Origin of the sequence: Intrasporangium sp., assembly GCF_040414665.1 — a bacterium.
Lineage (GTDB): Bacteria > Actinomycetota > Actinomycetes > Actinomycetales > Dermatophilaceae > Intrasporangium.
Genome location: NZ_JBEDUL010000064.1, coordinates 113,369 through 170,569 on the forward strand (window position 1 = coordinate 113,369; position 57,201 = coordinate 170,569).

Sequence of the window (57,201 nt, forward strand, 5' to 3'; positions counted from 1 at the left end):
CCCGTCGACGCGCGCACGTGGGCGAACAGCAGTGGCGTCTGCACCTGCGAGGTCAGTTCACGGAGGTTCGCATCGCTCCAGGCCGGATCCACGCTCTTGAAGACCGCGGGCTGCTGGCGATCGCCGTACCAACCGATCCCGAACCCGTCGCCGTTCGTCGTGGTCGCCCCCATGCGTGAGTGCAGGCTCTGCTCGATCAGCGAGTACTTGGGCTTGAAGAGGAGGTCCTCGACGAGAATCGGTCCACCTGAGTACACCATCCAACGACACATGTGCTCAGGCAAGCACCGCAACCGGTCGCCGTCATCACGTCCCGGGGGTGATCTTCTGCCGGCCCGACCGCCAGTGAGGCGAACGTCAGCACACGAGCGAGGTGATGCCCTGTGCGCTCTCGGAGCCGCTGCGGAGCAGCTTGCCCCAGCCCTGGGTGCAGAAGCTGACGGTCCGCGCGGGCACGGAGTACGTCAGGCGCTGCCGGTTGTCGCCGACGGCATAGCCTCGCGTGTCACCCCCGCCGCCGACGACGATTCCCGTCTGGGCGCGGTAGCCGAAGCCGAGCGCGTGGTACTGCTCCCACACGTAGACGGACGAGAAGTTCATCCAGGCCGACCCGGCGGAGTCCCAGCACCAGCCGATGTACTGCCGCACGGTGAAGGCGTTCATGCCCTTGTCCCGTACGACCTTGCTCGAACCGAGCTCTCGAATGTTGGAGCAGTTGACCTTGGTCAGGTTCGTGGTCATGTCTGACGTGGGGGCAGCACTCGAGCCGGCGGGCGCTGCCTCGGGTGCGGCTGTGGCTGCGGCCGGGGACGCCGACGCAGCCGTGCCGGAGGCGAAGGCAGTCATCAGGGCGGTCAGGGCGACAGCCAGGACGGACACGGTGAAGCGATGGAGGGACGACATTGTGGCTCCTGCTCGGTGGTCAGTCCGACGACAGTACGACGGGTCGCGGAGTTCGGCAGCCCGAAACCGTCCTGACCCGCGGTAGCGTCCACGGACCGGAATAGGGTGGGACCCATGGCCGCCGCGTCCAGCAAGACCCCAGCCATGGTGCTCGACGTGGACGGCTTTGATGTCCGCCTGACGAACCCGGACCGGGTCTACTTCTCCGAGCGCGGCGAGACCAAGCTCGAGCTGGCCAACTACTACCTGTCGGTGGGTCCCGGGATCGTCAACGCGCTCCGCGACCGGCCGTGCATGCTCCACCGGTTCCCCAAGGGCGTCGAGGGGGACAAGGTCCACCAGAAACGGCTCCCGGCCGGGGCGCCTCCGTGGGTCGAGACCGTGCGCCTCCATTTCCCGCGCTACGGCCTGCACGCCGACGAGCTCTGTGTCCAGCGGCTGGCCGACGTCATCTGGGCGGTGCAGATGTCGACGGTGGAGTTCCACCCGTGGAACTCCCGACGGGCCGACACGGAGAAGCCCGACGAGTGGCGGATCGACCTCGACCCGATGCCGAGGTGCGGCTATGACAGGGTGCGTCGGGCGGCTCACGTCGCCCACGAGATCCTCGAGGAGCTCGGCGCTGTCGGCTGGCCCAAGACGTCTGGGGGACGGGGCATGCACGTCTACGTGCGGATCAAGCCGGAGCACGGCTTCCAGCAGGTCCGCCGCGCCGCCCTCGCCTTCGCGCGTGAGGTCGAGCGGCGGCTGCCCGACGACGTCACGACCGCCTGGTGGCGCAAGGACCGCTCGCCCGAGGACCTCTTCGTCGACTACAACCAGAACGCCCGGGACCACACGATTGCGGCCGCCTACAGCGTCCGGGGGAACCGGCGGGGGACGGTCTCGGCGCCCATCGCCTGGGGCGAGGTCGACGACTCGGTGCCCGACGACTTCACGATCGAGACCATGCCCGAGCGGTTCGCGCGTCTCGGGGACCTCCATGCGGGCATCGACGACGCCGTCTTCGACATCGCCGCGCTCCTCGACTGGGCCGAGCGTGACGAGCGCGAAGGAAAGGACTCGCCTCCCGAGGAGGAATAAGTCGTATGCCGCTGGGCTTGCTCCTCACGGAGGGTGGCCCACGTGCCACCGCCGTCCACGACAGACGCCAGGACAACCCACCTTCACCACCAGGAGGACTCGTGACAGCTCTCGGCGACTTCACCGCCACGACGATCGACGGCACGGAGCAGTCACTCTCCGACTACTCCGGGGACGTGGTGCTCGTCGTCAACACGGCGAGCGAGTGCGGGTTCACCCCACAGTTCGCCGGGCTCGAGCAGCTCTGGGAGACCTACCGAGACCAGGGATTCACCATCATCGGCTTCCCGTGCAACCAGTTCGGCGGTCAGGACCCGGGGACCAACGAGGAGATCGGCGCCTTCTGCCAGAAGAACTACGGCGTGACCTTCCCGATGATGTCCAAGGTCGACGTCAACGGCGACGACACCCACCCGGTGTGGAAGTGGTTGAAGTCGGAGAAGGGCGGCCTCGTCGGCGACCGGATCAAGTGGAACTTCACGAAGTTCCTCGTCGGCCGGGACGGGCACGTCATCGGTCGCTACGCGCCCCAGGCCGAGCCGCGCAGCCTCACGGAGGACATCGAGAAGGCGCTCGCGACCGAGCGCCGCTGAACGCCACCGAACGCCACTGAGCGGCCGCGACCCTACGATCTGCGGGTGGACCACGCCCGATTCGGCGACCGCTGCGCGCGGGTGGTCATTGACGTCCGGCGGGGAGACGATGCCCTGGACGCCATCTCCCGCGACGGGTTCTGGGCTGTCGTGGCCACCTTCGAGGGAGAGGTCACGGCCATCCGCTTCGCGGAGGTGGACGCGGGTGAACCAGCCCCGCGGGTGGTGGACTGGTCGCCGCTCGATCGGCACTGGGCGAGCTCACTGAGCTCAGCGGCATACGTCAAGGCGGTGGAGGAGGTCCGGCGGCGGATCGCCGACGGTACGGTCTACCAGGTCAACGTCTGCCGCGTCCTCAGCCACCCCCTCGACGACGACGCCGATCTCGACGGGCTCGACGTCCTGCTGCGTCGGGGCAACCCCGCCCCCCACGGCTCGCGGATCAGGTGCGCGGCGGCGGGGGTGGACGTCGTCAGCGCGTCGCCCGAGCTCTTCCTCGCGCGTCGGGACGGACGGCTCGTCACCAGGCCGATCAAGGGCACGGCGGCGACGAGGGACCAGATGCTGCCCAAGGACCACGCCGAGAACGTCATGATCGTCGACCTCATGCGCAACGACCTCTCGGGCGTCTGCGACGCGGGCACCGTGCGGGTGGACGCGCTCTGTGCGTTCGAGGACCACCCGGGCCTCGTCCATCTCGTCTCGACCGTGAGCGGCCGGGTTCGGGACGGCGTGACCTGGCGCGACGTGTTCGCGGCCACCTTCCCGCCAGGTTCGGTCTCGGGGGCGCCGAAGTCGAGCGCCCTGACGGCGATCACGGACCTCGAGGCCTCGCCGCGTGGGCCGTACTGCGGCGCCATCGGGTGGGTGGACGCCGACACCGACTCGGCCGAGCTCGCCGTGGGCATCCGGACGTTCTGGGCGGAGCGCGACGTGGCGGGTCGGCGCTGGCTCCGGTTCGGGACGGGCGCCGGCATCACGTGGCACTCCGATCCCGCCGCCGAGTGGACCGAGACCGAGCTCAAGGCGGCCCGGCTGATCGGGCTCGCCGCCGGCACTGTGACACCATGACGGCATGAGCGGCAGCCTTCCTCGCGTCTGGGTCAACGGCGACCTCGTCGACCCGACCGAACCCTCCATCGCGGCGCTCGACCACGCCGTCACGGTCGGCGACGGGGTCTTCGAGACAGCCAAGATCGACCGCGGACTACCCTTCGCGCTCGCCCGGCACCACGCCCGGCTCGAGCGGTCCGCAGCGGGCCTCGGGTTGCCGGCCATCGACCTGGCCAGCGTCGGAAAGGGCATCGACGCCGTGCTCGACTGCGACCCGATCGACTTCGGTCGCCTCCGCTACAGCGTGACCGGCGGCATCGGCCCACTCGGCTCGGACCGCGCCGTGGGCGAGCTGACCTACATCGTCGTCGCCGCTCCCCAGGCCAGGCCACCCGCCTCTGGCAAGGTGACCGTCGTCCCGTGGACACGCAACGAGCGCTCGGCGGTCGCCGGACTCAAGACCACGTCGTACGCCGAGAATGTCGTCGCCCTCGCCCGGGCCAAGGAGGTCGGCGCCCTGGAGGCGGTCTTCGGCAACACGCGCGGCGAGCTCTGCGAGTGCACCGGCAGCAATGTCTTCGTCGTCGTCGGCGGCGAGGTGCTGACGCCCCCGGAGGACTCCGGCCTCCTCGCGGGCATCACCAGGGAGCTCGTGCTCGAGTGGGCAGCGGAGGCGGGCGTCCCGATCCGGGAGAAGGCCCTGCCGCTCGAGGTGCTGGACACCGCGGACGAGGTCTTCATCACGAGCTCGACCAAGGACGTGCTTCCCGTCCACGCGGTCGACGACCGGAAACTGCCCATCGGGCCCGTGACAGCCCGGCTGCGCAACCTGTTCCGCTCACGGGCAGCACAGGACCTCGACCCGTGACCAGCGGTAGCGAAGCGGAGGCCACGGAGGGGGAGACGGGCGTGTCGGTCATCGACTACTCCGACCGGAACGTCACCCTCGACGCGCACGAGGACCGGTGGGCCTGGCGCGCCCGGCTGCGACGCAACCCGGCCACGCATCTGGCCTGGCGCACCGCCGTGGGGGTCGTCGGGTCCGTCGTCACCGTCGGTGGGCTCATCATGGTGCCGGCGCCGGGGCCGGGCTGGGCTGTCGTCATCCTCGGTCTCGTCATCCTCGCCAGCGAGTTCGAGTTCGCCCAACGGTGGCTCGACTTCGTCAAGCACCGCGTGCAGCTGTGGAACCGGTGGATCATGTCGCAGCCGATGTGGATCCGGTTCCTCGTCGGGTTGGCCACCCTGCTGCTCGTCTGGGCGGTCCTCTGGCTGACGTTCGTCGTCATGGGCGTGCCTGCGTGGACGCCGGACTGGGCCGAGCAGCAGCTCGCCCGGCTTCCCGGAGTCGACTAGCGTCGATTAGGGCGCCCGGCTGCCGAGCCGCTATTGTTTCCGAGCACCAACCCGGACGTGTAGCTCAGTTGGTTAGAGCGTTCGCTTCACACGCGAGAGGTCAGGGGTTCGAGTCCCTTCACGTCCACCTCACCCAAACAACCTCTGAACTGCGACAACGCAGGATCAGGGGTTGTTTCGCATGTGGCGCCGGTCCTCCGCGTCATCACTGACGCGCATGCGACCCGGGCAGAAGCGCAATACGACCGTGCGCCCTCGCCTTACGACAGCACCAACTGCACCCCCGGACCAGACGGTTCGGGGGTGCTGTTATGGTCTCGAGCGATCGGCACGGACGGCCGCCCCGCGCTCGACAGTGGGCTGCGGTGAACGAGGGGTGGACCGCATGAGAACCAAGGCCTTCACCGCGTTGCTCGTCGCGCTGCTCGCCGGCGCTGTCGTGGGCGTCGTCCTGGTCGACGAGCTAGTGGTCGGGATCTGACAACTCCTCGCGGGCTTGAGCGCCGATGAGACGGCGGCCACTCCTGGGGTCCCGAACCCGCTCACGAACTCGCTGCAGGGCACGGCTGACTGCGGTCAGGGGTTGGCGGTGGCTCCCGCGATGCCTGCCCGCCCGGTCGCGGCGCACGACCTCGTAGAGCCTCATGTCCCCGGCTTGGGTGCCCCTCCTGGCACAGCGCAGGGTTCGCCTCCGGCGCCGACCGGTGGGCTGGTTGGGTCATAGACTGCCCGCCAGGAGGCGATTCCGATGCAGGAGACCCTGACGGCGGCGCTCGAGCGCGAGCACCAGGAGATCGACGCCGGTCTGGAGGCCTTCGTCGCCGGGCTGGACAGCGGTGAGCTGCGCGGTGGCGAGCTGGACCGGGCGGCGGAAGCGCTGCGCCGGCACATCTACCTCGAGGAGGAGTTCCTCTTCCCGCCCTTGCGCGCAGGCGGGATGGTGCCGCCCGTCCTCGTCATGCTGAGGGAGCACGGCCAGATCTGGCGCACGCTCCAGGCTCTCGAGCTCGAGGTGGGCCCGGGTCCGGCGGCGGGCACCGCGCGGGACCGGTGCAGGAGCCTGCTGGCGCAGCTCGCGAGCCACAACGCCAAGGAAGAGCCGATCATCTACCCGCAGGGTGATGCGGTCCTCAGCGATCGGGCCAAGGCTGAGCTCCGCGAATTCATCGACAATGGCCGTATGCCGTCGGACTGGGTCTGCGAGCAGGCGCGCTCCCGCGGCTGATGACGAAAGGCAGGTGGTGGGCATGGAGGCGACGGTGAGCAGCCTTTTCATCTATCCCGACTCGGAGTCGCCCGCCCAGGAGCTCGACGCGGTCGAGATCACGCCGACGGGTCCACAGGGCAACCGGGCGAAGAAGCATGCCGTCCACATCGTCTCGGCGGAGGAGTACGTCGAGACCCATCCCAAGGCCAACATCGTCCTCGACGTCGCCCCGGACGTGCTCGTCTCGCTCGTGGGCTCCGTCGTGCGCCTCGGCGAGTGCACCCTGGCGGTCACCAAGAAGCCCGAGCAGTGCGCCGGCGTGTACGCCGACGTGGTCGAGCCCGGTGCGGTGTCAGTCGACGACCGTCTGCTCGTCGCGGCGGACGAGTGACGATCCACTCGAGCCATCCCTTCGAGCCGGACGCGACGGACCGGGAACCGATCCGCCGTTTCCGCGGCCGGGTCGGCGGGGCCGTGTCGCTCTGGACCGCCGGCCAGGGCAGAGACCGGGCAGGCCTCACCGTGACGTCCATGCTCGTCGCGGCCGGGGACCCGGCTCGGGTGATCGTGCTGCTCCACCCCGACGCCGATTTGTTGGAGCGTCTCGAGGAGACCTCGGCTGCAGTCGTCTCGCTGCTGACGTGGCGACACCGGGAGCTCGCGGACGTGTTTGCCGGTCGGTTCCCCGCACCCGGTGGCCCGTTCAGGTTGGGGGAGTGGCAGCAGACGGAGTGGGGCCCCCGCCTGACGTCCGCTCCCTCCTGGCTCGGCGTGCGGGCCGATTCGCGGTCGCGTCGTGGTGTCGGATGGTCGGTCCTGCTCGAGTCGGTCGTCGAGCACGTAGAGGTCGGCGAAGACACCGAGGGCACCGAGGGCACGGAGGGGACCGAGAGCTCAGCGCCGCTCTTCCACCGCCGTGGTCGCTACGTCAGGCTGTGACAACAGGACGGGCGCCAGCCCGTGCCACGCGAGCTCGGTCAGGGACTCGACGAGCTCGTCCCGGGGCGCCCTCACGGGGGAGGCGAGCCACTCGTCGGCGACGGCCTGGACCGCCCCGACCAGGGCCACCGCCCGGACTCGCCACGTCGCCGGGCCGATGTCGCCCTCGGGGGAGGACGCCTCGAGGAGCCGGGCCAGCTGCTCGGTCACGTGGCCGACCGTGGCGCCGACCGGGTCGTCCGCCAGCGGGCGGTCGACCATGGGCCGGTTGACCACGAACCGGTAGAGGTCCGTGTCCGACTCGACGAGGGCGAGGTAGGCGTCAACGGTCGACGAGATCAACTCGCGCGGGTTCGTGCCCGTGGTGCTCGACCTCTGGAGGGCTGCCACGACGTCGCCGACGACGCGCTGGTCGACCCGCTCGACGACGGCCCGGTAGAGCCCCGCCCGGTCCTCGAAGTGCCGGTAGATGACGGTCTTGCTGGTGGCCGCCTCGGCCGCGATGTCGTCCATGCCCACTCCGGCGCCGTGCCGGCGGATGGCCCGGATGGTCGAGTCGACGAGGCTGGCGCGGCGCTCCTCACGATGCCGAACCCAGCGCACCGACCGGCCGTCGGCGACCGTCGGTGGGCCTCCCGGGGGCGAGGCATCAGTCATGAAGGGAAACTAACAGGTACTCGCTGTATCGACTACTGCGGGTTTCGGTTATCTTGATCTGCAGGCGGGCCCCGACGGCCCCGTGTCCGGACGACCCAGGAGAGTTCCATGGCACCCAAGACGAGAAAACCCCCGGCCCGGCAGACGCGCCGCGTCGCCGTACTCGGCGGCAACCGGATCCCGTTCGCCCGCGCCCACGGCGCGTACGCGCGCGCCTCGAACCAGGACATGCTCACCGTCGCCCTGGACGGTCTCATCGCTCGCTACGGCCTCGCCGGCGAGCGGCTCGGTGAGGTCGTCGCCGGGGCGGTGCTCAAGCACTCCCGCGACTTCAACCTCACCCGCGAGTCCGTCCTCGGCACGCGCCTCGAGGCGACGACTCCCGCCTACGACATCCAGCAGGCCTGCGGCACAGGTCTCGAGGCGGCAATCCTCGTGGCGAACAAGATCGCGCTCGGCCAGATCGACTCCGGCATCGCCGGCGGCGCGGACACGACGAGCGACGCGCCCATTGCGGTGAGCGAGGACCTGCGCAAGGTGCTCCTGGCGGTCAACCGCGCCAAGGCTCCGATGGACAAGCTCAAGGCCCTGTCCGCCTTCCGTCCGACCCAGCTCGCACCGTCGATCCCGGAGAACGGCGAGCCGCGGACGGGGATGTCGATGGGGGACCACATGGCGGTGACCGCCGCTGAGTGGGGCATCTCCCGGGAGGCCCAGGACGAGCTCGCCGCCGCCAGCCACCAGAAGCTCGCCGCCGCCTATGACCGCGGCTTCTTCGACGACCTGATGACGCCGTACCTCGGGCTGACGAAGGACAACAACCTGCGGCCCGACTCGACCGTGGACACGCTGGCCAGGCTCAAGCCGGTCTTCGGCAGGGGCGAGAACGCGACGATGACGGCAGGCAACTCGACGCCGTTGACCGATGGCGCCTCAGCGGTGCTCCTGGCCAGCGAGGACTGGGCGGAGGCGCACCACCTGACCCCGCTTGCCTGGTTCGTCGACGCGGAGACGGCCGCCGTCGACTACGTCCACGGCGACGAGGGCCTGCTCATGGCGCCGGCCTATGCCGTCCCACGGATCCTGGCCCGGAACGGGCTGACGCTCCAGGACTTCGACTTCTACGAGATCCACGAGGCCTTCGCGTCGACGGTGCTCACCCACCTCAAGGCCTGGGAGGACGAGGAGTTCGCCATCAAGCGCCTCGGGCTCGACGCGCCGCTCGGGTCGATCGACCGCAGCCGGCTCAACGTCAACGGCTCGTCCCTGGCCGCTGGTCACCCGTTCGCCGCGACCGGTGGGCGCATCGTCGCCACGCTGGCCAAACAGCTCAGGGAGAAGCGCGAGGCGACCAGGAAGCCCGTCCGGGGTCTGGTGTCCATCTGCGCTGCCGGTGGGCAGGGCGTCGTCGCGATCCTGGAGGCCTGAAGCCATGGCTGATCTCTTCACGACGGTCATCACGTCACCCCTGGCGAGAAGGGCCGGCGTGCCGCAGCCGACCCAGCTGCGCCGCTACACGCCGGGGGATCCCCTCGTCCACGGCCCGGTGCTCCTCGCCGGCGGAGGCCGCTTCGAGAAGTCCCTGCGGACCCGCCTCGAGCAGGCCGGCGCCACAGTCCTGAGCGCCGTCGAGGACACGGAGGACCGGCTCGGCGCCCTCATCCTTGACCTGTCCGCGGCGCTGGACCCGACCGAGCTGGCCCAGCTACGCATCATCGGCGCCCCAGCCGTCAAGCGGCTCGCCAAGAACGCTCGCGTCGTCGTCATCGGCACGGACCCGGCGACGTTGACTGACGTCACCGAGGTGGTCACGCAGCGTGCCCTGGAGGGCTTCGGGCGCTCTCTCGCCAAGGAGCTGCGGCTCGGTGCGACAGGCAATCTCGTGCTCGCCCAGGGCGAGGCGCACGATGGGGTGTGGTCTGCGGTGGAGTTCCTCCTCTCCGGAAGATCCGCCTACGTCAACGGCCAGGTGCTGCGGGTTGCCGACTCTCCCGGGACGAACTCAAACCCCGGGCAGCCGCTCGCCGGCAAGGTCGCGGTCGTCACCGGGGCAGCGAGAGGCATTGGCGCCGAGATCTCCAAGGTCCTCGCCCGCGACGGCGCCACCGTCGTGGCCGTCGACATCCCCGCGGCCGGTGAGGCGCTGGCCCGGGTGGCCAACGAGGTGAAGGGCACGGCCCTCCAGGTCGACGTCACGGCTGCCGATGCCGGAAGGCGCATCGTGGAGCATGCGACGCAACGTCACGGCGGCATCGACATCGTCATCCACAACGCCGGGATCACGCGGGACAAGCTCTTCGTCAACCTCGACGAGGACCGGTGGGACAGCGTCATCGACGTCAACCTGCGCTCCATCCTGCGGATGAACGAGGCCATGCTCGGCGAGGGCGGCCTCACGGAGGGTGGCCGCATCGTCTGCCTGTCCTCCATCGCCGGCATCGCGGGCAACCGCGGCCAGACCAACTACGGCGCGAGCAAGGCAGGTGTCATCGGCCTCGTGACCGCCCTGGCGGCCCAGGTCAGACACCGTGGTATCACCGTCAACGCGGTCGCTCCGGGCTTCATCGAGACCGAGATGACGGCTCGAATTCCCTTCGCCACCCGCGAGATGGGGCGCCGGATCAACTCGCTCCAGCAGGGTGGTCTGCCCAGGGACGTGGCGGAGACGATCGCCTGGCTCAGCCAGCCCGGCGCGGCCGCCGTGACGGGCCAGGTGGTGCGGGTGTGCGGGCAGAGCTGGCTCGGCGCATGAGCGGGTCGGCCATGGCACGCGAGCTCACCTTCGGGGCAGCCCCCGACCTCAGGCGGATCTACGCATCCGCACTGGTCACCGGACGTGCCACGTCCGGGCCGCTGCCCGACGTCCGAGCCGTCCGGAGCGGCATCGGGGTCGATGTGGGCAACCTCGTCGACTACGCGCGGCTGTGCGGGTTCACGGTGGGCGCCGCCCTGCCGCTGACCTACCCGCACCTGCTGGCCTTCCCCCTGCAGATGGCCCTGATGAGCGAGCGTGACTTTCCGCTGGGCCTGACCGGCGCCGTGCATCTCGAGAACGCCATCACCGCAACGCGTCCCATCGCGGTGGGGGAGAGCCTCGACCTCGCCGTGTGGGCGGAGAACCTGCGACCGCACCGCCGCGGCCAGCAGGCCGACCTCGTCTCCGAGGCCAGCGTCGATGGGGAGGTCGTCTGGCGCGGCGTCAGCACCTACCTGTCAAAGGGGACCGAGCACCCCGATGCGGCACCGTCCGAGCCGCCGATTCTCGAGCCGCTGCAGGACGCGGCGGCCGGCCCGAGGTGGCGGATCGGGGAGGACGCCGGACGCAGGTATGCGAGGGTCTCAGGTGACTGGAACCCGATTCACCTGCACGCGCTCACCGCGCGGCCGCTCGGCTTCCCGACCGCCATCGCGCACGGCATGTACACCTACGCCCGAGTCGTGGCCGCCCTCGCTCCGGTGCTGCCCGCCTCGGGTCTCACGAGCCGAGTCTGGTTCCGCAAGCCGGTCCGGCTGCCCTCGACGGTCCATCTGAGGAGTGCGATCGCGTCGGACCACACCCTCTCCCGGCTTGCCAGCGCAAAAGGCGACATCGAGCACGCCGTCGTCGAGCACTCTTGGTAGACGAACCATTCCGTACGAGTGACGCTGTTGTCATGACCGACCTCTCGAGCCTCCCCGAGACGTTGAGTGCCTGGGAGACGATCGGGTCCGACGGCCCCGGCCGCATCCGTCAGGTCGAGCGCGCCCTGCCACGACTGGGCCGTGGGGAAGTGCTCGTGCAGGTCGAGACCTGCGGTGTCTGCCGGACCGACCTGCACGTCACCGAGGGTGACCTGCCCGAGCATCGACCTCACGTCGTCCCAGGCCATGAGGTCGTCGGCCGGGTCGTCGCACTCGGAGAGGTGGCGTCCCGCTTCGAGATCGGCGACCGCATCGGCATCGCGTGGCTACGCAGCACGTGCGGGACATGTCGTTGGTGCCGGTCGGGTCGTGAGAACCTCTGTCGCTCAGCACGGTTCACCGGCTGGGACGACGATGGGGGCTACGCCACGTTCACGACGGCGCCCGAGGCGTACGCGTACGGCATCCCACCGGAGATCGAGGCCGAGCAAGCCGCGCCGCTCCTCTGTGCCGGCATCATCGGCTACCGCGCGCTCCGGAGGGCAGCGCTGCCTCCGGGCGGGCGTCTCGGCATCTATGGCTTCGGAGCCAGCGCCCACCTGACCGCTCAGTTGGCTCTGGCCCTCGGCGCCGAGGTCCACGTCCTCACGCGCGGGGAGGAAGCACGGCAGCTTGCACTGGACCTCGGGGCGAGCTCGGCCGGACCGGCGGACGGACTGCCTCCGGTACCCCTCGACGCGTCCATCCTCTTCGCGCCCGCCGGTGAGCTGGTGCCGGTGGCCCTGGCCGGACTGGAGCAGGGTGGCACCCTCGCGCTGGCCGGCATCCACGTCAGCGACATCCCGACGCTGGACTACCAGCACCATCTCTTCCGCGAGAAGACGCTCACCTCCGTCACCGCGAACACCCGACAGGACGGCGAGGAGCTGCTCGCCCTGGCCGCACGGCTGGGCGTGCGCTCGACAGTGACGACCTATCCCTTCGACACCGCTGACCAAGCGCTCGACGACCTCAAGGAGGGCCGCTTCGCCGGGGTCGCCGTGCTCCGCCTCCCGACGGGGCACGATCCGCTTTAGGAACGCACACCGCGCTGTCGATACGCTTGAGCGCGGCCGCGCCCAGCGGCATACGACCCTTGAAGGAGTGCCCTCGTGTCTGCACCGATCACCGTCACCATCGCCGGAAGCGAGCGATCGGTTGCGGAGCAGACGACGGCCGGCGAGCTCTTCGACGGCGACCGGTCGATCGTCGTGGCCCGCGTCAACGGGGAGCTGCGCGACCTCTTCCACGTCATCGAGGACGGCGATGTCGTCGAGCCGGTGAGCATCGACAGCGAGGACGGCTTGGCTGTCCTCCGGCACTCAACCGCGCACGTCCTCGCGCAGGCGGTCCAGTCCCTCCACGCCGACGCAAAGCTCGGGATCGGGCCACCGATCCGCGACGGCTTCTACTACGACTTCGACGTCGAGAAGCCCTTCCACCCGGATGACCTCAAGGCCCTCGAGAAGGTCATGCAGAAGATCATCAACGAGGGCCAGACGTTCGCCCGCCGGGTCGTCACCGACGAGGCGGCCCTCGCCGAGCTCGCTCATGAGCCGTACAAGTGCGAGCTCGTCGGGCTCAAGAGTGGTGCCGGAGAGGCGGCCGAAGGGGCCAGTGTCGAGGTCGGCGGCGGCGAGCTGACGATCTACGACAACCTCCGCCGGGACGGGAGCCGGGCGTGGGGCGACCTCTGCCGAGGCCCGCACATCCCCAACACCAAGCTCATCGGCAACGCCTTCAAGCTGATGCGGGTCGCTGCCGCGTACTGGCGCGGATCGGAGAAGAACCCGCAGCTGCAACGGATCTACGGAACCGCGTGGCCGAGCAAAGAAGAGCTGCGAGCTCACCTGGACAGGCTCGCGGAGGCGGAGCGACGCGACCACCGCAAGCTCGGCGCCGAGCTCGACCTGTTCAGCTTCCCCGACGAGCTGGGGTCGGGTCTGCCCGTCTTCCACCCCAAAGGTGGCGTCATCAAGCGCGAGATGGAGGACTACGTCCGCCGGCGGCACATCGAGGAAGGCTTCGACTACGTCGGCACGCCGCACATCACCAAGGACGGTCTCTTCCACACGTCCGGGCACTTGCCGTACTACGCCGACACCATGTTCCCCCCGATGGAGCTGGAGGGCGCCAAGTACCAGCTCAAGGCGATGAACTGCCCGATGCACAACCTCATCTACCAGTCCCGAGGGCGGTCGTACCGCGAGCTGCCGCTTCGGTTCTTCGAGTTCGGGTCGGTCTACCGCTACGAGAAGTCGGGGGTCGTGCACGGCCTCACTCGGGTGCGCGGGATGACGCAGGACGACTCGCACTCCTACGTCACGCCCGAGCAGGCGCCCGCAGAGATCAAGCACCTGCTCGACTTCGTCCTGTCGCTGCTGCGTGACTTCGGCCTCGAGGACTTCTACCTCGAGCTGTCGACCCGCGACACGGAGGGGGAGAAGTCCTCGAAGTTCATCGGCTCCGACGAGCAGTGGGAGGTCGCGACCGCGGTGCTCGAGGACGTCGCGACGGCTTCCGGTCTCGAGCTCGTCGCCGACCCCGGCGGGGCCGCCTTCTACGGCCCGAAGATCTCCGTCCAGGCCCGGGACGCGATCGGCCGCACCTGGCAGATGTCGACGATCCAGTACGACTTCAACCAGCCCGAGCGGTTCGGCCTCGAGTACCAGGCAGCGGACGGGTCGCGCCAGCAGCCGGTGATGATCCACTCGGCCAAGTTCGGCTCGATCGAGCGGTTCCTCGGGGTGCTCGTCGAGCACTACGCCGGCGCGTTCCCGGTGTGGCTCTCGCCGGTCCAGGTGCTCGGTGTACCGGTGGCGGACGAGTTCGCCGACTACCTCGGCGAGGTGCTGGACCGGCTGCGCCGCAAGGGAGTTCGCGTCGAGTTGGATGCGAGCGATGATCGCTTCCCGAAGAAGATCCGCAACGCATCGAAGTCGAAGGTGCCGTACGTGCTCATCGCAGGGGAGGACGACCGCGCTGCCGGTGCGGTGTCATTCCGCTATCGGGACGGTTCGCAGAAGAACGGCGTGCCGATCGACGACGCAGTCGCGGAGATCCTGACGGCGATCGAGTCGCGCGCTCAGGTCTAGCGCGTCCGCCCGGGCGGCGCTTGTCGGCGTGTCTCGGCGACACGCCGTGAGTCGGGAGCTCTGCCGACAAACTTTCGGCGAACCCCTTGCAAACACCACGCCGCGGGGCTACAACAGAACTACCGAACCGCTTCGGCGGATCGGCCTCTTCCTCACCTCGGTGAGTGAGAGAGAAGGCCCGGGAACTCATACTTCCCGGGCCTTCACCTTCCCATCTGGGGAAGGCCACCGATGCCCGGCCCCGTGGCTCTCACACCCACGGGGCCGCGTCGCGTCCGGGCGAGCGGAAGCCGGCCCAGCGGCATACGCAAGACAGGTTGGCCCCGCCGTCTCACACACGGCAGGGCCACCGCTATTGAACCCGCTCGTCCCCTCAGGCCTCAAATCGACACGCCCGCCAGGGCGGAACCGGCTCGACATAGGATGCGGGCCATGACGGATCAGGGGAGCGACAGTGGAGCCTCGGAGACCGGCCCAGCGGTCAGCCCTGCCGTCGATGCCCAGCATGCCCGGCTCGAGGACCACGCCGACTTCGCGCACGTCGACGACGGATTCCAGCGACTGTGGACGCCCCACCGGATGGCCTACATCGTCGGTGACAGGCCGACCGACGAGCCGGGCTCCGGCTGCCCCTTCTGCACCGCTCCGGACAAGAGCGACGACGAGGGGCTCATCGTCCACCGGGGGACCCACTGCTACGTCGTGATGAACCTGTTCCCGTACAACCCGGGCCATCTGCTCGTCTGCCCGTACCGCCACGTCTCTCTCTACGTCGACCTCACCGACGAGGAGACGGAGGAGTTCACCGCACTGACCAAGGACGCGATCCGGGCTCTCGAAGCAGCCTCGGGGCCACACGGCTTCAACCTGGGCATGAACCAGGGTGCCGTCGCCGGGGCCGGCGTCGCCGCCCACCTGCACCAGCACATCGTGCCGCGGTGGGGAGGCGACTCGAACTTCCTGCCGATCGTCGGCCAGACGAAGGCGCTCCCTGTGCTCCTCGAGGACACTCGCCAGCGGGTCGTCGCTGCGTGGCCACCCACCTGACGCTGCAGCAGGCTGACCTGTCAGGTCAGTAGGCTGGCCCCACTATGCTCGACAGATTCCTCCGTGCGACCGTCACGAAGATCCTCGGTCCGATCGCCCGCCTCCTGCTCAAGATCGGCGTCAGCGCGGACATCGTGACCGTTGTGGGCACGGTCGGAGTCAGCGCGGGCGCCCTCTACTTCTTCCCGCGCGGCGAGCTGTGGGTCGGCGTGCTCGTCATCACCGCCTTCGTCTTCTCGGACACGGTCGACGGCATCATGGCCCGCCAGTCAGGGGGCTCGACGAAATGGGGCGCGTACCTCGACTCGACCCTCGACCGCATCGGTGACGCGGCGATCTTCGGCGGCCTGGTGCTCTACTACGCCGGGATGGGGGACAACAGCGTCATGGCCGGGCTCTCGCTCGCATGCCTCATCCTCGGCAGCGTCGTCTCCTACGCGCGGGCACGGGCCGAGGGCCTTGGGTTCACCGCCTCGGTCGGCATCGCCGAGCGCGCCGATCGGCTGGTGGCCGTGCTCGTCGCAACGTTCTTCGCGGACCTGTTCGACTCGACGCTCCTGCTCGGTGTGGTCCTCGCCCTGCTCGCAGTGGCCAGCTTCGTCACGGTCGTGCAACGCATCATGACGGTGCGCTCGCAGGCCCTCGCAGCCGGCGAGGTCAACCATTGACCCAGGTGCGAGGCACTTCTGACGCTGCCATCGCGACCCGCGACCTCAGGGACCAGCTCACCGTCGCCGGCTTCAAGCTCGGCTGGCGGGCGCTGCGCGGGCTCCCGGAGCCGGTCGCCTACGGGCTGTTCAACCGGATTGCCGACGTCGCCGTGCGCCGTGGCGGCAGACGGGTCGAGCGGCTCCGCGCGAACTACCAGAAGGCACGTCCGGAGCTCGACGAGGCATCGCTCGACTCCCTCGTGCGAGCCGGGATGCGCTCCTACATGCGCTACTACTGCGAGGCGTTCCGACTGCCTTCCCTCAGCAGGGAGCAGATCGACCGTGCCGTCGTCAGTCGTGGCGCGGACGGGCCGCGCCTGTTCACCGAGAAGGGAGAGACGGCCGTCGTCTTCGTCGGCCACCTCGGCAACTTCGACCTCGCGGCGGCGTGGGCCGCGGGCACCCTGGCGCCGGTGACGACGGTGGCTGAGCGGCTCAAGCCCGAGGAGGTCTTCCAGGAGTTCGTCGCCTTCCGCAACGCCATCGACATGGACATCATCCCGCTGACTGGCGGCGACGACCCCTTCGCCGCGCTCGTACAGGCCGCGCGCGCCGGTGGCCGGCTCATCGCCCTGGCGAGCGACCGCGACCTGACCAGCAACGGCGTCGAGGTGGACCTCGTCGGCCACCCGGCGAGGATGGCCAAGGGGCCTGCGGTCCTCTCCCTGCTCACCGGGGCGCCGCTGTACTGCGCGGCGATCCACTACGAGCCCGCGCCCAAGGGCCACGGTCTCGGCGGCTACCGGACGGTCATCGAGTTCAGCGAACGGCTCCATCCTCGAGTGGACGGCCCCACGGCCGCCAAGGCCCAGGACCTGATTCAGCAGTGCGCCGACCACCTGTCCGTGACGATTCGCCAGCACACGTCGAGCTGGCACATGCTCCAGCGGGTCTTCGTCGAGGACCTCTCATGACCCGGGTCCGGTGCGCTCGCCCATGAGGATCGGCATCGTCTGTCCGTACTCGTTCGACGTTCCCGGCGGGGTGCAGTTCCACGTCCGTGACCTGGCCGAGCACTTCATCGGCGAGGGCGACGAAGTGTCGGTGCTGGCGCCGGCCGACAGCGAGACTGCGCTGCCCGACTACGTCGTGTCGGCCGGTCGCGCCACCGCCGTCCGGTTCAACGGCTCCGTGGCACGACTGGCCTTCGGTCCGGTCACGGCGGCCAAGGTGGGCCGGTGGCTCGACCACGGCAGGTTCGACGTCCTCCACATCCACGAGCCGATGTCCCCGAGTGTCAGCGTCCTCGCCCTCATGGCGGCCGACGGGCCGATCGTCGGGACGTTTCACACCTCGATGCTCCGGTCTCGCACGATGCAGACGGCCTATCCGATCGTCCGCCCCTACCTGGAGAAGATCTCGGCCCGGATCGCCGTGAGCGAGGACGCCCGCCGAACCGTGACGACGCACGTCGGTGGAGACGCGGTCGTCATCCCCAACGGGGTCTACGTGGACCGCTTCGCCGGCGCGCTGCATCGACCGGCGTGGACGGGCACCGCGGATCGGCCGACGATCGCCTTCCTCGGACGGATGGCCGAGCCACGAAAGGGACTACCTGTCCTGGCGGCCGCCCTGCCGACCGTGCTCGAGCAGGTGCCGGGGCTGCGGCTGCTCGTCGCCGGCCCCGGGAACCCGGGGGAGATCACGGGAGCATGGCCGCCTGACGTGCGTGAGGCTGCGGAGTTCCTCGGGGCGGTCTCCGACGAGGAGAAGGCGTCGCTGCTCTCCTCGGTCGACCTCTATGTCGCGCCGAACACCGGCGGCGAGAGCTTCGGGATCATCCTCATCGAGGCGATGGCGTCCGGCGCCTGCGTCCTGGCCAGTGACCTCTCGGCGTTCTCCCGGGTCCTCGACGGGGGCGCCGTCGGTGCGATGTTCCGCAACGAGGACCCGGCCGACCTCGCCCGCCAGCTCATCGGTCTGCTCGAGGAGCCCGAGCGTCGTCGGGACCTCGCCGCCCGGGGCCAGCAGCGGGCGCATCGCTTCGACTGGTCGGTCGTGGCCGACCAGATCCGCGCGGTCTACGAGACGGTGATCGAGGGCCGGCTCGCGGCGCAAACGGAGCCGCCATCGCGGTGGAACCGCTTCCTGCGCGGGGGTGCCCGATGAGCGAGCTCCTCTCGTGGGTCTTCGCGGTTCTGTTCGTCCTCGTTATCATCGCCTGGTACCTCACCTACACGGCGGCCCGGCTCGACCGGCTCCACGTCAGGCTCACGGGCACCTTGGCGGCTCTTGACGCCCAGCTCGTCAGGCGAGCCGAGGCGTCGCTCGAGCTCGCCAACAGCGGTTTGCTCGACGGCGCGACGTCGCTCATCCTGGCCACCGCATCGGCCGAGTCGTTGGAGAACCCGGGCGAGCACGGCGAGATCCGCGAGGTCGTCGAGAACGACCTGACCGAGGCCTTGCACCACTCGATCACCGAGCCCACGTGCGCGAAGATCCGCGAGGCCGGTCCGCTCGGGGTCGACCACTTGGACCGGCTCCGCTCGACCTGCACCAGGGTCTCGCTCGCGAGGCGGTTCCACAACGACGCGGTCACCGACGTCCGACGAGTGCGGCGCAAATGGGCCGTGCGGCTGTTCCGCCTGGCCGGCCACACGCCCATGCCGCTGACCGTGGAGTTTGACGACGAGCTGCCGCCCGGCCTGGCCGCCTGATCTCCGTTCCCTGGTCCGCGGCGAACCGGCGAGGTCGAGGGACCCCTCGGATGGGCCTACGATTCTTAGCATCAACCGAGCACGGAAAGCAGGACCAGCGTGACCACTCCTGAGACCCAGTCTCACCCCCAGCCCGAGACCGGCACCGGCACCACCCCCGTCAAGCGGGGCATGGCCGAGATGCTCAAGGGCGGCGTCATCATGGACGTCGTGACGCCCGAGCAGGCCAAGATCGCCCAGGACGCCGGGGCCGTCGCGGTCATGGCGCTCGAGCGCGTTCCCGCGGACATCCGCGCCCAGGGCGGGGTTTCCCGGATGAGCGACCCCGACATGATCGACGGCATCATCTCCACCGTGTCGATCCCCGTCATGGCGAAGGCCCGGATCGGACACTTCGTCGAGGCGCAGGTCCTCCAGAGCCTCGGCGTCGACTACATCGACGAGTCCGAGGTCCTCACCCCGGCCGACTACGCCAACCACATCGACAAGTGGAAGTTCACCGTCCCCTTCGTCTGCGGGGCGACCAACCTGGGCGAGGCGCTTCGCCGGATCACCGAGGGCGCGGCCATGATCCGCTCCAAGGGCGAGGCCGGCACCGGAGACGTGTCCAACGCGACGACTCACATGCGCCAGATCCGCGCCGAGATCCGCCGCCTCCAGAACCTCCCCGAGGACGAGCTCTACGTCGCCGCCAAGGAGCTCCAGGCTCCCTACGAGCTCGTCGCTGAGGTCGCCCGCAACGGCAAGCTGCCCGTGGTGCTCTTCACCGCCGGTGGCATCGCCACCCCGGCCGACGCGGCGATGATGATGCAGCTCGGCGCCGAGGGTGTCTTCGTCGGGTCCGGGATCTTCAAGTCCGGCAACCCGGCACAGCGTGCGGAGGCGATCGTCAAGGCCACGACGTTCTACGACGACCCCGACGTCATCGCCAAGGTCTCGCGCGGCCTCGGCGAGGCCATGGTCGGCATCAACGTGGACGAGATCCCGCAGCCGCACCGGCTCGCCGAGCGAGGCTGGTGAACAGCCACCACAACCACGCCGTATGCCGCTGGGCTCGCTGAGCCCGGCGGCACACCTCTGCGGGTGGCTGGGTCACTCCATCAGAAGGGCGGCGGCTCGTCCCCCGGCGGGGATGGTGAGGGCGGGGCTGGCGGGTCCGGGTCTCGCAGTGCCTCGGTCCACGACTTCGGGTAGGTGACGTAGTCCCGCCCCGTCAATGTCCGCCAGCGCAGACCGCGCTGGGCCGGGTCGCCGACCGGCTGGCACGAGGTCAGTCCGGCGGTCTTGGGCTGGTGGTGCCGGCGCCGGTCGAGTGGACCCAGATTGCCCACGACCGTTGAACCTTCCGGCCAGGCGGTGTGATGGTCGATGTCGCACCGCCGTGCGTCGACCGTGCAGCCGGGCCCGCGACAGTGCCCGTCCAGGGCCCGGACCTGCTCGATCATCGCCGGGGTCGGCCGGTACCTGTCCGTGCCCAGCTCGAGCGCCCGCCCGGTCAGGTGGTCCACGGCCAGCCACCGCCACACCGACCCCGGCGCGGCGATGATCTGGCGGGCATGCTCGGCGCTGACCCAGCCATGCCCGGGCAGTTCGCACGGCGCGTCCGAGAGCCCGGCGGCGACCTCGAAGGGGACCACGACCCACACCGACGCCGCCGGGGCCACCGGAGCGCAGCCACACACGCCGTGCTCAGCCGGCCGCTCAGCCGTCTGCCCAGGGGGCACCGCCTCCACCGTCGTCTCGTGGATGGGGCAGGGGCCGTACCGGTGCCGAAGCAGCGCCTCCGCGGCCAGGTCCGCGCGCAGCTGATCGAGGTTCCGGTCGTCTCCAGCCTGACGCATCGACCGCGCCAGCTGCTCGATCCGGTCTGCGACCGCGACGACCTGCTCGGCTGGCAGGTGCAGGGCCAGAACCCCCATCCCGTCCTCGGTCAGCTCGGCCGTGAGCCGGCGCCGCGTCGCCGCCCTTTCCCGGCGCGCCTTCGCCGCGGCAGGGTCGTGCAACGCCTTCAGTGCCCGGGTCAGCCGCTGCCGGATCTGCGGATGGGTGGGCCGGTGCCCGTCGGGCATTGGCGCGAGCACCCGCTCCACCACCACCGTGAGGAGCTCGTCGTGGTCGGCCTCGTCCCAGCCCTCGGCGTGCGCCAGGGCGGACACCTCGTCCGCGATCAACGCAGCGTGCTGCAGCGACACGGACCCGGCGGCCAGCCGGTCTCGCAGCGGGGCGTACCGGATCGCGTCCACGGCCAGCCGCATCCGGCGGCCGGCCTCCCCAGCGGGCACCGCGGTCATGGTGGTGATCTCGTCTACCGCGGCCACATCGACGTTCACGGCCCGCTCCGTCGCGGTCTCGCGCCGCCGCCTGCTGACCAGCCCCGGGCTGAACTCCCCCTCGAGGTGCGCGACCTGCTCGGCGACGACCGCGCGGAAGTCCCCATAGGCGTCGACGATCCGTCCGTCCAATCTGGCCCGCTCCGCCTCCAGGTCCTCGATCCGGGCCAGGAGCCCGTCGGCCTGCTCCTGCAGCCGCTCGCTCACGTGGTCGATTTCGCTGGTGTCGCTGGTGTCGCCGCTGACGCTCGTGGTAGCGGCTCCGGCCGGAGTGCAGGTCATGGGAGCGCCTCGACTGGTGCGAAGCCAGTCGAGCACGTCGAGCGCCTCGAACGGGTCGGGCAGGGCGGCGGCCTCGGCGAGCTGCCTGGCCAGGACCCGCTCGTGCCAGACCTCTGACGGGTCCTCGCAGAGACTCCCGGGCAGGCCCTCGATCAGGTCGGCGAACCGTTGGACGAGGGCGGCCTCAGCGTCCATGTACGGCACGAGCGCCCTCCTTCCGCTGGAGTTCCCTGTGAGCGCGTCGCTACGCCAATTCGAACAAATATTCGAGTCAGTGTCAAGGGGATTTCGGGCCTGTGGACGACGAACCTGATTGCCGGGCAATGGAGCCCATGAGCGAGACGAGCCCGGCGGGCTGCGCCGGGCTCATTCGGGCGATGCCTACTCGCTCGGCGTCCCGGCCGCCTCGGTGCCGGCGAAGAGGGCCGTGAGGTCGAGCGAGGGGACGTGCTTCTGGGAGGCGAGCGACACGTACTTTCGGGCCACGGTGTCCTTGCCGAAGCCGAGGACCGTGCTGAGCAACCCGATGGCCTCAGCGAGCTCGCTCGGCGGCTCGGCGGCCACCACGCGTCGCCACATCGCCTCCTCGAGCGAGTTGAAGGCCATCTGCACCTCGGAGATGTCGAAGCCGGCGTCGAACCGCTCGGCCGCGATGCGATCCGCATAGGCGCTGAGCGAGGTCAGACTGCGGGACTCGATCGCGGTGACGACGAGGTCGAACAGGTTGGCCAGACGCTCGCGGGTGAACGTCTCACCAGCCTTCTCGTAGTGGTGCACGTGTGAGCGCTGCAGGTCCGAGAACGCCTCGTCCAGAATGCTCTCCTCGGACTCCCTCAGCAGGGTCTGAAGCTTCATGGTTCTCCCTCTCCCTCAATGGGTCCCATCGTGTCAAGGGCCCCGTGTGCCGTGGCAGGAACGTGAGCAATCGAACGAAACGGGCGACGGGGTCGGGCGGATCACGTGACGGCGTGCCGGGTGGCGAACTCGGGCCGCTCGTGCTCGCGGCTGTCGAGGACCTCATTGAGCTGCTGCGCGGCAGTGACCGCGTCGACGTGCGTCACGTAGAGCGGTGCGAAACCGAGCCGGACGATGTCGGGCTCCCGGTAGTCGCCGATGACGCCCCGAGCGATCAGCGCCTGGACCACGGCGAAGGCCTCGGGATGGCGGAGCGACACCTGTGACCCTCGCTGCCGATCCGCGGCCGGGGTCGCCAGCGCCAGGCCGACGCCCAGCGTGGCAACGGCCTCGCGGAAGATCGAGGTCAGCGAGAGGGACTGCGCCCGCACGTCGGCCATGGACAGGCCGTCGAACGCCTCGAGCGCCGCCTCCAGGGCCAGCACGGACAGCATCGGCGGGGTCCCCACGCGAAGTCGGTCGATGCCGGATGCGGGGACGTACTCGCGGGCCATCTCGAATGGGTTCGCGTGCCCGAACCAGCCGGTGAGCGGCTGGTCGAAGGCGTCCTGATGACGCGCGGCCACGTAGATGAACGAGGGGGCACCGGGACCGCCGTTGAGGTACTTGTAGCCGCAGCCGACGGCCACGTCGGCGCCGCCGGCGTCGAGCCGCACGTCGACGGCGCCGGCGGAGTGGCAGAGGTCCCAGCAGGCCAGGGCCCCGACGTCGTGGGCAGCCGAGGTGATCCGCTCGAGGTCCCACAGCTCGCCGGTGGCATAGTCCACGCTCGAGTAGGCGGCGACCGCCAGGTCCGGGCCGAGCGCGGCGATGGCCTGCGGAGCGTCGGCGGGGGAGACACGGCGGACCTCCAGACCCTCGACCCGGGCAGCCGCCTCCGCGAGATAGAGATCGGTGGGAAACGACGCCGGATCCGTGAGCACGACCCGGCGCCCCGGCCGCAGCCGCGCTGCCCCGACGATCGCCTTGTAGAGGTTGACCGACGTCGAGTCGGTGACCACGATCTGGCCCGCGGCGGCCCCGACGAGCCGGCCGATACGGTCGCCGACCCTGGTCTGCGCGCCCCACCAGTCCGCCTCGTTCCATGACCGGATCAGGCGGTCGCCCCACTCGTGCTCGACCACGCGGGCCAGCACCGGACCCACCGTCCGCGGCAGGGCGCCGAGCGAGTTGCCGTCGAGGTAGATGACCCCGTCGGGCAGCACGAACCGCTCACGTGTACCGCTCAGCGGCGAACGCGCGTCGAGGTCGCTGGCCCGGGCGAGGAGGTCGTCGATGACGTCGTCGGACATGGTGGCAACGTACCGCGAGCGGCAGGAGCCGGTTCACGCGCGGCGAGCCCAGCGGCATACGATCTGGGGTTTGTGAAGATCACCATCGGCGTCCTCGCCGTCCAGGGCGACGTGCGCGAGCACGCCGCCGCCCTCACCGCGCTCGGCGCCGAGGTCGTCACCGTCCGCCGTCCCGGGGAGGTCGAACAGATCGACGCCCTCGTGATCCCCGGCGGGGAGTCGACGGTCATGGACAAGCTCGTCCGGGCCTTCGAGCTGCAGGAGCCGCTGCGCAAGCGGATCGCCGACGGCCTGCCCGTCCTCGGGTCCTGCGCAGGGATGATCATGCTCGCCGACCGCATCGCCGACGCACGGGCCGATCAGCAGACGCTCGGCGGCATCGACATGACGGTGCGACGCAACGCCTTCGGCCGCCAGGTCGACTCGTTCGAGACCGACCTCCGCTATGCGGGGCTCGACGAACCGGTTCACGCGGTCTTCATCCGCGCACCATGGGTCGATGAGGCAGGCGAGGGAGTCGAGGTCCTCGCCCGGGTGGGGGAGGGGCCGGCCGCGGGTAGGATCGTCGCGGTTCGGCAGGGCAATCTCGTGGCGACGTCGTTCCATCCCGAGGTGGGTGGGGACCGCCGCATCCACGCCGAATTCGTCCGGATCGTCGAGAACGCGAGGGAGTCTGCATGAGCGGCCACTCCAAATGGGCCACCACGAAGCACAAGAAGGCTGCGATCGACGCCAAGCGCGGCAAGCTCTTCGCGAAGCTCATCAAGAACATCGAGGTCGCGGCCCGCCAGGGCGGCGGCGACCCGGCCGGCAACCCGACGCTCTACGACGCCATCCAGAAGGCCAAGAAGACCTCCGTCCCCAACGACAACATCGACCGTGCGGTCAAGCGGGGCTCCGGCGCCGAGGCCGGCGCCGCAGACTGGCAGCCGATCACCTACGAGGGCTATGCGCCCGGCGGGGTCGCCCTGCTCATCGAGTGCCTCACGGACAACCGCAACCGGGCGGCAGCCGAGGTCCGCACCGCGCTGACGCGCAATGGCGGCCAGCTCGCCGACCCCGGCTCGGTCGCGTACGTCTTCCACCGCAAGGGCGTCGTCATCGTCCCGAAGGACGGGTCATCCGGCGACGTCTCGGAGGACTCTGTCCTCGAGGTCGTCCTCGACGCGGGTGCCGAGGAGGTCAACGACAACGGCGACACCTGGGAGATCGTCTCCGAGGCGAGCGACTTCGTCGCGGTGCGTCAGGCCCTCCAGGAGGCCGGGATCGACTACGACTCCGCCGAGGCGTCGTGGGTGCCCAACCTCCAGGTCCCACTCGACCTCGACGGCGCCAAGAAGATGATCCGCGTCATCGACGCCCTCGAGGACAGCGACGACGTGCAGAACGTCTACGCCAACGGCGACATCCCCGACGACGTGCTGGCGGCGCTCGACGACGAGGAGTAGGCCGTATGCCGCTGGGCTCGGTCTCGCGGTGACGCGCGCTCGGCAGCACGACCCTTCGGCGCGCCTTCCACGTCTCCGGTCGCCGGGACCGTTACGGTTGAGCCGAACACGTGTTCGGTCAGGTTCTCAGATCGAGTCAGGAGGTGGGTCGTGCGCGTCCTCGCAGTGGACCCGGGCCTGACTCGGTGCGGTGTCGGGGTCGTCGAGGGGCAGCCCGGAAGGCGGCTCTCGCTCGTCGACGTCGGCGTGATCCGCACTCCGCCCCGTGACCCGACCCCGAGGCGGCTCGTCGCGCTGGAGGACGAGCTGCGCCGCTGGTTCGACCGGCACCGGCCCGAGGCCGTGGCCATCGAGCGGGTGTTCGCGGACACCAACGTCTCCACCGTGATGGGCACCGCGCAGTGCACGGGGATCGTCATGATGCTCGCCGAGCGGCGCGGGCTCCCGATCGCCCTGCACACTCCGACCGAGGTCAAGGCCGCCGTGAGCGGCAGCGGCCGCGCCGACAAGCGCCAGGTCACGGCCATGGTGACCCACCTGCTCGGCCTCGACCGGGCCCCGAAGCCCGCAGATGCGGCCGACGCGCTCGCCCTCGCGATCTGCCACGTCTGGCGCGGCGGCACGCAGAGCCGCCTGGCCCAGGCCGCCGAGGCGCACGCCCGGACGGCTCCCACTCGCTACCGCCGACCAACGACCGCTGGAGCATCCCGACGATGATCGCCTCACTGTCCGGAACCGTCCTCAAGGCCGGCCTCGACTCTGTCGTCCTCGGCGTCGGAGGCGTCGGCATGCTCGTCCACACGACGCCGGCGACCGCCGCTTCCGTGCGGGTGGGCCAGGCCGCCGAGCTCGAGACCAGCCTCGTCGTCCGCGAGGACTCGCTCACTCTCTACGGGTTCGCGACCGAGGACGAGAAGCACGTCTTCGAGACGGTCCAGACAGTGTCCGGCGTGGGGCCCCGCCTGGCGTTGGCCCTGCTCGCCGTGCACGACCCGGTGTCCGTGCGCCGGGCGCTCGGCGCCGGCGACCTTGCGGCGCTGACGAAGGTCCCGGGAATCGGCAAGAAGGGCGCCGAGCGGCTGGTGCTCGAGCTGCGCGACAAGCTGGGTGCGCTGGGGGGCTCGGCTGACGAGCCCGGACTCGTGGTCCAGCGGACCACCGGCGATCAATGGCGTGAGCAGGTGCGGGAGGCGCTGGTCGGTCTCGGCTGGACCGCCCGGCAGGCGGACGAGGCGCTCGACCGCGTTGCGCCGCAGGCCGCCGACGGTGCGAGCGTCTCGGCCATGCTGCGCGCGGCCCTGCAGGAGCTCGGTCGATGAGCGTCGACGAGCAGGCCTGGGACCAGTCGTACGACGCGACCGCGCGCATCGTCGATGCCGGCAGTGACTCCGACGAACGACAGGTCGAGGCGGCGCTCCGTCCGAGGCGGCTCGATGACTTTCCCGGCCAGACCCGCGTGCGCGAGCAGCTCGGCCTCGTCCTCAAGGCTGCCAAGCGGCGCGGCACGGCGCCCGACCACGTGCTTCTCTCCGGTCCTCCGGGGCTGGGCAAGACGACCCTCGCGATGATCGTCGCCAGCGAGCTCGAGCAGCCGATCCGGATCACGTCGGGACCGGCGATCCAGCACGCCGGGGACCTGGCCTCCGTGCTCTCGTCCCTGGCGGAGGGGGAGGTGCTCTTCCTGGACGAGATCCACCGGATGTCCCGGGCGGCGGAGGAGATGCTGTACCTGGCGATGGAGGACTTCCGCGTCGACGTCATCATCGGCAAGGGCCCCGGAGCCACGGCGATCCCGCTCGAGCTGCCTCCGTTCACCGTCGTCGGGGCAACGACCCGGGCGGGCCTGCTGCCGGCCCCGCTGCGCGACCGCTTCGGCTTCACCGGCCACCTCGACTTCTACGAGCCGAGCGACCTCGTCACGATCCTGCACCGCTCCGCGCGCCTGCTCGCCCTCGGCGCCGACGAGGACGGCATCGTCGAGATCGCCATGCGCTCGAGGGGAACACCACGGATCGCCAACCGGCTGCTTCGCCGGGTGCGCGACTGGGCCCAGATCCACGGGGAGGACCGGGTGACGCAAGCCGCGGCTCGTCAGGCGCTGGAGCTGTTCGACGTGGACGAGCGTGGTCTCGACCGGCTCGACCGGGCGGTCCTCGACGCACTCTGCCGCCGGTTCGCCGGTGGGCCGGTGGGCTTGTCGACCCTGGCGGTGGCAGTGGGGGAGGAGCCCGACACGGTCGAGACCGTCGCCGAGCCGTTCCTCGTCCGGGAGGGTTTCATGCTGCGGACGCCACGAGGGCGGGCCGCCTCGCCGCTCGCCTGGGCCCATCTCGGCCTCACGCCCCCGCTCGACACCCAAGGGCTGTGGGCGGCCACGCTGCCGCTCGATGACCTGGCCGGAGGACGCTTCGAGACCTGACCACGGCGAAACCGCAGCCAAAACGTGACCCGGCCCAGCGGCATACGACCACCTCTCGGTCTGACAAAGCCGCACGTCGGACGTAGACTCCTGCGGGCACCTCCGCCGCTCCCGCGGCACCATCCGGTGTCCCCGGACGTTGACGTGTCGCCCGCACCACCACCGGTTCGCGTGCTGCCCGGATCGAGAAGTCGAAGGATTGAGCCTGATATGAACAACGGCAACGGGGGATCCTCGTTGGTCATCCTCGCCCTGCCGCTCCTGCTGCTGGCCTGGATGTTCTGGAGTGCCAACCGGCGGACGAAGCGGATGCGCGAGTTCAACACCTCGCTCAATGTCGGCGACGAGGTCGTGACCTCGTCGGGCATCTACGGCACGATCCGTCATCTCGACGACGCCAGCGCCCACATCGAGGTGGCCGAGGGCATGATCCTGCGCTTCGACCGGCGCGCCGTGGCCATGAAGCAGGCCGATGTGACGCCACCGATCAACCGGACGCAGACGGACGACTCGTCCGCCCCCGGTCAGTGAGGCGCTCAAGTGGCTCGTAGCTCCGCCAAGAAGTCGGCTCTGCGGAGCCTGTCCGCCCTGCTCGCCCTGGCCATCGGGCTCATCCTGCTCGTCGCGGGGCTGCACCAGTGGGGCGGCGGGCAGCTGACCCCGCGCCTCGGCCTCGACCTCGAGGGCGGGACCGAGATGGTCCTCGCCCCGGTCACCGAGGGCGGCGCCGCGGTCAACCCCGGCCAGCTCGACCGGGCTGTCGAGATCATCCGCCAGCGCATCGACGCCAACGGCGTCGCCGAGAGCGAGATCTCGACGCAGGGCGGGCGCAACATCGTCGTCGCCATCCCGGGCACTCCGAGCCAGGACCAGCTCGAGGCGATCCGCAAGCCCTCGCAGCTGCGGTTCCGGTCCGTGTTCGTCCAGGACGTCGAGACCGGCACGCCGCCCTCCGGCACCGCCACGACGCCTGCTCCCGGTGGCACGACCGGCACGCCCGCTCCTACGGGGACCACCGGCACCACCGGAAAGACAGCGGCGACCGCGCCCCCGACGACGGCGGCCAACGGCGTCGTTCCGGACGCCCTGCGCGCCGCGACGACGGCACCGACAACTCCGCCTGCGACGACGCCGGCCACACCCACGGGCACGGCCACGGCCACAGAGGCACCCACCCCGCCGACCAACGCCCAGCTCGAGGCATCCATCGCCTCCCAGGCATCCAAGGGCCTGCTCACGCTCGGGTGGGACCAGAAGAAGGCCGACGCGGCGGCCGCCAAGGTGGCCAAGGAGTACGTCGCGCTCAACTGTCACCAGCCCGGTGCCATCGACGAGGTGCCCGACCTCAAGGACGCGCCGATGGCCACGTGTGGCGAGGACGGCGCCACCAAGTACGTCCTCGGCCCGGTCGAGATCGACGGCAGCGAGATCCAGGACGCGACCAGCGGCTACCAGCCTGGCCCGAACGGGCAGCCGACCTCGATCGTCGAGGTGGCGCTGTCCTTCAAGGACACGGGCCGGGCAAAGTTCGCCGAGGTGACCAGGCGACTCGTCGGCCAGCAGTCCCAGCCGCCCCTCGACCAGTTCGCCGTCGTCCTCGACAAGCGGGTCATCACCGCGCCGCAGGCTCGAGCAGTCATCACCGATGGACGCGCGTCGATCACCGGGTCCTTCACGCTCGACTCCGCCAAGCGGCTCGCCCAGCAGCTCAAGTTCGGTGCGCTGCCCATGTCGTTCGCCCTCCAGACCAACGACACCATCACGCCCCAGCTCGGCGAGGAACAGCTCCGCCTGGGACTCCTGGCCGGCGTCATCGGCCTGCTCCTCGTCGTCGTGTACTCGCTCTTCCAGTACCGCGCCCTGGGCATGGTCACCGTCCTGTCGCTCGTCGTGGCAACGGGGTTGACGTACCTGACGCTCGTCGTCCTGGGCACCACCCACGGCTTCCGACTGACGATGGCCGGAGTGACCGGCACGATCGTCGCGATCGGCGTGACCGCGGACAGCTTCATCGTCTACTTCGAACGCATCCGTGACGAAGTGCGTGAGGGACGGCCGCTCGTCGCTGCCGTGGAGACCGGGTGGAAGCGGGCCCGGCGGACCATCATCATCGCCGACGCGGTGAACATGCTGGCCGCCATCGTGCTGTACGTGCTCGCGTCCTCGAACGTTCGCGGCTTCGCCTTCACGCTCGGCCTGACGACGCTGATCGACCTCGCCGTGGTCGTCCTGTTCACCCATCCGATGGTCCAGCTGCTCGCCCGGACCGAGTTCTTCGGCCACGGCCACAAGTGGTCCGGCCTCGACCCGGAGCGGCTCGGCGCCAAGGAGGCTCCGCGCTATCGGGGCCGCGGTCAGTTCGGACCAGCCCCAACGACGACTGTCACCCGCACCTCGCGGCTCGCCGAGGGGAAGGCCCAGGCATGATCAACTTCGCCCAGTTCGGCAACGATCTCTACACCGGACGCCGATCGATCGCCTTCGTTCAGCGCCGCAAGCTGTGGTACTCCCTGTCGGCCGTGATGATCGGCCTGGCCCTGGCCGGCGTGCTCCTGAACGGGCTCAACTTCGGCATCGAGTTCCGCGGTGGCTCGGAGTTCCGGGTGCTCGGGGTGACGAACACCCAGGACTACGAGGCGAAGGCGCAGGACGCCGTGGGGCAGGCCGGGATTCCGGGCTCGGTGACCACGACGATCGTCGGCGGCAATACCGTCCGGGTCCAGACCGAGGCCGCCCAGGCCCAGACGGACGCCGCGCGCACCGCACTCGCGGACACCTTCGACGTCGACCGGGCGAGCGTGAGCTCCACGCTCATCGGTCCCAGCTGGGGAGCCTCGGTCAGTCAGCAGGCGATCCAGGGACTGGTCGTCTTCCTGATCCTGGTCACCATCGTCCTGGCCCTGTACTTCCGCACCTGGAAGATGGCCGTGGCAGGCCTGACCGCGCTCCTGCACGACCTCGTCATCACCGTCGGCATCTACTCGCTGTTCGGCTTCGAGATCACGCCGTCGTCGATGATCGGGTTCCTCACCATCCTCGGCTACTCGCTCTACGACACGGTCGTCGTCTTCGACAAGGTGCGCGAGAACACGGCGGAGGCCTTCCGGACGAAGCGCATGACCTATGCCGACGCAGCCAACCTGGCCGTCAACCAGACCCTCGTGCGGTCGATCAACACCACCGTGGTCGCGCTGCTGCCGATCGCCGCGATCCTCTTCGTCGGCTTCACCATGCTCGGGCCGGGCACCCTGCTCGACCTGTCACTCGCCCTCTTCATCGGCATCGGTGTCGGCGCGTACTCGTCGATCTTCATCGCCACGCCGATGCTCGTGCAGCTGCGCTCCAAGGAACCGGCGATCGTCGACCTCGACCGATACGTCGCCCGTCATGGCGCCAAGCAGGCCGCCCGCGACGCGGCACGTGACGTCGGCGTGGGCGAGGCCCCGGCCGACGTGCCCGTGACCGTCGGAGCCGACTGGGCTGGGGCGGACGGAGTGGGCGAGGACTCGACCGTGGGCCGGCGCCCGACGGGCCTCGACACGACCGGGGCCGCCGGCGCGGCCGCGCGTCCCGTCCACAAGTACGCCCAGGCCGGCCCGCGCAACCAGCCCAAGCGGGCCCCGAAGTCCAAGAGGTGACGGTGGGGAACCCCGCGCCGGACGGCTCGCCGAGCGAGATCGCGGAGCTGGTGCGCACCCACCTGCGCGACATCCCCGACTTCCCGAAACCGGGAGTCCTCTTCAAGGACTTCACGCCGCTCATCGCCGACGGGCCCGCTCTGAAGGCGCTGGTGCAGGACATCGCCGAGCGCTACGTCGGGCGGGTCGACGTGGTCGTCGGCATCGAGGCGCGCGGGTTCATCCTTGGCGCTGCCGTCGCGTACGAGCTCGGCCTCGGCATGGTGCCGATCCGCAAGGCCGGCAAACTGCCTGGTGAGACGATTCGCGAGTCGTACGCGCTCGAGTACGGCCACGCCGAGATCGAGGTGCACACCGATGCCTTCCAGCCCGGCCAGCGCGTCCTCATCATCGACGACGTGCTCGCGACCGGAGGCACGGCAGAGGCGACCGCGGTTCTCGTCGAGCGAGCCGGAGCCGTCGTGACCGCCATCGAGGTCGTCCTCGAGCTCGCGTTCCTCGAGGGCCGAAAGCGTCTCGGCGACCGGAACGTGAACGCCATCCTGACGCTCTGATTTGCACCGGCACCCTAGACTCAGTTCATGAGCGAGGAGGTCCGCAGCGAGCTGAGCGCCCCGTCACGGGTGCGTGCTCGGTTCGCTCGTTTCGGCGCGAGCCGAACCTCCGGCAACCCCGTCCTCGAGCCGCTGCTCACCGCGGTCCGGCAGAACCATCCGAAGGCGGACCTGTCCATCATCGAGCGCGCCTACGGCGCCGCGGAGCGCGCTCATGAGGGCCAGATGCGCAAGAGTGGCGACGCGTACATCACGCATCCGCTCGCGGTGACCCAGATCCTCGCCGAGCTCGGTATGACCCCACCGACCTTGGCCGCGGCACTGCTCCACGACACGGTCGAGGACACCTCCTACGGCCTGGACGAGCTGCGGCGCGACTTCGGCGACGAGATCGCGATGCTCGTCGACGGCGTCACCAAGCTCGACAAGGTCACCTACGGCGAGGCGGCCCAGGCGGAGACGGTCCGCAAGATGGTCATCGCCATGGCGCGGGACATCCGGGTCCTCGTCATCAAGCTCGCCGATCGACTCCACAACGCCCGGACCTGGCGGTACGTCAGTCCGGAGTCGGCCAAGCGCAAGGCCAACGAGACGCTGGAGATCTACGCCCCCCTCGCACACCGGCTCGGGATGAACACGATCAAGTGGGAGCTCGAGGACCTCTCCTTCGCGACGCTCTACCCGAAGGTCTACGACGAGATCGTCCGCCTCGTCGCCGAGCGGGCGCCGGCCCGGGAGGAGTACCTCGCCGGAGTCCGCGCGCAGGTGTCCGAGGACCTCACCGGGGCGAAGATCAAGGCCGTGGTCACCGGCCGACCCAAGCACTACTACTCGGTGTACCAGAAGATGATCGTTCGAGGCCGCGACTTCGAGGACATCTACGACCTCGTCGCGGTCCGGGTCCTGGTCGACACGGTGCGTGACTGCTACGCGGCGCTCGGCGCACTGCACGCGAGGTGGAATCCCGTCCCTGGACGGTTCAAGGACTACATCGCAATGCCGAAGTTCAACATGTACCAGTCCTTGCACACGACCGTGATCGGCCCGCAGGGCAAGCCGGTCGAGATCCAGATCCGCACCCACACGATGCACCGGCGGGCAGAGTACGGCGTCGCCGCGCACTGGAAGTACAAGGACCAGTCGGCCGGCGGCGGAGCCAGGCCGGGTGAGGGCGCGCCGCAGAACGACATGGCGTGGCTGCGCCAGCTGCTCGACTGGCAGCGGGAGACGGAGGACCCCGGCGAGTTCCTCGACGCACTCCGTTTCGAGATGGGCTCGAGCGAGGTCTACGTCTTCACGCCGAAGGGCTCGGTCGTCGCCCTGCCGGTCGGCGGCACGCCGGTCGACTTCGCCTACGCCGTGCACACGGAGGTGGGGCACCACTGCATCGGGGCGCGCGTCAACGGGCGCCTCGTCCCGCTCGAGTCGACGCTCGAGAACGGCGACGTCGTCGAGGTGCTGACCTCGAAGGCCGACGGCGCCGGTCCCAGCCGTGACTGGCTCGGTTTCGTCAAGAGTGCCCGAGCCCGCAACAAGATCAAGGCCTGGTTCTCAAAGGAGCGCCGCGAGGAGGCGATCGACGCCGGCAAGGAGAGCATCGCCAAGGCGATGCGCAAGCAGAACCTGCCACTTCAGCGCCTCATGAGCCACGAGTCCATGACGGCAGTTGCGACCGACCTGCGCTACCAGGACATCGAGGCGCTCTATGCAGCGGTCGGTGAGGGGCACGTGTCGGCTCAGCACGTCGTCGGCAAGGTCGTGGCCTCGATGGGCGGCGTCGAGGGTGCCACCGAGGACCTGGCCGAGGCCACTGTGCCAACCCATGCCGCGGCGCGCCGACGCCGTGACGGCGATCCGGGAGTCGTCGTCGTCGGGACGGCGGACGTCTGGGTCAAGCTGGCGAAGTGCTGTACCCCGGTGCCGGGCGACCCGATCATCGGGTTCGTCACCCGGGGGAGCGGCGTGTCGGTGCACCGCGTCGACTGCACGAATGCCGCCCAGCTCACCGCCAACCCCGAGCGTCTCATCGACGTCGAGTGGGCGCCGAGCTCGGCGAGCGTGTTCCTCGTCCAGCTCCAGGTGGAGGCGCTCGACCGCAACCGGCTGCTCAGCGACGTGACGCGGGTCCTGTCGGACCAGCACGTCAACATCCTGTCGGCGTCGGTCCAGACCTCACGCGACCGGGTGGCGATCTCCCGCTTCACTTTCGAGATGGCCGATCCCGCCCACCTCGACCACGTCATCAAGGCGGTGCGCCGCATCGACGGCGTCTTCGACGTCTACCGGGTCAACGGCGGCCGGGCAAAGGTCTGAGTCAGCCGCCGAACTCCCGCACCCCTGCGCGAGCCTGGTCGAGCCAGGACTGACGGGCGTCGAGAGCGTCCTGGGCCTTCTTGATCTTTGCCGCATTGCCGGACGCCTGCGCCCTGGCCAGGTCGTCCTGCAGCTCCGCAACCGCCCTCTCGAGCTGCTCGACCATGCCCTGGGCCCGTGCCGCGGCCTCCGGGTTGGTCGATCGCCACTTCCGGTCCTCGGCGTCCCGGACGGCCTGCTCGACCCGGCGGATGGCCTTCTCGATCCGGTCCATGTCGGCGCGAGGCACCTTGCCCGCCGCGTCCCACTTGTCCTGGATGACTCGTAGCTGCCCCTTGGCACGGTCGAGATCCGTGACCGGCAGGATCGCCTCTGCCTCGGCGAGCAGGCCCTCCTTCACGGCGAGGTTGCCGCGGTACTGCTGCTCCTCGGCCGCGACGACGGCGTCCTTGGCCGCGAAGAACGCGTCCTGTGCGGCCTTGAAGCGCTCCCACAGACGGTCGTCGTCGGCCCGGCTCGCGCGGCCCGCCCGCCGCCAGTCATCCATGAGGCGCTTGAAGGCGCCGGCCGTCGCCGCCCAGTCGGTGCTCGTGGACAGCTTCTCCGCCTCGGCGACCAGGCGTTCCTTGGCTCCCTTGGCTTCGGCATGGGTTGCGTCGAGCGTGGCGAAGTGCGTCCTGCGCGCCTTGTCGAACCGGTTGCGAGCGGCACTGAAGCGCTGCCACAGCGCCGTCTCGGTCTCACGATCGAGGCGGGTCGCGGCGCGCTGATGGGACTTCCATTCATCGAGCAGCTCGCGCATCCGGGCGCCGCTCTGCTTCCACTGGATCCGGTTCTCGGGCTGGGCCGCGATGCCCTCGGCCTCGGCGACGATGCGTTCACGCTCTGCGGCAGCGGCGGCGCGGGCCTCGGCCCGGTGCTGCTGCTCGACGGTGCGCTTGGCCGCGATGCCCGACTGGATCGTGTCGAGCTGTGTGGCGAGGGCCTCGAGGTCGCCGACGACACTCGCCTCGTTGACCTGGGTAGTCAGGGCCTTGAGCGCATCCGCCACGTCCTTGGACGGGACCTCGGGCTGCGCCAAGCGCTGCTCGAGGAGCACGGCCGAGGCATACAGCTCGTCGTACTTGCGCGCGAAGTAGGCCAGCGCCTCGTCCGCAGTCGCCCCTGGATACGACCCGACCTCCTTCTCGCCCTCCTTCGTCCGGACGAACACGGTGCCGTTGTCGTCGACTCGGCCGAAGGCGGCAGAGGCGGAGTGGTCGGTCGCGATCGGCGCAGGCGCAGCCGGCGCAGTCGGACGGGGTGCAGACTTCGCCAGCGCGGCTGGCGTGGGGACGGCACTCGGCTTGGGTATCGAGGCAGGGGTCGGGGCCGGCGCAGCCACTGAGGGTTCCGCGGCGGCCTCGGAGGCGGTTTCGGGGGTGGCCTCCGAGGCAGTTTCGGGGGTGGCCTCCGAGGCAGTCGGCGCGGTTTCCTCGGTGGGCTGGGTGGAGATCGGCTCGGCCTGCTCGGCGGCCTCCGACGCTGCAACAGGGTCGGGCTGGGTCGGTTGCGGCTCGTTCGTTTCGCTCATGCCTTCTTCTCCGTGACGCTCACGCTGAGGATGCTGATCGGCGAGACCGGCGTTCCGTCTGCGGGATTCGGGTCAAGCGCCTTGTTCGCTGCGATCTTCTCAACGATGTCGAGTCCCTTGGTGACCTTCCCGAAGATCGTGTAGCCGCCCCCCTCGGTCGGCAACTGGGTTTTCTGGTAGGTGATGAAGAACTGGCCGCCGTTGCTGTTCGGATCCTGGGTCCGAGCCATCGCCAGCGAGCCCTGCGGGTAGATCCCGTCGGCGGGAGCGTTCTCGATGCCGAAGGTGTACCCGGGGCCGCCCGAACCGGTGCCCGTCGGGTCACCGCACTGGAGGACGAAGATGCCCTGGCTCGTCACGCGGTGGCAGGGGCTGGGGGCCCAGTAGCCCTCCTTGGCGAGGTGCAGGAAGGAGGCAACGGTCTGGGGAGCCTTCGTTCCGTCCAGCTCGAAGGTGAGATCGCCGCAGGTGGTCTTCACCGTCGCGACCCACGTCTTGCCGGCAGCGGTGGCCTTGTTCGGGACGTCCGTGAAGGTCTTGGGCTTCGTCTGGGGGGCCGGGGGCTCGGTGCAGCCGGCGGCGAGCTTCTGCCCGGCCGCGAGGCCGCCGGTCTTGCCGCTGGAAGGAGTGGTGGCCGCGTTCGTCGGCTGCGCAGCAGGCTCGGTCCCATCGCCGTTCCCGAGGAGCAGGGGAAGGGCGATCACGGCGGCGAGGATGACGATGACCGCGAGGATGACGCCGAAGACCTGCTTGTCCCGTGTCGAGGCTCCGACGGGGGTCTTCTGGTTCTTCGCCTGCTTCTCGTAGCGGCGGCGCGCGCGGGCGCGTTCCTGCTCTTTGGTCACAAACCTCTCCTCGAACGAACGTACGGGGATCACCCCGGGCGTTCGGTCATTTTAGGGACCGTGGTCCGGCTCGTCGTGATCATGGGGTCACGAGTGCGTGACGACTCCCACCTTTTCACAGCAGACCACGATTGCCGTATGCCGCTGGGCCGGCTTGCACGCCGCGGTTAGGCTCCCAGCGTGCTGACCGTCGCCTTCCCCGCCCTCGCGTTCGACACGAACTGTTACGTGCTCGCACCGTCCGCCGGAGAGGAGTGCGTCATCGTCGACCCCGGGATCGGGGTCGAGGAGACGCTGCGGGAGGTGCTGACGACCCACCGCCTCCGGCCGGCGGCAGTGCTGCTGACGCATGGGCACGTTGACCATGTCTGGTCCGTGACCGCGGTCTGCGGCGCCGACACCGCTGCCTACATCCACACCGATGACCGGTACCGGCTCGTCGACCCCCTGGGCAACAGCAACCCTGGTCTCGTGGCCATGCTGGAGCAGCAGTTCGGCTCCAAGGCCAGGTGGGCGGAACCGACCAACGTCGTCGAGATCAAGGACCGTGCCAGGCTGCGACTTGGCGGCATGGAGTTCGAGGTGCTCCACGCCCCGGGCCATACCGAGGGGTCGGTCATGTTCGGCACCGCGGCTGTGCCTGATGGAATCCGCGACCAGGTCGAGGTGGACCGGACGATGCTCAGCGGGGACGTGCTGTTCGCGGGGTCCATCGGCCGCACGGACCTGCCCGGTGGAGACCACGGCGCCATGATGCGCAGCCTGCGCGACGTCGTCCTGCCGCTTCCGGACACGACCCTTGTGCTGCCGGGTCACTATCACGCGACGACGATGGCCCACGAACGCGCCACCAATCCGTACCTGACAGACTTGCCGGCGTGAGCAACCCGCAGCCCGCCACGACGACCACCGCCAAGGTCACCCCGATCAGTGGGTTCCCCGAGTACCTGCCGTCGGAGCGCATTGTCGAGCAGCGCTTCCTCGACGTCATCCGGGAGACGTTCGAGCTGCATGGCTTCTCCTCGATCGAGACGCGCGCCATCGAGCCAGTGGACCGGCTCCTCGGCAAAGGCGGCGACACCGACAAGGAGATCTACGGTGTCTCCCGGCTGGCCGGCGATGATGCGGATGCGGCCAAATGGGGTCTGCACTTCGACCTGACCGTGCCGTTTGCCCGCTACGTGCTGGAGAACGCAGGCAAGCTCACCTTCCCCTTCCGTCGCTACCAGATCCAGAAGGCGTGGCGTGGCGAGCGGCCGCAGGAGGGCCGTTACCGCGAGTTCACCCAGGCCGACATCGACGTCGTCGACGTGGGTGAGCTGTCGCCGCACTTCGAGGCCGAGATGCCCCTCGTCATCGCGGACGTCTTCAGCCGGTTCCCGGTCGGCGACTTCGTCATCCAGGTGAACAACCGCAAGATCCCGAACGGCTTCTACCAGGGCATCGGCCTGTCCGACGTGACGACGACCCTGCGCATCGTCGACAAGCTCGACCGGCTGGGCTCCGAGACGGTGGCCGACCTCCTTGTCGAGTCCGGCGCGACCCGTGACCAGGCCGATCAGTGCCTCGCGCTTGCCGCGATTCGCGCCGAGGACCTCGGCTTCGTGGACCGAGTGCGCGAGCTCGGCGTCACTCACCCGCTGCTCGAGGAGGGGCTCGAGTCCCTGGCGACGGTCATCCGCACGGCGATGGCCCACGCTCCGGGCAACGTCGTCGCCGACCTGCGCATCGCCCGCGGACTCGACTACTACACCGGCACCGTCTACGAGACTCAGATCGTGGGCAACGAGGACTGGGGGTCGGTCTGCTCCGGCGGCCGCTATGACGCCCTCGCCTCCGATGGCCGCACCACCTATCCGGGCGTCGGGATCTCCATCGGGGTCTCGCGCATCCTCGGGCTGCTCATCGGACAGGGCCTCGTGACCGCGTCTCGCTCGACGCCCGCCGCGGTCCTCGTGGCCTTGACGCGCGACGACTCCCGCGACGAGTCGGTCGCGATCGCTTCCGCACTGCGCTCGCGCGGGATCCCGTGTGAGGTGGCGCCGACAGCGGCACGCTTCGGCAAGCAGATCCGCTACGCGGAGCGCCGCGGAATCCCGTTCGTCTGGTTCCCCGGGGCAGCGGAGTCGGGGGACGAGGTCAAGGACATCCGCAGCGGTGAGCAGGTCCCCGCCGCGGCGGACAGCTGGACCCCGCCGCTCGAGGACCTGCACCCCATCGTGACCCGCACCTGATCGAGGGTGCAGCCTTCGTCGAGTGTGCAGTTCGCGTCGGCCTGTTGGGGTTCACGGGGGGCGCGGAGTGCACACTCGAGCGCGCGGGGACGGCGCGGAGTGCACACTCGAGCGAGAGGGGACAACGTGCAGCTTTCGTCGAGTGTGCAGTTCGTATCGGCCCGTTTCTGTTCACTCGATCGATGTGAGGCTGGTGGGAGGAGGGCGCAGCCCCTCGTCGTGCAGCTCGAGCGTGGCGAGGGCTCGAACGACCTCCCGGTCCCCCCGCCGCCACGCACCAGCGGGGTCGTCGCTGATCTTCGCGAGGGCCGTCAGCGGCTGGTTGGCGAGGGCCCGCAGGGCGAAGAGGTCGAGGTCATCGCTCGAGTCGATGAACCGTTGGGCGGTCGTCGCGGCGCGCACGAACCGGACCCGAACCCAGAGCCAGACACCGGCAACGATGACGATCGGGACCAGCGCCGTCACGAGCGCGAGCCACAGGGCGACCGTCTCGACCGTCGAGGCCATGCTGGTCCCGGCATCTCGCAGACTCGTGCCCGATCCCGCCGCCCGATCGAGCCACGACGCGAAGTCCTGACCGACGACCGGGATCCGGGCTGCCTGGTCGCCGGCGCCGGTCAATGCGCCGTGGACCGAATCTCCCGCTGAGGTCAGGGAGTTCGCCGGCGCGGTGAGCAGGGCGACCGTGTCGTGGACCTGACGCGCGGCCCACACCCAGATCGCCACCCAGAGGAGCACGAAGCCGTCTGCGGCCACCTGTCGCATCCGTCGGCCCGGCGTGTCCGCATAGAGCTTCATCGACGACCCCTTCGAAAGGCGCTGGGAGCGGAACTCAACCTAGCGACGAAAGCGAGCCCAGCGGCATACGAACACGTGTTGGCGTCACGCCCCGACGCCGGAGAGGGCCGCGAGCAGCAGGAGGTACACGACCCCGACGACGACGAGCGCCGAGATCCAGGCCACGAGAAAGCCTGCGGCATAAGGCCGCAGGTGGGGCAGGGTGAACGCGACAGCACCGCCGATGACGCTCGGCAGCCCGACGAGGATCAAGGCCGGGAAACCGCCCTGCTCGATCAGGGCACCCACCAGGAACGAGACGACGATCATCCCGCCGGCAACGAGGGCACCGATCGTCGTGGGGCGCCAGTGCGAGGTGGGCGAGGGGCGGGGGGCGTTCATTGGTTGCACGATGCCACATCGTGCGGACCCATTGAGTACCGAGTCCTCGCGTCACGGCGGCGCCGCGTGACTACAGTGGGAACGCGCCGTGTGACCCGCTGGCGCGGGGGTGCGGCAACGACGCCGCGGCCCATCCTTGATCGGAAGGATCAACCGCACATGAAGGTCGGTATCCCACGCGAGGTCAAGAACCACGAGTACCGCGTGGCCATCACACCCGCCGGCGTGCACGAGCTCGTCCGCAACGGGCACGACGTCCTGGTGGAGCGCGACGCAGGGCGCGGCTCCTCGATCCTCAACGAGGACTATGTCTCGGCCGGCGCCTCCATCCTCGGAACCGCCGACGACGTGTGGGGGGCGGCGGACCTCATCCTCAAGGTGAAGGAGCCGATCGCCGAGGAGTACCCCCGGATGCGCGAGGGACAGGTGCTGTTCACCTACCTGCACCTCGCGGCCGACAAGGCCCTCACCGAAGAGCTCGTCGCGCGCAAGGTCACCGCGATCGCCTACGAGACCGTCGAGCTGCCGGACCGGAGCCTGCCGCTGCTGGCCCCGATGTCCGAGGTGGCTGGACGCCTCGCCCCGCAGGTCGGCGCACAGGCGCTCATGCGTGCCGAGGGTGGACGCGGAATCCTCATGGGCGGCGTCTCCGGGGTGTATGCCGCCAAGGTCGTCGTCATCGGCGCCGGCGTGGCCGGGATGAACGCCGCGGCGATCGCCCTGGGCATGCAGGCGGAGGTGCTGCTGCTCGACAACGACATCAACAAGCTGCGGCACGCCGACTTCGTCTACCAGGGCCACTGCCAGACGGTCGCGTCCAACGCCTATGAGATCGAGCGGGCCATTGCCGACGCCGACATGGTCATCGGTGCCGTCCTCGTACCAGGAGCCCGTGCGCCGCGTCTCGTCACCAACGAGCAGGTGTCCCAGATGAACCCCGGCTCGGTCCTCGTCGACATCGCCATCGACCAGGGCGGGTGCTTCGAGGACTCGCGGCCGACGACGCACGCCAACCCGACCTACCCGGTGCACGACTCGCTCTTCTACTGCGTCGCGAACATGCCTGGCGCGGTCCCTCACACGAGCACCTATGCACTGACCAACGTCACCCTGCCCTACGCCATCGAGCTGGCCAACCTCGGCTGGAGGGACGCGCTCCGGGGGGACAACGCCCTCGGTCTGGGCCTCAACACGCACGAGGGAGCCGTCACCTACGCGCCGGTCGCCGAGGCCCACGGGATGGGATCGACGACGCTCGACGAGGCGCTGTCCTGACGGATCCGGCACAGTCGGCACCGCCGCAGACCACCCGGCTCGACCGGGAGGTCCGCGGCTGGCTCGACCACGTCCGCGTGGAGCGGGGCGCCTCGGAGAACACGCTCAAGTCCTACGAGCGGGACCTGCGGATGTATCGCCACTACCTCCGCGAGCGGGGCATCGACACGGCTGGAGCGGTCACCGAGGCGCAGGTGGCCGACTTCCTGGCCGCGCTGCGGGAACGGGGCCTGGCCGCCTCGTCCGCCGCGCGCACGCTCGTGGCCGTGCGCGGCTTCCACCGTTTCCTCGCCCTCGAGGGGACCGTGCCCGCGGACCCCGCGGTCAACGTCGCACCGCCATCACCACCGAGCCGCCTTCCCAAGGCCATCCCGCTCGACGCCGTCGAGCGCCTCCTCGCGGCGGCTTCCGTGGGCGACACGCCCGACTCCCTGCGTGATCGCGCCCTGCTGGAGGTGCTGTACGGGGTGGGCGCGCGCATCAGCGAGGCGGTCGGCCTCGACGTCGACGACGTGGACCCGGGCGGTCCGGGACAGATCGGCATCGTGCGCCTCTTGGGCAAGGGTGGCAAGGAGCGCATCGTGCCGGTCGGCCGCTTCGCGGTGGAGGCGGTCGATGGCTACCTCGTCCGGGGGCGGCCCGCACTGGCGCAGCGCGGCACCGGTGGGCCGGCGCTCTTCCTCAACCAACGAGGGGGACGCCTGTCCCGACAGAGCGCGTGGGCGGTGGTGCAGCGTGCGGCCGAACGGGCGGATCTGCGGCAACATGTCTCGCCCCACACCCTGCGCCACTCGTTCGCGACGCATCTGCTGGACGGGGGAGCGGACGTCAGGGTCGTGCAGGAGCTGCTCGGCCACGCATCCGTGACAACGACCCAGATCTATACGCAAGTCGCGACACACCGATTGCGAGAGGTCTATGCCGGGGCTCACCCCCGTGCCCGCTGATAAGGTCGAAAACGATCAGCGAGAGGCTGACCGAAACGCGCGGCCGAGGGCACAACCGAGCGGAGTGGAACACCCGGTGAACGACGAGTCACACGAGACCATGCAGGACGAGCGCCTCGCGCGTCCCGGCGTGGCAAGGGTCACCGAGGGTGCCAACGGCTCCGTCAACCACCAGCACGGCACAGCCCAGCACCTGCCCGTCGTCGAGTCGATGGCTGCCGGTGAGATCGGCCCGACCGGCCGTCCGCTGCCCTACTTCCCCGAGCCGCCACCGCTGACGACCCACGGGCCCGCGCGGATCATCGCGATGTGCAACCAGAAGGGCGGGGTCGGCAAGACGACCACCACGATCAACCTCGGCGCCGCGCTGGCCGAGCTCGGCCGGAAGGTCCTGGCCGTCGACTTCGACCCCCAGGGCGCCCTGTCCGTCGGCCTCGGGATCAACGCGCAGGAGCTCGACGTCACCATCTACAACCTCGTCGTCGAGTCCGGGCACGACGTGAGGGACATCATCCGGCCGACGCAGACCCCCAATCTGGACGTCATCCCGGCCAACATCGACCTGTCGGCCGCGGAGGTCCAGCTCGTCGGTGAGGTGGCTCGCGAGCAGGTCCTCGGACGCGTCCTCCGCCCGGTCCTGGACGACTACGACGTCGTGCTCATCGACTGCCAACCGTCACTCGGCCTGCTCACCGTCAACGCGCTCACCGCTTCACACGGGGTGATCATCCCGCTCGAGTGCGAGTACTTCGCGATGCGAGGCGTCGCCCTGCTCATCGACACCATCGACAAGATCACCGATCGGCTCAACCCGCGCCTGCAGGTCGACGGGATCCTCGCGACCATGTATGACGCGCGTACCCTGCACAGCCGCGAGGTGGTGGCCTCCGTCGTCAACCACTTCGGCGAGCAGGTGTTCCACACCGTCATCAGCCGCACCGTCAAGTTCCCGGATGCGACCCTCGCGGCGGAGCCGATCACGTCGTACTCGTCCGACCACTCCGGTGCAGCGGCCTATCGTCAGCTCGCCCGAGAGCTGATCGCCCGAGGCGGCGCCGCCTGAAGCGCGAACCGTGATGACTGAGCTCGACTCCGTCGGCCGGCCACCGGTCGACGACACAGCCGTGCCCGGCGGGGTCATCACCCGCCGGTCCGCGGCGCCGTTCCAGGTCCACCTCGACGTCTTCTCCGGGCCGTTCGAGCTGCTCCTCGGACTCATCAGCAAGCACAAGCTCGACATCACGGAGGTCGCCCTCGCCAAGGTGACCGACGACTTCGTGGCCCACATCAAGGCGGCCCAGACGGCCGACAACGACTGGGACCTCAGCCAGGCCTCTGAGTTCCTCCTCATCGCCGCCACGCTGCTCGACCTCAAGGCCGCCCGCCTGCTGCCTCAGTCAGGGCCGCAGGACGACGAGGACCTCGCGCTCATCGAGGCGCGTGACCTGCTCTTCGCCCGCCTGCTGCAGTATCGCGCCTACAAGGAGATCGCCCAGACATTCCACGAGCGGATGGCCACGGCCGGCCGGATCACGGCGAGGCAGGCCGGTCTGGACCCGCAGTTCGCGAACCTGCTGCCCGAGCTCGTCCTCACCGTGACCCCGGAGCAGCTGGCCATGATCGCGGCCCGGGCCATGACCCCCAAGGCACCGCCCACGGTCGGGCTCGAGCACCTCCACGCCCCCCAGGTCAGTGTCCGGGAGCAGGCCGCAATCATGGTATCCCGTCTCCGGGCGCGCGGACAGGTGTCGTTCCGCAGCCTCGTCGCGGACGCGGACAGCACCCTCGTCATCGTGGCCCGGTTCCTGGCCCTGCTCGAGCTGTTCAAGGAGTCGGCTATCGCCTTCGAGCAGGCGCAGGCACTCGGTGAGCTCGACATCCGTTGGACGGGCAGTGAGCTGGGCGATGTCATGATCGACGACGAGTTCGACGAGCTCGATGAAGACGAGCACGACGGTGACAACAATGACAACGATGCACGCCCGACCGACGGAGTGGACCATGAGTGAGCACGACGTGGCGGCTCCGGAGCCGGGGCAGCCGGACGAACAGATCGCCTTCGACATCAACGACTTTCCCGGGGGTGCGCGATCCGCGCTGGAGGCGGTGCTCATGGTCGTCGACGAGCCCGTGTCCGAGGTGGCCCTGGCCTCAGCGCTGGAGCTGCCGGTGGATGACGTTCGTGCGCATCTGCATGACCTGGAGGAGGGATATGCGGCCGAGTTCCGGGGCTTCACCCTGCGCAACGTCGCCGGTGGATGGCGGATGTACAGCCGGGCCGACTACGCCACCGTGGTGGAGAAGTTCGTCCTCGACGGCCAGCAGGCCAGGCTCACCCAGGCGTCCCTGGAGACCTTGGCAGTCATCGCGTACCGACAGCCGGTCTCGAGGGCGCGCGTCAGTGCCGTCCGCGGCGTGAACGTCGACGGCGTGGTCCGCACCCTGATGTCCCGCGGGCTGATCGAAGAGGTGGAGGAGGTGGGGGAGAGCGGCGCGATCCTCTACCGGACGACGCCCTTCTTCCTGCAACGAATGGGACTCTCGTCGCTCGACGAGCTGCCACCGCTCGCTCCCTTCCTGCCTGACGTGGATGTCATCGACGAGCTGATCGAGGAGGGTCACGCGTGAGCGAGTACAGCAGGTCTCCGCGTCAGCCGCGCAAACGCCAGTCCGGCTCCACTGCCAAGGGTGCTGCGCGCGGTCGATCGGCAGGGAAGTCGGCGTCGAAGCGGGGGGCCGGCGCTCGCTTCGCCGGCTCGACGAAGCCCAGCCAGCCAACCAAGCTCCCGAAGCGGCCCGCCGGTCCGCCGGTCGACGTCCACGACCCTGAGGGCGTGCGCCTGCAGAAGCTCATGGCCGCCGCCGGAGTCGGCTCTCGCCGGGTGTGCGAGAACCTCATCGAGCAGGGCCGTGTCGAGGTGGACGGCCAGGTCGTCACCGAGCTGGGCGTCCGGATCAACCCGCGCACCCAGGTCGTCCACGTCGACGGGGAGCGTGTCAACCTCGACGAGGACCGGGTGTATCTCGCATTCAACAAGCCCAAGGGTGTCGTCACGACGATGAACGACGAGCTCGGTCGCGTCAGTCTCGCCGACTATGTCGGCAACCGCGAGCAACGGCTCTTTCACGTCGGCCGGCTCGACGCCGACACCGAGGGTCTGCTCCTGCTCACGAACGACGGGGACCTGGCCCACCGGCTCCAGCACCCGAGCCACGGGGTCCTCAAGACCTACCTCGCCACCGTCCGTGGGCCCGTCGGTAAGGACGTGGGGAGGCAGCTGCGTCAGGGCGTCGAGCTCGAGGACGGGCCGGTGCAGGTCGACTCGTTCAAGGTCGTCGACTCCCAGCCGGGCAAGGCCATCGTCGAGGTCGTCCTGCACGAGGGCCGCAAGCACGTCGTGCGACGGATGCTCGAGTCCGTCGGGCACCCTGTCGTCGAGCTGGTCCGGACGGAGGTGGGCCCCATCCGCCTCGCCGACCTGCGATCCGGTCGGATGCGCAGGCTCAACAAAGCGGAGGTCGGGGCCCTCTACAAGGCCGCGGGCCTGTGAATTCAGGGACCAGACATGTCCGGGTGATCGGTACCGGACTCATTGGCACCAGCTTGGGGATGGCACTGTCCGACCAGGGATTTGACGTCTCTCTGGAGGACCCGTCGCCGACCGCCTGCCGGCTCGCACGGGACCTCGGTGCTGGCCACGTCGCCGGGCACCTCGACGCCGCCGAGCCGGACGTCGTGGTCGTCGCTGCGCCACCGGACGTGGCGGCGGACGTCGTCGTCGCGGCACTCGAGCGGTGGCCGCGGTCCGTGGTCACCGATGTGGCGTCGGTGAAGCAGACGGTGCTCGACAGGGTCCTGCGTTCGGGTGCTGACGCATCCCGCTACGTCGGTTCCCATCCGATGGCGGGACGAGAGCGATCCGGTGCGGCGGCCGCCCGACGCGACCTCTTCGACGGCAGGGCCTGGGTGGTCGTGCCACACGAGGACTCTGCCGAGGAGGCCGTCGATGCGATCCGCCACATCGCGACGGTGGTGGGGTCGGCGGTTCGTGTCATGCCGGCCCGCGAGCACGACGAGGCCGTCGCGGCGGTGTCCCACATGCCCCAGGTCGCCGCGAGCATCGTGGCGGCGTGCCTCAGGGAGCTTCCCGAGCCAGCGGTCGGGCTCGCGGGCCAGGGATTGCGCGACGTCACACGCATCGCGGCAAGTGACCCCCGACTCTGGACGCAGATCCTCGCGGGCAACGCCGAGGCCGTCCGCGACGTTCTGCTCGACCTACGCGGCCAGGTCGACGCGGTCGTCGCGGCACTCCACGGACTCGTCGAGGGCGAGGGGGAGGGCTCGCTGGGCACCCTCAGCCGGATGCTCGAGGCCGGCAACCTTGGGCACGCCCGCATTCCCGGCAAGCACGGGGCGGCGCCCACCGCCTACGCCGTCGTCTCCGTACTCGTGCCGGACAAGCCGGGATCCATCGGCCGGCTCCTCACCGACATGGGCAACGCCGGCATCAACCTCGAGGACCTGCAGCTCGAGCACGGTCTTGGACAGCCGTTCGGCATCGCCTACATCTCCGTGGTCCCCGCGGCGGCGGAGCCGCTTCAGGAGGTCCTCACCACGCTCGGCTGGCAGCTGCACGACTGACGCGCGTGACGTCGTGGAAACCGACCAGAGCGTTACTCAGCCGTATGCCGCTGAGCCGGCTCAGCGGCATACAGCTGAGTGACGCTGTGGTGGCCGCCCGTCCTCGGGTCGGCCGGGTCGGGTGGTCGGCCGGGTCGGGTGGTCGGCCGGCGGCCACTAGGCTGCCGCCCATGCCGCAGACTCCGGTTGAATCCGACGTGCCCCGACTCACCGACCACGCCCTTTCGGGGTTCGTGGTTGCCATCGACGGGCCGTCGGGATCGGGGAAGTCGAGTGTCTCGAAGCAGGTCGCCCGCGCGCTGGACTATGCCTACCTCGACACCGGCGCGATGTACCGGGCCCTGACCTGGTGGTGCCTCGACCAGGAGATCGACCTGGACGATCCGATGGCAGTGTCCGCGGCAGCGGCTGACTTCCCGCTCGTCATCGGCACCGACCCCGACGACCCCAGCGTGTCCGTCGGCGGGTCCGACGTGGCGACCGCCATCCGCGAGACGCGGATCTCGACCACCGTCTCGAAGGTGGCCACCGTGATCCCCGTGCGCGAGGTGCTGCGACAGCTGCAGCGCGACCTCATCTCGGCGGCCGGGAACGCGCAAGGCGGGGTCGTCGTCGAGGGTCGCGACATCACGACAGTCGTCGCGCCGGATGCTCCCGTGCGCATCCTGCTGACCGCTTCCGAGGAGGCGCGGCTGGCCCGACGGTCCAAAGAGCTGCACGGTGACGCCGACGCGGCCTCGGTCGACGCGACCCGCTCACAGGTCGTCGACCGGGATCGCGCCGACTCGACGGTCTCCCAGTTCACCGTCGCCGCAGATGGCGTCACCACGATCGACACGTCGCACCTGGACTTCGAGGGCTCGGTCGAGGCGGTGCTGCAGGTCGTTGCGGCCGCCCGCGCCTGAGCGCGGCCAGTCGTCCCGTGCGCTGACGTCGCGGGGGCCTCTCGGGCTGGTGGACAATGGTTCTTCGTCCACTCCCGTACGACTGATTCGAGGACACCGTGACTGACGAGACCGCCCGCCCGGACGCAGCGGGCGCCCCGATCTCCGTGGAGGAGGACCGGTCGGTCGAACGCGCCCTTCGAGTCGGGCTGGACGAGTTCGAGCTGAGCGCCGAGGACGAGGCGCTCCTCGACACGCACGACGAGCTGCTCGGTGACGAGGCGGAGCACGGTCCGCTCCCGGTCGTCGCCGTCGTCGGCCGGCCCAACGTCGGCAAGTCCAGCCTCGTCAACCGCATCCTCCGCCGTCGCGAGGCCGTGGTCGAGGACGTGCCCGGCGTCACGCGCGACCGGGTCTCCTACGAGGGGGAGTGGGGTGGGCGCCGGTTCACCATCGTGGACACGGGCGGCTGGGAGTCCCACGCGACGGGCATCCACCTACGCGTCGCGGAGCAGGCCGAGATCGCCATCGAGCTCGCCGACGTGGTCATGTTCGTCGTCGACTCCACTGTCGGAGCCACGGATGACGACGAGGCGGTCGTCAAGCTGCTCCGCAAGGCGGGCAAGCCGGTCGTGCTCATCGCGAACAAGGTCGACGACGAGCGCGGCGAGGCGGACGCCGCGGCTTTGTGGAACCTGGGGCTCGGCGAGCCATGGCCGGTCTCGGCCCTGCACGGCCGGGGGAGCGGTGACGCGCTCGACGCCGTCCTCGAGGTGCTCCCTCAGGTGTCGGCCCATGGCGCCTACGCCCAGGGCGGGCCGCGTCGCGTGGCGCTGATCGGCCGCCCGAACGTGGGCAAGTCGAGCCTGCTCAACAAGCTGGCCGGCGAGGACCGGGTCGTCGTCGACAACGTCGCCGGAACGACGCGTGACCCCGTGGACGAGCTCGTCGCGCTCGGTGGCAAGACGTGGCGTTTCGTCGACACGGCCGGCATCAGGAGGCGAGTGCACCAGACCCGCGGTGCCGACTTCTACGCGTCGCTGCGGACCCACACGGCCCTGGAGAAGGCCGAGGTGGCGGTCGTGCTCATCGATGCCGAGCAGCCGATCGCCGAGCAGGACATCCGCGTCGTGCAGCAGGTCATCGACGCGGGCCGGGCGCTCGTCATCGCCTACAACAAGTGGGACCTGCTCGACGAGGAGCGGCGCTACTACCTCGAGCGCGAGATCGAGAAGGAGCTCGTGCAGGTGCCCTGGGCGCCGCGTGTCAATCTCTCCGCTCGGACCGGTCGCCATCTCGATCGCCTCGTGCCGGCGCTCGAGACGGCGCTCGAGTCGTGGGACACGCGCATCCCGACCTCGCGTCTCAATGCCTTCCTCGGGGAGATCGTGGCCGGCCACCCGCACCCGGTGCGCGGCGGCAAGCAACCACGGATCCTCTTCGCCACGCAGGCCGCGACCCGGCCCCCACGGTTCGTCATCTTCGCGTCAGGCTTCATCGAGGCCGGGTACCGCCGGTTCCTCGAGAGGCGGCTGCGCGAACAGTTCGGCTTCGATGGGACGCCGATCGAGGTGTCCGTGCGCGTGCGGGAGAAGCGTCGTCGCTGACGGGCAAGCCCGAGCCCAGACTCCCGCAACACACCGAGCGCTGGACAGCTTCCGATGGAAATAGCCGTCGTGGGTTGCTTACTGCTCGGTGTGTTGCGTGGCACGTGGCCCGGGTGAGTGGCCCGATTCGGAGGCGACGACGTCGGTGCGCTAAGGTTTCGTTCGCCCCGACGGGGCAACGGGCTGTGGCGCAGCTTGGTAGCGCACTTGACTGGGGGTCAAGGGGTCGCAGGTTCAAATCCTGTCAGCCCGACAGATCAAACAGCAGGTCAGAGGCGGTTTCGGAGATATCCGAGACCGCCTCTTGGCTTGGTTGACAGCAACGCCGTTCGTGACAGCAGAGAATGGCTCACGAGGCCGTTAGCCGGTGCGCGGTGCCTGGGACTGTGCGGCGTTCTACACACGGCTAACACGGAGTCGGTGCGCCCGATACACGCGGACCGCCATCCAGCCGCAGAGGGCCACGACGAAACCCGTTCAGGCCGCCCAAAGCCACGCCGGCAGGGCCGCTAGGGCATCATCAGCCGCGCCGCGGACGAGCCCGACCTGAATCACCAACTGCACCGAGTACCCGCGGACGACCCCCGCAGCAGCATGATCGACCGAACTGACCGCGACATGGGCGCGAGTTGAGCTGGACGACAATCGACGCGGTAGCGGCGTCGATGATGCGCCGAGACCGGTTGCGATCGGCGGAGGTTGCACCGCCCGCCTGATCCATGGATTCACCCCGCGGCTGCCAGACGACGATCGGTCACGCTCCACTCATCGCCGATTCGGGGTCGTGGCGGCCGCAGCTGGCGCGCACAATCAGGCGTCCGGGCAGGTAGGTGGTGCCCTCGGGCCGATCGCCGCGGATCCGTGCCGCGAGCCGGCGGGCGGCGAGCAGGCCCATCTGCTCCGCGGGGAGGGCGATAGTGGTGATGGGCGGGTCGACGTAGGCACCGGCGTCGATAGCCCCGTAGCTCACGAGTGCCAGGTCGTCGGGGACGTTCGCGCCGACCGTTCGCGCCGCGTCGATGACCCCGATGGCCAGCTCATCGGCGACCGTCGCGATCGCGCTCGGCGGCGCGGTGCTGGTCAGAGCCGTCCTCGCGGCCGCAGCGCCCGCCTCGAGCGAGAAGTCGTCGCACTTCACGACGTCGACACCCTCGAGCACGCCGTCCTGCACGGCCTGTGTGAAGCCGCGATAGAGCGACGCCATGTTGGGGTAGTCGAGCGACGGCGTCATGAACGCGACGCGCCGATGACCGTGGCCCGCGAGGTGCGAGGCGAGTTCGTGACCCGCGCCGTGTTCGTCGAACCGGAACGAGTCAACGGTCTCGGTCGGCTGGTCGCAGTACACGGCGTGAATGGCGTTCTCGGCGCCGGCTTGCCCGACCTCGTCGTAGACGGGCCGTCCCATGGAGACAGCGATGATGCCGCGGACCCCCGCCGTGACGAACTGTCGCATCTGGAGCTTCGACCGCACGATGTTGTTGTCAGTCGCGGCGACGATCGTCAGGACTCCCGCCTCGGCCCCGCCGCGCTCGATCCCGCGGATCAACGGCAGGTAGAACGGGGTGTGAGCCGCGATGAGGACGCCTTGGGCCCGCATCGCCCCCCCGTACGGCGGGCGCGCCGGCCAGAGGCCAGTGAACTCCCTGACCGTCGCCGGTGTTCCGCGGCGGACGGTGATCAGCTCGCGGGAGTCGAGGTCGAGATACGCCTGCCGGACGGTGTGGTGATGGATCCCGAGCTCAGCACCGAGGTCGCGAATCGACGGCATGCGGTCGCCGGGAGCCAGAGCCCCTGTCGCGATCAGCCACGTCAACTGCTCCGCCAGTTGGGCCGCGATCGTGACCGCCGAGTCGCGGTCGATGACGATACCGGTGGGTAGCGCGGGTCCCACCCCCTTGACAGGCATTGCAGTGCTACATCAGACTATAACAGTTGCAGCGGGGTGGCGCGCCGCGACCCGAAGCCCTCGGGACACAGAGACGATGCCACGGCAGTGGTGCTGGCAACAGATGTGGGGGTCGAACGCGATGCATTCACCTGCAAGAGGGATCACCGCCGCCGCTGTTCTGCTCGTGGTGGCCGTCGCCGGCTGCCAGTCCGGGTCCGGGAATGGGGGCACCGGCGGCGAGCCGACATCCGCGTCATCGCCGGCGCCAGCGCGGCTCGCATCGGGCAACTTCCGGTTCCCGCCCATGGACGCTGCGGTCGTGCTCGATGCGTCCGGAGCGGGTTCCGACGCCACGGGCACCTTGACGGTGTCGAACGACGAAATGTCGTTCGCCGTCGACCTCGAGTGCGCGCTGAGGACCGAGGACGGCAGGATCCTGATCGGCGGCGACACCACGGAATCGACGTTCGACACCACGCCGAAGGGCACCCGCAGCGCGATCGTGCTGAAGCCTGGGTCGCCGGTGCAGGCGATCTTCGCCTGGCAGGGCACCGACCAAGCACGGGCGCCCAGCTGCACCGCCTTTCTCGAGGACCAGAGCCCCGACACCGTCGACCTCGTGCCGATCAATGGAACCATCGACTTCGAGTCATAGCGCCAGCCGTCGGACTGACGAGGTGGCGATGACGGGTCAATCCAGGACATGGAGGACCGCTCAACGCCGAAGCTGTAGATCGAGAGCCCGTCTCGTCAGCACGCCGTCCTCATTGAGCACTGCCCGATCGACCAGGTCGCCCGTGACCACTCCGTAGCCCCGTACCCCGCGCATTACGCCTTGTGACTACGCTGTCTAGGCTAGTCACGGCGTGATCGGGTCGGCGTCCATGGTCCACCTTCAAATACTGTCAGCCCGACCGACTGGGGTCTGATCTGTTTCGGCAGGTCAGACCCATTTTCGACCTCATCACCTGGGCTGACTGAGACTCGTTCAGGCCATGCGCGCGAGCTCGTCGAGGGTGACGAGCCCTTGGAGCGGGCGACCCTCCTGGAGCCGGGCCGCGTTGTCGGCGGCGTGCACACCAAGCCTGAAGAGCTCGTTCCCGAGCGCTCCAGCCACGTGGGGCGTCACCACGACATTGTCGAGCGTGCGCAGCGGCGAGTCCAGCGCGAGCGGCTCGAAGGGATCGGTCGCGTCGAGCACAGCGCGGATGCGACCGGACTGGAGCTCAGCCACGAGCGCCTCATGCTGGATCAGTCCTCCGCGCGCCGTATTGATGAGGGTTGAGCCGCTGGGGATCGACGCCAGACGTCGTGCATCGATCAGGTGATGTGTCGAGGGCAGCAGGGGGGCGTGCAGGCTCACCACGTCACACGAGGCGAGCAGGTCGTCAACGGAGGCCAGGCGCACGCCAAGCCGTGCTGCCTCGGCGGCATCGACGAAAGGATCGGCGAGCCACACCTCGAAATCGAACGGCGCGAGCAGGTCCAGGACGCGCCGCCCGATCCGGGAGGCGCCAACGAGCCCGACCCTACGGCCGTTGCCTCCGACGGTCGCGAACTCGGCGTGAACGTCGACGTTCGGCCGGGTCCGGTAGAGCGCCTGCGCCCGAAAGACCTCCTTGGCGCTGAGGATGATCATGGCGAGCGTGTACTCCGCGACGGGCTGCGCGTTCGCGTCGGCGGCCGTCGTGACGGACAGGCCCCGCTCCCAACAGATCGGGTCGACGTGGCTGCGGACCGAGCCTGCGGCGTGCAGCACCGCGCGAAGGTTCGGCATGGATGAGAGCGCGGCCGCGTCGACCCGCGGGCTTCCCCATCCAGTCACCACGACCTCTGCGGCCCGTGCTCGTCCGGCGTCCACCGCGCCGAAGCGCCTCACCACCCGAGTGAAGTCGACCTCGTAGCACCTTTCCAGCTGGCGCCGTGCAGCGTCATCGAAGAGCCGGTCCGGCAGATCGGGGTCCATGGCGAGCAACGCCACCGGAGCGCGGGTCACGTGGGGCTCCTCTCGATGAGGGTGCGCAGTACAGCGGCGTCCGACGTGACATTGGCCGGGTCGTCGTCGGCGACGAACTCCATGAGCATGTCGACGGGCCGTCCCAGCTGGGGGAGGCGAGCGATCACCGAGCGCCACAGCCCTGAGCGCTCGGCGAGTGGGAGGCGGTGCGTGCCGGGCCACCAGGAGAATACGTGCACTGCCACCACCGCCGGGAGGACGCGATCAAGGCCGTCGAGGGCGACCTCGTCCGGGAGCCCGTTCGGCGGCTGCCAGTAGGTGCGGACGGCCGCGCTGTCGACCCTGTCGAGGAGGTCGAGGACGCTGTCCGGGGTGTCGGCCAGGGTGTCCGCATGGAACTCGTACGCGAGGACCACCCCGTGGTCGTCCGCGATCCGAGCGAGCTGCGTCGTCCCGCGCACCACCGCCCGGCGCATGGTCGGCGTCGCCCGTTCCGAGCCCGCGGCGCCGGCCCAGATGCGGACCCGAGGGGCGCCGAGGGCCTCTGCTGCCTCCACCACAGCACGTCCCGCAACGAGGTCATGCACCCCCGCCCGCCAGTAGCTCCCATACGACGCAACGCGAAGGCCAGCGGCATCGGTGAGCTGGCGGACCCGTTCCAGCTCGCCGCGCACCTCTGGGGGCGCGTGGACATCCGCACCCCACTCGACGCTGCCGAGCCCAGCGATCGTGGCCACCGACACGACCTCGGGGGCACTGAGGTGCCGAAGGGTCACCGAGCACAGGCCCGGAGATCTGGTCGCTGCTGTCCCGTCTGTCACGATGAGGACTTCACCATCGACGTCCTCGAGCTCGGGCCGTCGAGCGGACTTCGGGACACCTTGCGAGACTAGCCCAACGGGCCTCCGGGCCAGCTCGCAGTGGCGGCGTTCAGGAGCAGGTGGAGCTGGCGAGCCAAGCCTCGATCCACCGACGTGCTGTTGGCGTGGTGCTGATCGTCGTCTCGGGCTGAAGAGATCGCGCGGGGCGTGGGTGATCGCCCGACCTCGCTGTCGGGGTGTTCCACGTCGTGATTCCTGGGTCGCGCCTTCTCGGGCTGGGTGGTCAGGACAGTTCGGTCACGGGCGGGTCGGCGACCCTGTCCAACAGTCGGGTCCAGGGCAGGATCTCGCTGTCGGCCAGCCGGGAATTGTCATCGACCAGCGAGTGGACGTAGGCGAACCCGACCTTCGTTGACCGGTCACGCTGGATCGACCCGCAGCCCCGCCCGTGGGCACGCCGGCCTCCGCCGTCCGGGATGCGGCCGATCTTCTTGACGTCCAGGTGCACCAGCTCGCCGGGCCGCTCGCGTTCGTAGCGAACTGCGGTCTGCTTCGAGGACCGGAACACCGCGCCGGTGATCGGGTCACAGTCACGTCGGGACCGTCCCGATGCTTCGCGCGGCCCGGACCTTCTGCTCGACTTCGGGCCTGTTCCTGGTCCGCATCGTGTGCGGCCGGGAGCAGCGCGTGACCAGGCCGGCATCGCCCTCGGCCGCGAACCGGTCGATTCAGGCCTTGACGCACTTGCTGGACACGCCCATTGCGGCGGCGATGTGCGCCTGGGGCCAGCCGGCCCGGTGGCGGTCAACGATCAGGCGCCGACCATGGACGGCCAGGCGAGCACTACCGTGGGACATGAGAACCTCCGGGTTGGAGTGGGCCTTCGACAAGCCACATCCCGATCGGAGGTTCTCGTTCGTTCAAGCAGGCTCGCTGCTACCAACGTCCTGGCCATATACATCAGCCGGCAGCGCGCTCGCCGTCGGGAACCCCTGCCCGACTCCGTGCCGCCAACGCAAGAGTGGAGATGTACGCGACGACAACGGCGACGATGATGAGCGGAGCGACGCCGGCGCCCGCCCCGGTGATGACGAGGGCGATGATGATCGCCGACAGCGGCAGCCGGAGCACGGAAACGACGGCCGCGGCGATCAGGGCTCCGACAGCGGGGGTCTCCGTGAACGCGGGCAGGTGGGCGCAGAGCGCACCGCCCACCAGGCCAAGAAAGACCGCGGGGAACGTGGGGCCGCCCCGCGCAGCACCCATTGACACGCCCCACGCCACCGCCTTGCAGACCAGCAGCAGTGCCAAGGTCGCGATCGACAACGAGCCGGCCTGGCGCACGACGTCGACCATGGCGTCCTGACCCGAGAACAGCACCGCTTCAGCTGACTCGCCAGTGATCTCGGCGAAGAGGATGGCCACGGCCCCGACGAGAAGGCAGGCGCCGGTGATCAGCAGGTAGGCGTGTCGGGCGACGAGGTTGCGCACCAACTGGGCCAGGCGAATCACCAGGAAGACGACGAGGGCGGTCACCATTGCAAGGATGATCACCCAGAGGAAGTCGGTGACCCGCGGTGAGGAATACGGGGGCAGGGTCAGCGGTGGCAACGCGTAGGCACCCGAGCTCAACCCTGTGACGGAGCCGATCCCGACGAACACCAGCGAGCCGATGCCGCTGGCCATGAGCCCCGGCAGCAGTACGAGGGGGAGGGTCGGACCGCCGAGTCCCGCTGCCTCGATGATGATGACGGCGCCGATGACGGGTGAGCCGAAGATGGTCGCCAAGGCGGCAAAGGCGGCGGCAGCGGCGATCACCACCCGCGCCTGCTCCGCGACAGGGCGCCGGGCACGGTCCAGGACGAGCATCGAGAGGCCGGTTCCCAGGGCGATGAGAGGCGCCTCCGGCCCGAGCACCAGGCCCAGTCCGATGGTGGCGAGCGCTGCGAGCAGAACCCCGGGAAGCTCGATCGGCTTGGTCGGTGCGCCCGTGTGCAGTCCTTCAGATGGCTCGTGCCCTCCGCGGCCAGGCAGGTGGACCACGGCGATGGCGATGAGCAGGCCGGCGACAGTGAGGATGGGCAGCGGCCACCACCAGGGGGGCGAGTCGAATCCCAGGGACTGTGGCAAGTCCTTGTACAAGCGCTGCTGGACCGCGTGCGTCACCTCGAGGAAGATCCAAGATGCGAGCGAGACCGCGACTCCGATGACGGCGGAGAGCACGAGCAGGCGTCGGTACTGACGACTGCGGATCAGCTCCTCAGGGTCGGCGGCCTCGCTGGCCGTTCGTTGTGACTTCTCTGTCCCGTCGGTCGTCACGGCGGTCCTCTCACGGGTCGGAGCGCAACGTCAGCGGCTCTTGCATCGTGGAGGGTGGGCACAGTGACCACATCACCTGTCGGGGATGGTTCCCTCCGCGCGGACGAGTCGGTCAGTGGCCGGGCCCGGTCACGATCTTGGCGCGCTCCGACTCGTGCACTCCGCCCTTCCTGTCCAGGGTCCTACAGGCCTCCTCGATGTCCCGCGCGAGAGTGTCGACGTGCTCTCGGCTGAGGGTCTCCTTGACCAGGGCTCGCATGATGGTGATGTCCTGGGCGTTCGGCGGGAGGGTGTATGCCGGAACCATCCAGCCGCGCTCCGCCGACAGCTGCCAGGCGATGTCGAACTCGTCGAAGCTCTCCTCCGCGGCCAGCCGGAACGCCACGAGGGGGAGCTGCTCCTGGTCCGCGCCGATCAGCTCGAAGCGGCCCTGTTCTCGGAGCATGTCGCCCAAGGTCCGCGCGTTCTCCTCCATGTTCCGCATGATGTACGCGTAGCCGGCTCGGCCGTAGCGGACGAAGTTGTAGTACTGCGCGAGCACCATCGAGGAGCCGGTCGAGAAGTTCAGCGTGAACGTCGCGTCCGTCTTTCCGAGGTAGTTCTCCTCGAACACCAGGTCGTGCGCGAGATCCGACGTCTCGCGGAACACGAGCCACCCGATGCCCGGGTAGACCAACCCGAACTTGTGGCCCGAGACGTTGATGGAGCGCACCTGCTCCAGCCGGAAGTCCCACGGCGAGTCCGGGTAGAGGAAGGGCCACACGAAGCCGCCGCTCGCACCATCGATGTGTAGCGGCACGTCGAGCCCACGGGTCGACTTGATCTCGAGCAGCAGGTCGTTGATCCCGACGACGTCGTCCTTGTGGCCGGTGAACGTCG

General features: G+C 69.6%; 56 protein-coding genes, 2 tRNA genes and 1 pseudogene (2 of these 59 only partly in view). 43 read left to right on the top strand and 16 right to left on the bottom strand.

All coding sequences use genetic code 11. The features are described 5' to 3' along the window. Together ABF401_RS07460 and ABF401_RS07465 are read right to left on the bottom strand one after the other, a co-directional pair. Positions 1-272, bottom strand: the 5' portion of a protein-coding gene (locus ABF401_RS07460; protein ID WP_353508905.1) for a class II glutamine amidotransferase. Its footprint begins 571 nt before the window's first position; only the first 272 of its 843 coding nucleotides appear in the window; the start codon lies at positions 270-272; its stop codon lies beyond the left edge, outside the window. Between the two features lie 85 nt (positions 273-357). Next, a complete protein-coding gene (locus ABF401_RS07465; protein ID WP_353508906.1) occupies positions 358-903 on the bottom strand; it encodes a hypothetical protein in 546 nt (181 codons plus the stop codon). Between the two features lie 114 nt (positions 904-1,017). Between ABF401_RS07465 and ligD the strand changes: the two genes are divergently transcribed. From ligD to ABF401_RS07510, 9 genes are all read left to right on the top strand, one after another. Beyond that, positions 1,018-1,986: a non-homologous end-joining DNA ligase gene (gene ligD / locus ABF401_RS07470; RefSeq protein WP_353508907.1), complete on the top strand. Its 969-nt coding sequence runs from the start codon at positions 1,018-1,020 to the stop codon at positions 1,984-1,986. A 101-nt stretch (positions 1,987-2,087) separates the two neighbouring features. Further along, on the top strand, positions 2,088-2,579 hold the full coding sequence (locus tag ABF401_RS07475; RefSeq protein ID WP_353508908.1) for a glutathione peroxidase: 492 nt from the start codon (positions 2,088-2,090) through the stop codon (positions 2,577-2,579). 45 nt (positions 2,580-2,624) lie between these two features. Further along, a complete protein-coding gene (locus ABF401_RS07480; RefSeq protein WP_353508909.1) occupies positions 2,625-3,650 on the top strand; it encodes a chorismate-binding protein in 1,026 nt (341 codons plus the stop codon). 4 nt (positions 3,651-3,654) lie between these two features. After that, positions 3,655-4,500, top strand: coding sequence for an aminotransferase class IV (locus ABF401_RS07485; protein WP_353508910.1), 846 nt, complete (start codon positions 3,655-3,657; stop codon positions 4,498-4,500). Further along, positions 4,497-4,988 carry a TIGR02611 family protein gene (locus tag ABF401_RS07490; protein WP_353508911.1) on the top strand — a complete coding sequence of 164 codons (492 nt, stop codon included), beginning with the start codon at positions 4,497-4,499 and terminating at the stop codon, positions 4,986-4,988. The genes ABF401_RS07485 and ABF401_RS07490 overlap by 4 nt, the downstream gene beginning before the upstream one ends. Positions 4,989-5,041: 53 nt before the next feature. Beyond that, positions 5,042-5,115, top strand: a tRNA-Val gene (locus ABF401_RS07495). A 621-nt stretch (positions 5,116-5,736) separates the two neighbouring features. Continuing rightward, the gene (locus ABF401_RS07500; protein WP_353508912.1) at positions 5,737-6,213 is read left to right on the top strand and encodes a hemerythrin domain-containing protein; all 477 of its coding nucleotides are present in this window, start codon (positions 5,737-5,739) and stop codon (positions 6,211-6,213) included. 34 nt (positions 6,214-6,247) lie between these two features. Then, positions 6,248-6,586, top strand: a complete 339-nt coding sequence (locus ABF401_RS07505) for a hypothetical protein (RefSeq protein ID WP_353508913.1) — start codon at positions 6,248-6,250, stop codon at positions 6,584-6,586. Then, entirely contained in the window at positions 6,583-7,134 is a 552-nt protein-coding gene (locus ABF401_RS07510; protein WP_353508914.1) for a flavin reductase family protein, read from the top strand. Before ABF401_RS07505 ends, ABF401_RS07510 begins: the two co-directional genes overlap by 4 nt. Here the strand turns inward: ABF401_RS07510 and ABF401_RS07515 are convergent. Next, entirely contained in the window at positions 7,090-7,791 is a 702-nt protein-coding gene (locus tag ABF401_RS07515) for a TetR/AcrR family transcriptional regulator (protein WP_353508915.1), read from the bottom strand. The two genes, ABF401_RS07510 and ABF401_RS07515, sit on opposite strands and share 45 nt — an antisense overlap. Positions 7,792-7,899: 108 nt before the next feature. Here ABF401_RS07515 and ABF401_RS07520 point away from each other — a divergent pair, with 108 nt between their 5' ends. The 11 genes from ABF401_RS07520 to pdxS all read left to right on the top strand — a co-directional run bounded on the left by ABF401_RS07520 (position 7,900) and on the right by pdxS (position 19,980). Then, the gene (locus ABF401_RS07520) at positions 7,900-9,219 is read left to right on the top strand and encodes an acetyl-CoA C-acetyltransferase (RefSeq protein WP_353508916.1); all 1,320 of its coding nucleotides are present in this window, start codon (positions 7,900-7,902) and stop codon (positions 9,217-9,219) included. Positions 9,220-9,223: 4 nt separating this feature from the next. After that, positions 9,224-10,543 carry a 3-oxoacyl-ACP reductase gene (locus ABF401_RS07525; protein ID WP_353508917.1) on the top strand — a complete coding sequence of 440 codons (1,320 nt, stop codon included), beginning with the start codon at positions 9,224-9,226 and terminating at the stop codon, positions 10,541-10,543. Further along, on the top strand, positions 10,540-11,412 hold the full coding sequence (locus tag ABF401_RS07530; RefSeq protein ID WP_353508918.1) for a MaoC/PaaZ C-terminal domain-containing protein: 873 nt from the start codon (positions 10,540-10,542) through the stop codon (positions 11,410-11,412). Before ABF401_RS07525 ends, ABF401_RS07530 begins: the two co-directional genes overlap by 4 nt. A 32-nt stretch (positions 11,413-11,444) precedes the next feature. Continuing rightward, positions 11,445-12,488 carry a zinc-dependent alcohol dehydrogenase family protein gene (locus ABF401_RS07535; protein ID WP_353508919.1) on the top strand — a complete coding sequence of 348 codons (1,044 nt, stop codon included), beginning with the start codon at positions 11,445-11,447 and terminating at the stop codon, positions 12,486-12,488. A 75-nt stretch (positions 12,489-12,563) separates the two neighbouring features. Continuing rightward, entirely contained in the window at positions 12,564-14,546 is a 1,983-nt protein-coding gene (thrS, locus tag ABF401_RS07540; RefSeq protein ID WP_353508920.1) for a threonine--tRNA ligase, read from the top strand. 432 nt (positions 14,547-14,978) lie between these two features. After that, entirely contained in the window at positions 14,979-15,593 is a 615-nt protein-coding gene (locus ABF401_RS07545; protein ID WP_353508921.1) for an HIT family protein, read from the top strand. Between the two features lie 44 nt (positions 15,594-15,637). Beyond that, positions 15,638-16,261 carry a phosphatidylinositol phosphate synthase gene (gene pgsA, locus ABF401_RS07550; RefSeq protein WP_353508922.1) on the top strand — a complete coding sequence of 208 codons (624 nt, stop codon included), beginning with the start codon at positions 15,638-15,640 and terminating at the stop codon, positions 16,259-16,261. A 5-nt stretch (positions 16,262-16,266) separates the two neighbouring features. Continuing rightward, positions 16,267-17,217: a phosphatidylinositol mannoside acyltransferase gene (locus ABF401_RS07555; protein WP_353508923.1), complete on the top strand. Its 951-nt coding sequence runs from the start codon at positions 16,267-16,269 to the stop codon at positions 17,215-17,217. Between the two features lie 22 nt (positions 17,218-17,239). Then, on the top strand, positions 17,240-18,412 hold the full coding sequence (locus ABF401_RS07560; RefSeq protein ID WP_353508924.1) for a glycosyltransferase family 4 protein: 1,173 nt from the start codon (positions 17,240-17,242) through the stop codon (positions 18,410-18,412). After that, a complete protein-coding gene (locus ABF401_RS07565; RefSeq protein WP_353508925.1) occupies positions 18,409-18,960 on the top strand; it encodes a hypothetical protein in 552 nt (183 codons plus the stop codon). The genes ABF401_RS07560 and ABF401_RS07565 overlap by 4 nt, the downstream gene beginning before the upstream one ends. A 99-nt stretch (positions 18,961-19,059) precedes the next feature. After that, positions 19,060-19,980, top strand: coding sequence for a pyridoxal 5'-phosphate synthase lyase subunit PdxS (gene pdxS, locus ABF401_RS07570; protein WP_353508926.1), 921 nt, complete (start codon positions 19,060-19,062; stop codon positions 19,978-19,980). Positions 19,981-20,060: 80 nt separating this feature from the next. Here pdxS and ABF401_RS07575 read toward each other — a convergent pair whose 3' ends face one another. The 3 genes from ABF401_RS07575 to kynU all read right to left on the bottom strand — a co-directional run bounded on the left by ABF401_RS07575 (position 20,061) and on the right by kynU (position 23,779). Then, a complete protein-coding gene (locus ABF401_RS07575) occupies positions 20,061-21,776 on the bottom strand; it encodes an HNH endonuclease signature motif containing protein (RefSeq protein WP_502908203.1) in 1,716 nt (571 codons plus the stop codon). 177 nt (positions 21,777-21,953) lie between these two features. Continuing rightward, entirely contained in the window at positions 21,954-22,427 is a 474-nt protein-coding gene (locus tag ABF401_RS07580) for an RsbRD N-terminal domain-containing protein (protein ID WP_353508927.1), read from the bottom strand. A 101-nt stretch (positions 22,428-22,528) separates the two neighbouring features. Further along, on the bottom strand, positions 22,529-23,779 hold the full coding sequence (kynU, locus tag ABF401_RS07585) for a kynureninase (protein ID WP_353508928.1): 1,251 nt from the start codon (positions 23,777-23,779) through the stop codon (positions 22,529-22,531). Positions 23,780-23,851: 72 nt separating this feature from the next. Between kynU and pdxT the strand changes: the two genes are divergently transcribed. The 10 genes from pdxT to ABF401_RS07635 all read left to right on the top strand — a co-directional run bounded on the left by pdxT (position 23,852) and on the right by ABF401_RS07635 (position 34,151). Then, positions 23,852-24,460, top strand: coding sequence for a pyridoxal 5'-phosphate synthase glutaminase subunit PdxT (pdxT, locus tag ABF401_RS07590; protein WP_353508929.1), 609 nt, complete (start codon positions 23,852-23,854; stop codon positions 24,458-24,460). Further along, positions 24,457-25,227: a YebC/PmpR family DNA-binding transcriptional regulator gene (locus ABF401_RS07595; RefSeq protein ID WP_353508930.1), complete on the top strand. Its 771-nt coding sequence runs from the start codon at positions 24,457-24,459 to the stop codon at positions 25,225-25,227. Before pdxT ends, ABF401_RS07595 begins: the two co-directional genes overlap by 4 nt. 150 nt (positions 25,228-25,377) lie before the next feature. After that, complete coding sequence (ruvC, locus tag ABF401_RS07600) at positions 25,378-25,944, top strand: crossover junction endodeoxyribonuclease RuvC (RefSeq protein WP_353508931.1); 567 nt, start codon at positions 25,378-25,380, stop codon at positions 25,942-25,944. Continuing rightward, positions 25,941-26,546: a Holliday junction branch migration protein RuvA gene (ruvA, locus tag ABF401_RS07605; RefSeq protein WP_353508932.1), complete on the top strand. Its 606-nt coding sequence runs from the start codon at positions 25,941-25,943 to the stop codon at positions 26,544-26,546. The genes ruvC and ruvA overlap by 4 nt, the downstream gene beginning before the upstream one ends. Then, entirely contained in the window at positions 26,543-27,646 is a 1,104-nt protein-coding gene (ruvB, locus tag ABF401_RS07610; RefSeq protein WP_353508933.1) for a Holliday junction branch migration DNA helicase RuvB, read from the top strand. Before ruvA ends, ruvB begins: the two co-directional genes overlap by 4 nt. 210 nt (positions 27,647-27,856) lie before the next feature. Further along, positions 27,857-28,177 carry a preprotein translocase subunit YajC gene (gene yajC, locus ABF401_RS07615; RefSeq protein WP_353508934.1) on the top strand — a complete coding sequence of 107 codons (321 nt, stop codon included), beginning with the start codon at positions 27,857-27,859 and terminating at the stop codon, positions 28,175-28,177. A gap of 9 nt (positions 28,178-28,186) precedes the next feature. Beyond that, entirely contained in the window at positions 28,187-30,073 is a 1,887-nt protein-coding gene (secD, locus tag ABF401_RS07620) for a protein translocase subunit SecD (protein ID WP_353508935.1), read from the top strand. Then, positions 30,070-31,284: a protein translocase subunit SecF gene (secF, locus tag ABF401_RS07625; RefSeq protein ID WP_353508936.1), complete on the top strand. Its 1,215-nt coding sequence runs from the start codon at positions 30,070-30,072 to the stop codon at positions 31,282-31,284. Before secD ends, secF begins: the two co-directional genes overlap by 4 nt. A gap of 2 nt (positions 31,285-31,286) precedes the next feature. Continuing rightward, a complete protein-coding gene (locus ABF401_RS07630) occupies positions 31,287-31,838 on the top strand; it encodes an adenine phosphoribosyltransferase (protein ID WP_353508937.1) in 552 nt (183 codons plus the stop codon). 27 nt (positions 31,839-31,865) lie between these two features. Beyond that, positions 31,866-34,151 (top strand): RelA/SpoT family protein, encoded by a 2,286-nt coding sequence (locus ABF401_RS07635; RefSeq protein ID WP_353508938.1) that lies wholly within the window; start codon positions 31,866-31,868, stop codon positions 34,149-34,151. A gap of 1 nt (position 34,152) precedes the next feature. Here ABF401_RS07635 and ABF401_RS07640 read toward each other — a convergent pair whose 3' ends face one another. After that, positions 34,153-35,724, bottom strand: a complete 1,572-nt coding sequence (locus ABF401_RS07640; protein WP_353508939.1) for a DUF349 domain-containing protein — start codon at positions 35,722-35,724, stop codon at positions 34,153-34,155. Next, positions 35,721-36,569 (bottom strand): peptidylprolyl isomerase, encoded by an 849-nt coding sequence (locus ABF401_RS07645; RefSeq protein ID WP_353508940.1) that lies wholly within the window; start codon positions 36,567-36,569, stop codon positions 35,721-35,723. The genes ABF401_RS07640 and ABF401_RS07645 overlap by 4 nt, the downstream gene beginning before the upstream one ends. Before the next feature lie 180 nt (positions 36,570-36,749). Between ABF401_RS07645 and ABF401_RS07650 the strand changes: the two genes are divergently transcribed. Both ABF401_RS07650 and hisS read left to right on the top strand, forming a co-directional pair. Next, the gene (locus ABF401_RS07650) at positions 36,750-37,451 is read left to right on the top strand and encodes an MBL fold metallo-hydrolase (RefSeq protein WP_353508941.1); all 702 of its coding nucleotides are present in this window, start codon (positions 36,750-36,752) and stop codon (positions 37,449-37,451) included. Further along, positions 37,448-38,803 carry a histidine--tRNA ligase gene (hisS, locus tag ABF401_RS07655; RefSeq protein WP_353508942.1) on the top strand — a complete coding sequence of 452 codons (1,356 nt, stop codon included), beginning with the start codon at positions 37,448-37,450 and terminating at the stop codon, positions 38,801-38,803. The genes ABF401_RS07650 and hisS overlap by 4 nt, the downstream gene beginning before the upstream one ends. A gap of 171 nt (positions 38,804-38,974) precedes the next feature. Here hisS and ABF401_RS07660 read toward each other — a convergent pair whose 3' ends face one another. Beyond that, positions 38,975-39,601 (bottom strand): hypothetical protein, encoded by a 627-nt coding sequence (locus ABF401_RS07660; protein WP_353508943.1) that lies wholly within the window; start codon positions 39,599-39,601, stop codon positions 38,975-38,977. 84 nt (positions 39,602-39,685) lie between these two features. Next, positions 39,686-39,982, bottom strand: coding sequence for a hypothetical protein (locus ABF401_RS07665; RefSeq protein ID WP_353508944.1), 297 nt, complete (start codon positions 39,980-39,982; stop codon positions 39,686-39,688). Between the two features lie 159 nt (positions 39,983-40,141). Here ABF401_RS07665 and ald point away from each other — a divergent pair, with 159 nt between their 5' ends. The 10 genes from ald to ABF401_RS07715 all read left to right on the top strand — a co-directional run bounded on the left by ald (position 40,142) and on the right by ABF401_RS07715 (position 49,590). Beyond that, positions 40,142-41,257 (top strand): alanine dehydrogenase, encoded by a 1,116-nt coding sequence (ald, locus tag ABF401_RS07670; RefSeq protein ID WP_353508945.1) that lies wholly within the window; start codon positions 40,142-40,144, stop codon positions 41,255-41,257. Continuing rightward, positions 41,254-42,204, top strand: a complete 951-nt coding sequence (gene xerD, locus ABF401_RS07675; protein ID WP_353509006.1) for a site-specific tyrosine recombinase XerD — start codon at positions 41,254-41,256, stop codon at positions 42,202-42,204. Before ald ends, xerD begins: the two co-directional genes overlap by 4 nt. 211 nt (positions 42,205-42,415) lie before the next feature. Beyond that, positions 42,416-43,267, top strand: coding sequence for a ParA family protein (locus ABF401_RS07680; RefSeq protein ID WP_353509007.1), 852 nt, complete (start codon positions 42,416-42,418; stop codon positions 43,265-43,267). Between the two features lie 13 nt (positions 43,268-43,280). Beyond that, on the top strand, positions 43,281-44,213 hold the full coding sequence (locus ABF401_RS07685) for a segregation and condensation protein A (RefSeq protein WP_353508946.1): 933 nt from the start codon (positions 43,281-43,283) through the stop codon (positions 44,211-44,213). Next, positions 44,206-44,832: an SMC-Scp complex subunit ScpB gene (gene scpB, locus ABF401_RS07690; RefSeq protein ID WP_353508947.1), complete on the top strand. Its 627-nt coding sequence runs from the start codon at positions 44,206-44,208 to the stop codon at positions 44,830-44,832. Before ABF401_RS07685 ends, scpB begins: the two co-directional genes overlap by 8 nt. Further along, positions 44,829-45,755 carry a pseudouridine synthase gene (locus tag ABF401_RS07695; protein ID WP_353508948.1) on the top strand — a complete coding sequence of 309 codons (927 nt, stop codon included), beginning with the start codon at positions 44,829-44,831 and terminating at the stop codon, positions 45,753-45,755. The genes scpB and ABF401_RS07695 overlap by 4 nt, the downstream gene beginning before the upstream one ends. Beyond that, positions 45,752-46,846, top strand: coding sequence for a prephenate dehydrogenase (locus tag ABF401_RS07700; RefSeq protein WP_353508949.1), 1,095 nt, complete (start codon positions 45,752-45,754; stop codon positions 46,844-46,846). The genes ABF401_RS07695 and ABF401_RS07700 overlap by 4 nt, the downstream gene beginning before the upstream one ends. Positions 46,847-47,016: 170 nt before the next feature. Then, complete coding sequence (gene cmk / locus ABF401_RS07705) at positions 47,017-47,751, top strand: (d)CMP kinase (RefSeq protein WP_353508950.1); 735 nt, start codon at positions 47,017-47,019, stop codon at positions 47,749-47,751. Between the two features lie 98 nt (positions 47,752-47,849). Beyond that, positions 47,850-49,337 carry a ribosome biogenesis GTPase Der gene (gene der, locus ABF401_RS07710; protein ID WP_353508951.1) on the top strand — a complete coding sequence of 496 codons (1,488 nt, stop codon included), beginning with the start codon at positions 47,850-47,852 and terminating at the stop codon, positions 49,335-49,337. A gap of 179 nt (positions 49,338-49,516) precedes the next feature. Further along, a tRNA-Pro gene (locus ABF401_RS07715) sits at positions 49,517-49,590 on the top strand. Positions 49,591-50,091: 501 nt separating this feature from the next. Here the strand turns inward: ABF401_RS07715 and ABF401_RS07720 are convergent. Further along, a complete protein-coding gene (locus ABF401_RS07720; RefSeq protein ID WP_353508952.1) occupies positions 50,092-51,243 on the bottom strand; it encodes a substrate-binding domain-containing protein in 1,152 nt (383 codons plus the stop codon). Positions 51,244-51,364: 121 nt separating this feature from the next. On the opposite strand from ABF401_RS07720, the gene ABF401_RS07725 reads away from it, so the two are divergent. Beyond that, positions 51,365-51,880, top strand: coding sequence for a hypothetical protein (locus tag ABF401_RS07725; protein ID WP_353508953.1), 516 nt, complete (start codon positions 51,365-51,367; stop codon positions 51,878-51,880). Between the two features lie 333 nt (positions 51,881-52,213). Here ABF401_RS07725 and ABF401_RS07730 read toward each other — a convergent pair whose 3' ends face one another. The 5 genes and pseudogenes from ABF401_RS07730 to gad form a co-directional block, all read right to left on the bottom strand. Beyond that, the gene (locus ABF401_RS07730) at positions 52,214-53,221 is read right to left on the bottom strand and encodes a hydroxyacid dehydrogenase (RefSeq protein ID WP_353508954.1); all 1,008 of its coding nucleotides are present in this window, start codon (positions 53,219-53,221) and stop codon (positions 52,214-52,216) included. Further along, positions 53,218-53,919 (bottom strand): sugar phosphate isomerase/epimerase family protein, encoded by a 702-nt coding sequence (locus tag ABF401_RS07735; protein ID WP_353508955.1) that lies wholly within the window; start codon positions 53,917-53,919, stop codon positions 53,218-53,220. The genes ABF401_RS07730 and ABF401_RS07735 overlap by 4 nt, the downstream gene beginning before the upstream one ends. A gap of 421 nt (positions 53,920-54,340) precedes the next feature. Then, positions 54,341-54,860, bottom strand: a pseudogene (locus ABF401_RS07740) (helix-turn-helix domain-containing protein); the annotation flags it as partial. A gap of 103 nt (positions 54,861-54,963) precedes the next feature. Beyond that, positions 54,964-56,322, bottom strand: coding sequence for a chloride channel protein (locus ABF401_RS07745; RefSeq protein ID WP_353508956.1), 1,359 nt, complete (start codon positions 56,320-56,322; stop codon positions 54,964-54,966). Between the two features lie 112 nt (positions 56,323-56,434). Next, positions 56,435-57,201, bottom strand: partial view of a glutamate decarboxylase gene (gene gad, locus ABF401_RS07750; protein WP_353508957.1) — the 3' portion only. The gene runs 610 nt beyond the window's last position; only the last 767 of its 1,377 coding nucleotides appear in the window; its start codon lies beyond the right edge, outside the window; it ends in the stop codon at positions 56,435-56,437.

Coding starts and splice junctions, on each gene's coding strand:
- ABF401_RS07525 (WP_353508917.1), top strand. CDS start 9,224: ATGGCTGATCTCTTCACGACGGTCATCACGTCACCCCTGGCGAGAAGG.
- ABF401_RS07565 (WP_353508925.1), top strand. CDS start 18,409: ATGAGCGAGCTCCTCTCGTGGGTCTTCGCGGTTCTGTTCGTCCTCGTT.
- ABF401_RS07680 (WP_353509007.1), top strand. CDS start 42,416: ATGGCTGCCGGTGAGATCGGCCCGACCGGCCGTCCGCTGCCCTACTTC.
- ABF401_RS07725 (WP_353508953.1), top strand. CDS start 51,365: ATGCATTCACCTGCAAGAGGGATCACCGCCGCCGCTGTTCTGCTCGTG.
- cmk (WP_353508950.1), top strand. CDS start 47,017: ATGCCGCAGACTCCGGTTGAATCCGACGTGCCCCGACTCACCGACCAC.
- ABF401_RS07465 (WP_353508906.1), bottom strand. CDS start 903: ATGTCGTCCCTCCATCGCTTCACCGTGTCCGTCCTGGCTGTCGCCCTG.
- ABF401_RS07535 (WP_353508919.1), top strand. CDS start 11,445: ATGACCGACCTCTCGAGCCTCCCCGAGACGTTGAGTGCCTGGGAGACG.
- ABF401_RS07530 (WP_353508918.1), top strand. CDS start 10,540: ATGAGCGGGTCGGCCATGGCACGCGAGCTCACCTTCGGGGCAGCCCCC.
- ruvB (WP_353508933.1), top strand. CDS start 26,543: ATGAGCGTCGACGAGCAGGCCTGGGACCAGTCGTACGACGCGACCGCG.
- scpB (WP_353508947.1), top strand. CDS start 44,206: ATGAGTGAGCACGACGTGGCGGCTCCGGAGCCGGGGCAGCCGGACGAA.
- pgsA (WP_353508922.1), top strand. CDS start 15,638: ATGCTCGACAGATTCCTCCGTGCGACCGTCACGAAGATCCTCGGTCCG.
- ABF401_RS07665 (WP_353508944.1), bottom strand. CDS start 39,982: ATGAACGCCCCCCGCCCCTCGCCCACCTCGCACTGGCGCCCCACGACG.
- secF (WP_353508936.1), top strand. CDS start 30,070: ATGATCAACTTCGCCCAGTTCGGCAACGATCTCTACACCGGACGCCGA.
- ABF401_RS07635 (WP_353508938.1), top strand. CDS start 31,866: ATGAGCGAGGAGGTCCGCAGCGAGCTGAGCGCCCCGTCACGGGTGCGT.
- ruvA (WP_353508932.1), top strand. CDS start 25,941: ATGATCGCCTCACTGTCCGGAACCGTCCTCAAGGCCGGCCTCGACTCT.
- ABF401_RS07545 (WP_353508921.1), top strand. CDS start 14,979: ATGACGGATCAGGGGAGCGACAGTGGAGCCTCGGAGACCGGCCCAGCG.
- ald (WP_353508945.1), top strand. CDS start 40,142: ATGAAGGTCGGTATCCCACGCGAGGTCAAGAACCACGAGTACCGCGTG.
- ABF401_RS07685 (WP_353508946.1), top strand. CDS start 43,281: ATGACTGAGCTCGACTCCGTCGGCCGGCCACCGGTCGACGACACAGCC.
- ABF401_RS07580 (WP_353508927.1), bottom strand. CDS start 22,427: ATGAAGCTTCAGACCCTGCTGAGGGAGTCCGAGGAGAGCATTCTGGAC.
- yajC (WP_353508934.1), top strand. CDS start 27,857: ATGAACAACGGCAACGGGGGATCCTCGTTGGTCATCCTCGCCCTGCCG.
- ABF401_RS07595 (WP_353508930.1), top strand. CDS start 24,457: ATGAGCGGCCACTCCAAATGGGCCACCACGAAGCACAAGAAGGCTGCG.
- ligD (WP_353508907.1), top strand. CDS start 1,018: ATGGCCGCCGCGTCCAGCAAGACCCCAGCCATGGTGCTCGACGTGGAC.
- ABF401_RS07500 (WP_353508912.1), top strand. CDS start 5,737: ATGCAGGAGACCCTGACGGCGGCGCTCGAGCGCGAGCACCAGGAGATC.
- ABF401_RS07660 (WP_353508943.1), bottom strand. CDS start 39,601: ATGAAGCTCTATGCGGACACGCCGGGCCGACGGATGCGACAGGTGGCC.
- ABF401_RS07520 (WP_353508916.1), top strand. CDS start 7,900: ATGGCACCCAAGACGAGAAAACCCCCGGCCCGGCAGACGCGCCGCGTC.
- kynU (WP_353508928.1), bottom strand. CDS start 23,779: ATGTCCGACGACGTCATCGACGACCTCCTCGCCCGGGCCAGCGACCTC.
- ABF401_RS07720 (WP_353508952.1), bottom strand. CDS start 51,243: ATGCCTGTCAAGGGGGTGGGACCCGCGCTACCCACCGGTATCGTCATC.
- ABF401_RS07485 (WP_353508910.1), top strand. CDS start 3,655: ATGAGCGGCAGCCTTCCTCGCGTCTGGGTCAACGGCGACCTCGTCGAC.
- ABF401_RS07560 (WP_353508924.1), top strand. CDS start 17,240: ATGAGGATCGGCATCGTCTGTCCGTACTCGTTCGACGTTCCCGGCGGG.
- ABF401_RS07515 (WP_353508915.1), bottom strand. CDS start 7,791: ATGACTGATGCCTCGCCCCCGGGAGGCCCACCGACGGTCGCCGACGGC.
- ABF401_RS07640 (WP_353508939.1), bottom strand. CDS start 35,724: ATGAGCGAAACGAACGAGCCGCAACCGACCCAGCCCGACCCTGTTGCA.